General features: G+C 35.0%; 44 protein-coding genes, 1 CRISPR repeat array and 1 riboswitch (2 of these 46 only partly in view). Of the genes, 31 read left to right on the top strand and 13 right to left on the bottom strand.

All coding sequences use genetic code 11. The annotated features are described in order from the left end of the window. The 10 genes from G7082_RS10480 to lpdA form a co-directional block, all read left to right on the top strand. Window positions 1-416, top strand: partial view of an ABC transporter substrate-binding protein gene (locus G7082_RS10480; protein ID WP_166035033.1) — the final stretch only. Its footprint begins 838 nt before the window's first position; only the last 416 of its 1254 coding nucleotides appear in the window; the start codon falls outside the window, past its left edge; the stop codon is at window positions 414-416. A gap of 51 nt (window positions 417-467) precedes the next feature. Continuing rightward, on the top strand, window positions 468-1301 hold the full coding sequence (locus G7082_RS10485; RefSeq protein ID WP_166036071.1) for a carbohydrate ABC transporter permease: 834 nt from the start codon (window positions 468-470) through the stop codon (window positions 1299-1301). A 71-nt stretch (window positions 1302-1372) separates the two neighbouring features. Next, window positions 1373-2155, top strand: coding sequence for a carbohydrate ABC transporter permease (locus tag G7082_RS10490; protein ID WP_420825034.1), 783 nt, complete (start codon window positions 1373-1375; stop codon window positions 2153-2155). Window positions 2156-2177: 22 nt separating this feature from the next. Then, window positions 2178-3806: a glycoside hydrolase family 13 protein gene (locus G7082_RS10495; protein ID WP_166035034.1), complete on the top strand. Its 1629-nt coding sequence runs from the start codon at window positions 2178-2180 to the stop codon at window positions 3804-3806. 324 nt (window positions 3807-4130) lie between these two features. Further along, window positions 4131-5309, top strand: a complete 1179-nt coding sequence (locus tag G7082_RS10500; RefSeq protein WP_166035035.1) for an acetyl-CoA C-acetyltransferase — start codon at window positions 4131-4133, stop codon at window positions 5307-5309. A gap of 70 nt (window positions 5310-5379) precedes the next feature. Further along, window positions 5380-5545: riboswitch (M-box (ykoK) riboswitch) on the top strand. Window positions 5546-5636: 91 nt separating this feature from the next. Then, on the top strand, window positions 5637-8246 hold the full coding sequence (gene mgtA, locus G7082_RS10505; RefSeq protein ID WP_202983101.1) for a magnesium-translocating P-type ATPase: 2610 nt from the start codon (window positions 5637-5639) through the stop codon (window positions 8244-8246). A gap of 474 nt (window positions 8247-8720) precedes the next feature. Next, window positions 8721-9833, top strand: coding sequence for a pyruvate dehydrogenase (acetyl-transferring) E1 component subunit alpha (pdhA, locus tag G7082_RS10510; protein WP_166035036.1), 1113 nt, complete (start codon window positions 8721-8723; stop codon window positions 9831-9833). 3 nt (window positions 9834-9836) lie between these two features. Then, window positions 9837-10814: an alpha-ketoacid dehydrogenase subunit beta gene (locus G7082_RS10515; RefSeq protein ID WP_166035037.1), complete on the top strand. Its 978-nt coding sequence runs from the start codon at window positions 9837-9839 to the stop codon at window positions 10812-10814. Between the two features lie 39 nt (window positions 10815-10853). After that, window positions 10854-12449: a dihydrolipoyllysine-residue acetyltransferase gene (locus G7082_RS10520; RefSeq protein ID WP_166035038.1), complete on the top strand. Its 1596-nt coding sequence runs from the start codon at window positions 10854-10856 to the stop codon at window positions 12447-12449. 12 nt (window positions 12450-12461) lie between these two features. Beyond that, window positions 12462-13868 carry a dihydrolipoyl dehydrogenase gene (gene lpdA, locus G7082_RS10525; RefSeq protein WP_166035039.1) on the top strand — a complete coding sequence of 469 codons (1407 nt, stop codon included), beginning with the start codon at window positions 12462-12464 and terminating at the stop codon, window positions 13866-13868. Window positions 13869-13942: 74 nt separating this feature from the next. On the opposite strand, the gene G7082_RS10530 is transcribed toward lpdA, so the two are convergent. Continuing rightward, window positions 13943-14509 (bottom strand): GNAT family N-acetyltransferase, encoded by a 567-nt coding sequence (locus G7082_RS10530; RefSeq protein ID WP_166035040.1) that lies wholly within the window; start codon window positions 14507-14509, stop codon window positions 13943-13945. Between the two features lie 110 nt (window positions 14510-14619). On the opposite strand from G7082_RS10530, the gene G7082_RS10535 reads away from it, so the two are divergent. From G7082_RS10535 to G7082_RS10565, 7 genes are all read left to right on the top strand, one after another. Then, window positions 14620-16389: an MFS transporter gene (locus G7082_RS10535; RefSeq protein ID WP_166035041.1), complete on the top strand. Its 1770-nt coding sequence runs from the start codon at window positions 14620-14622 to the stop codon at window positions 16387-16389. A 138-nt stretch (window positions 16390-16527) separates the two neighbouring features. Then, complete coding sequence (locus tag G7082_RS10540) at window positions 16528-17637, top strand: Abi family protein (protein ID WP_166035042.1); 1110 nt, start codon at window positions 16528-16530, stop codon at window positions 17635-17637. 187 nt (window positions 17638-17824) lie between these two features. Continuing rightward, window positions 17825-19420 (top strand): CTP synthase, encoded by a 1596-nt coding sequence (locus G7082_RS10545; RefSeq protein WP_166035043.1) that lies wholly within the window; start codon window positions 17825-17827, stop codon window positions 19418-19420. A 301-nt stretch (window positions 19421-19721) separates the two neighbouring features. Continuing rightward, entirely contained in the window at window positions 19722-20027 is a 306-nt protein-coding gene (locus tag G7082_RS10550) for a hypothetical protein (protein ID WP_166035044.1), read from the top strand. Between the two features lie 16 nt (window positions 20028-20043). Continuing rightward, the gene (locus G7082_RS10555) at window positions 20044-20538 is read left to right on the top strand and encodes a hypothetical protein (protein WP_166035045.1); all 495 of its coding nucleotides are present in this window, start codon (window positions 20044-20046) and stop codon (window positions 20536-20538) included. A gap of 171 nt (window positions 20539-20709) precedes the next feature. Then, the gene (locus G7082_RS10560; protein WP_202983157.1) at window positions 20710-21897 is read left to right on the top strand and encodes a glycine C-acetyltransferase; all 1188 of its coding nucleotides are present in this window, start codon (window positions 20710-20712) and stop codon (window positions 21895-21897) included. Between the two features lie 15 nt (window positions 21898-21912). Further along, window positions 21913-22872: an L-threonine 3-dehydrogenase gene (locus tag G7082_RS10565; RefSeq protein WP_166035047.1), complete on the top strand. Its 960-nt coding sequence runs from the start codon at window positions 21913-21915 to the stop codon at window positions 22870-22872. Window positions 22873-23084: 212 nt separating this feature from the next. Here G7082_RS10565 and G7082_RS10570 read toward each other — a convergent pair whose 3' ends face one another. Beyond that, window positions 23085-24872, bottom strand: a complete 1788-nt coding sequence (locus G7082_RS10570; RefSeq protein ID WP_166035048.1) for an aminopeptidase P family protein — start codon at window positions 24870-24872, stop codon at window positions 23085-23087. 265 nt (window positions 24873-25137) lie between these two features. On the opposite strand from G7082_RS10570, the gene G7082_RS10575 reads away from it, so the two are divergent. From G7082_RS10575 to G7082_RS10590, 4 genes are all read left to right on the top strand, one after another. Then, window positions 25138-26658, top strand: a complete 1521-nt coding sequence (locus G7082_RS10575; protein WP_166035049.1) for a DUF1846 domain-containing protein — start codon at window positions 25138-25140, stop codon at window positions 26656-26658. Between the two features lie 125 nt (window positions 26659-26783). Continuing rightward, complete coding sequence (locus G7082_RS10580; protein ID WP_166035050.1) at window positions 26784-27035, top strand: prevent-host-death protein; 252 nt, start codon at window positions 26784-26786, stop codon at window positions 27033-27035. Then, complete coding sequence (locus G7082_RS10585) at window positions 27032-27343, top strand: type II toxin-antitoxin system RelE/ParE family toxin (RefSeq protein ID WP_166035051.1); 312 nt, start codon at window positions 27032-27034, stop codon at window positions 27341-27343. The genes G7082_RS10580 and G7082_RS10585 overlap by 4 nt, the downstream gene beginning before the upstream one ends. A 31-nt stretch (window positions 27344-27374) precedes the next feature. Further along, complete coding sequence (locus G7082_RS10590; RefSeq protein ID WP_166035052.1) at window positions 27375-27761, top strand: ASCH domain-containing protein; 387 nt, start codon at window positions 27375-27377, stop codon at window positions 27759-27761. 93 nt (window positions 27762-27854) lie between these two features. On the opposite strand, the gene G7082_RS10595 is transcribed toward G7082_RS10590, so the two are convergent. The 9 genes from G7082_RS10595 to lexA all read right to left on the bottom strand — a co-directional run bounded on the left by G7082_RS10595 (window position 27855) and on the right by lexA (window position 38312). Further along, a complete protein-coding gene (locus tag G7082_RS10595) occupies window positions 27855-29075 on the bottom strand; it encodes an ABC transporter permease (protein WP_166035053.1) in 1221 nt (406 codons plus the stop codon). Continuing rightward, the gene (locus G7082_RS10600; RefSeq protein WP_166035054.1) at window positions 29068-29799 is read right to left on the bottom strand and encodes an ABC transporter ATP-binding protein; all 732 of its coding nucleotides are present in this window, start codon (window positions 29797-29799) and stop codon (window positions 29068-29070) included. Before G7082_RS10600 ends, G7082_RS10595 begins: the two co-directional genes overlap by 8 nt. Continuing rightward, window positions 29800-30966 (bottom strand): efflux RND transporter periplasmic adaptor subunit, encoded by a 1167-nt coding sequence (locus G7082_RS10605; protein ID WP_166035055.1) that lies wholly within the window; start codon window positions 30964-30966, stop codon window positions 29800-29802. A 130-nt stretch (window positions 30967-31096) separates the two neighbouring features. Continuing rightward, window positions 31097-32362, bottom strand: a complete 1266-nt coding sequence (locus tag G7082_RS10610; protein WP_166035056.1) for a hydroxymethylglutaryl-CoA reductase, degradative — start codon at window positions 32360-32362, stop codon at window positions 31097-31099. Between the two features lie 12 nt (window positions 32363-32374). Beyond that, window positions 32375-33547 carry a hydroxymethylglutaryl-CoA synthase gene (locus G7082_RS10615; RefSeq protein ID WP_166035057.1) on the bottom strand — a complete coding sequence of 391 codons (1173 nt, stop codon included), beginning with the start codon at window positions 33545-33547 and terminating at the stop codon, window positions 32375-32377. A 278-nt stretch (window positions 33548-33825) separates the two neighbouring features. Further along, window positions 33826-34443: a 50S ribosomal protein L25/general stress protein Ctc gene (locus G7082_RS10620; protein WP_166035058.1), complete on the bottom strand. Its 618-nt coding sequence runs from the start codon at window positions 34441-34443 to the stop codon at window positions 33826-33828. Window positions 34444-34796: 353 nt separating this feature from the next. After that, window positions 34797-35831, bottom strand: coding sequence for a M42 family metallopeptidase (locus G7082_RS10625; RefSeq protein ID WP_166035059.1), 1035 nt, complete (start codon window positions 35829-35831; stop codon window positions 34797-34799). A 140-nt stretch (window positions 35832-35971) separates the two neighbouring features. Further along, window positions 35972-37162: a cation:proton antiporter gene (locus G7082_RS10630; protein ID WP_166035060.1), complete on the bottom strand. Its 1191-nt coding sequence runs from the start codon at window positions 37160-37162 to the stop codon at window positions 35972-35974. A gap of 529 nt (window positions 37163-37691) precedes the next feature. Beyond that, complete coding sequence (gene lexA, locus G7082_RS10640; RefSeq protein WP_166035061.1) at window positions 37692-38312, bottom strand: transcriptional repressor LexA; 621 nt, start codon at window positions 38310-38312, stop codon at window positions 37692-37694. A 146-nt stretch (window positions 38313-38458) separates the two neighbouring features. On the opposite strand from lexA, the gene G7082_RS10645 reads away from it, so the two are divergent. From G7082_RS10645 to G7082_RS10680, 8 genes are all read left to right on the top strand, one after another. Beyond that, window positions 38459-38701 (top strand): DUF896 family protein, encoded by a 243-nt coding sequence (locus G7082_RS10645; RefSeq protein ID WP_166035062.1) that lies wholly within the window; start codon window positions 38459-38461, stop codon window positions 38699-38701. Window positions 38702-38816: 115 nt separating this feature from the next. Then, the gene (tkt, locus tag G7082_RS10650) at window positions 38817-40814 is read left to right on the top strand and encodes a transketolase (RefSeq protein ID WP_420825011.1); all 1998 of its coding nucleotides are present in this window, start codon (window positions 38817-38819) and stop codon (window positions 40812-40814) included. A gap of 262 nt (window positions 40815-41076) precedes the next feature. Further along, window positions 41077-42279 (top strand): plasmid pRiA4b ORF-3 family protein, encoded by a 1203-nt coding sequence (locus G7082_RS10655; protein WP_166035064.1) that lies wholly within the window; start codon window positions 41077-41079, stop codon window positions 42277-42279. A gap of 283 nt (window positions 42280-42562) precedes the next feature. After that, complete coding sequence (gene cas9 / locus G7082_RS10660) at window positions 42563-45967, top strand: type II CRISPR RNA-guided endonuclease Cas9 (protein ID WP_166035065.1); 3405 nt, start codon at window positions 42563-42565, stop codon at window positions 45965-45967. Window positions 45968-46166: 199 nt separating this feature from the next. Beyond that, entirely contained in the window at window positions 46167-47081 is a 915-nt protein-coding gene (cas1, locus tag G7082_RS10665; RefSeq protein WP_166035066.1) for a type II CRISPR-associated endonuclease Cas1, read from the top strand. A 26-nt stretch (window positions 47082-47107) separates the two neighbouring features. Then, window positions 47108-47401, top strand: a complete 294-nt coding sequence (gene cas2 / locus G7082_RS10670; protein WP_202983158.1) for a CRISPR-associated endonuclease Cas2 — start codon at window positions 47108-47110, stop codon at window positions 47399-47401. Continuing rightward, a complete protein-coding gene (csn2-St, locus tag G7082_RS10675; RefSeq protein ID WP_166035067.1) occupies window positions 47401-48447 on the top strand; it encodes a CRISPR-associated protein Csn2-St in 1047 nt (348 codons plus the stop codon). Before cas2 ends, csn2-St begins: the two co-directional genes overlap by 1 nt. Before the next feature lie 21 nt (window positions 48448-48468). Beyond that, a CRISPR array of direct repeats spans window positions 48469-50949; the repeat unit is 36 nt; unit sequence GTTTTTGTACTCTCAATAATTTCTTATCAGTAAAAC. 139 nt (window positions 50950-51088) lie between these two features. Further along, the gene (locus tag G7082_RS10680; protein ID WP_166035068.1) at window positions 51089-51385 is read left to right on the top strand and encodes a hypothetical protein; all 297 of its coding nucleotides are present in this window, start codon (window positions 51089-51091) and stop codon (window positions 51383-51385) included. 47 nt (window positions 51386-51432) lie between these two features. Here the strand turns inward: G7082_RS10680 and G7082_RS10685 are convergent, their stop codons facing one another. Next, window positions 51433-54135 carry an alpha-mannosidase gene (locus G7082_RS10685; RefSeq protein ID WP_166035069.1) on the bottom strand — a complete coding sequence of 901 codons (2703 nt, stop codon included), beginning with the start codon at window positions 54133-54135 and terminating at the stop codon, window positions 51433-51435. 14 nt (window positions 54136-54149) lie between these two features. Continuing rightward, window positions 54150-55448 (bottom strand): glycoside hydrolase family 125 protein, encoded by a 1299-nt coding sequence (locus G7082_RS10690; protein ID WP_166035070.1) that lies wholly within the window; start codon window positions 55446-55448, stop codon window positions 54150-54152. Window positions 55449-55604: 156 nt separating this feature from the next. On the opposite strand from G7082_RS10690, the gene G7082_RS10695 reads away from it, so the two are divergent. Both G7082_RS10695 and G7082_RS10700 read left to right on the top strand, forming a co-directional pair. Next, the gene (locus G7082_RS10695; protein WP_166035071.1) at window positions 55605-56675 is read left to right on the top strand and encodes a GntR family transcriptional regulator; all 1071 of its coding nucleotides are present in this window, start codon (window positions 55605-55607) and stop codon (window positions 56673-56675) included. 13 nt (window positions 56676-56688) lie between these two features. Next, window positions 56689-57671, top strand: the 5' portion of a protein-coding gene (locus G7082_RS10700) for a beta-N-acetylglucosaminidase domain-containing protein (protein WP_166035072.1). Its footprint extends 631 nt past the window's final position; the window shows 983 of its 1614 coding nt (coding positions 1-983); the start codon lies at window positions 56689-56691; its stop codon lies beyond the right edge, outside the window.

The raw sequence follows: 57671 nt of genomic DNA on the forward strand, positions 1-57671 counted from the left end.
TGAGTCTCTTTGCTTTACCAGCCAGCAATGATGTAGCTAAAAATAAAGTCACAAGTGGGGTTGATGTGATGTTTATGATTGGTAAAGACACAAAAAATCAAAAGGAATCAAAAGATTTTATTAATTTCCTTTTAGAAAAAGAACAAGCACAGCGCTATGTGGATGATCAATTTGCCTTTTCAGCCCAACAAGGGATTAAACAGACAGATCCAGCGTTGACACAAGTTAGTCCGATGATTGAAGCTGGAAAAGTAAATGACTTTATCGATCATTTCTTACCAAACGGTTATGACATGGCAGCTTTATTATCTGAATTCGCTTTAGAACAAAATAAGGCACCAGAGAATACAACTAAGAATATAAATAATACGCTGAAAAAAATGGATAAAGCGTACGATGCAGCAAATATTGAATAGGGGGAGTTTAATGTGAGAAGTGGTCGAAAAATTCATCCGGCGTTTTATCTCATGGTAGTACCAGTTGCGATTTTATTTTTTATTTTTCATACGATTCCTTTTTTACAAGGGATTTTCTATAGTTTCACCAACTGGCGTGGATACGGAGATTGGGAGTTTGTTGGTTTAAAAAATTATTTACACATGTTTCAAGATGCCGATATTTTAAATAGTTACTTATTTACGTTCAAATTTGCTATTATTTCAACGATTTTAGTCAATGTCATTGGCTTGTTTTTAGCGATTGGCTTAAATGCTAAAATTAAATTTCAACGCTTCCTTAAAGCTGTTTACTTTTTGCCTTACATGTTAGGAACGTTGATTATTGGTTTTATTTTTAACTTTATTTTTGCTCATTTAGTGCCTGAGTTTGGCATTGGTGCCGGAATTGAAGCATTAAGTGTCAACATTCTTGGAACTGAGTATGCTTGGTTAGGAATTGTCATAGTGACTGTTTGGCAATCATTGGCATTTACAACTTTAATTTATTTATCAGGATTACAAACAGTAGATCAAGATATTTATGAGGCCGCTGATTTAGATGGGGCAAGTGGGTTTACGTTATTTAGAAAAATTACCTTCCCCTTGTTAGCACCATTCTTTACAATTAATATGGTTCTTTCAGCAAAAGGTTTCTTAATGGCTTTCGATCAAATCGTTGCCATGACCAATGGTGGACCTGGTACATCAACGACATCCATTTCACTTCTCATTTACAAAAAAGGTTTTACAGGTGGACAATTTGCGTATCAATCAGCCAACTCAGTGGTGCTTTTCCTAGTAGTTGTGATTATTTCGATTGTTCAACTTAGAATTTTAGAGAAAAGAGAGGCGAACATGGGATGATGAAAGAGAAAAAGAAAAATATTTTCAAGCGTAGTAATGGCTCAATTAATTGGCCTTTAACGATACTTTTAATGGCTTTAGCAATGTTTACGATCATTGGTCCACTTTACATGACGTTGATGATTGCCGTTAAAGATCCGTCTCAAATGGATTCGATTCTAAGTTGGCCAACTAGTTTTCATTGGAGTAACTTTAGTGACGCTTGGAAATTAACGAACTATCCTGAAAAATTTAAAAATACCTTTATCATTACGGGAATTAACTTAATTTTCACGATTTTTACGAATAGTTTAGCAGCGTATGCGATTACTAGAAAGAGATCTCATTCTAAGTTTTTCAATGCCTTGTACTATTATTTTATTAGTGCCATGTTTATTCCTTTTAACGTCATCATGCTCCCTTTAGTCAAGCAAGCATCAATGTTTAATTTGGATAACTTAGCTGGAATTACCTTTTTATACATTATTTTTGGTTTACCGATGAATACTTTCTTGTATACTGGATTTATTAAGAAGATTCCAGTTGCAATGGATGAAGCAGCTGAAATGGACGGAGCGTCACCTTTACAAGTTTTCTGGTACGTGATTTTCCCAATGCTTAAACCAGTCCATGCGACTGTGGCGATATTAAGTTTTATGTGGACATGGAATGACTTTTTAATGCCACTGATTTTCTTAAGTAAACCAGAGCAACAAACCTTGCAATTATCTCAATACATATTCCAAGGTCAATTTTCAACCCAATATAACTTAGCCTTTGCGTCTTATTTACTAGTTATCTTACCTGTTTTACTCATCTACATTTTCTTCCAAAAATGGATTATTGCAGGGGTAACCGACGGCGCAGTTAAATAAAAACACACTGGAGGATTTTTAAATGACAACAAAACAAAATAAATGGTGGCAATCAGCTGTTCTTTATCAAATTTACCCAAGAAGTTTCCAAGACACAACAGGAACTGGCGTGGGGGATTTACGCGGAATCATTAATCGCTTAGATTATTTAGAAAAATTAGGCATTAACGCGATTTGGTTAAGCCCAGTATACAAATCACCAAATGATGATAATGGCTATGATATTAGTGATTACGAAGACATTATGGATGAATTTGGCACAATGGCGGACATGGACGAGTTAATCGAAGAAGCTAAAAAGCGCGACATTCGTATTATTATGGATTTAGTGGTGAATCATACCTCTGATGAGCATGCTTGGTTTGTGGAAGCTAAAAAAGGGAAAGATAATCCTTTCCGTGATTTTTATGTGTGGCGTGATCCAGTGAACGGAGAAGCTCCAAATGAGATGGAATCAACCTTTAGTGGTAGTGCTTGGGAGTTGGACGAAGCTAGTGGTCAATATTATTTACATTTATTCAGTAAAAAACAACCTGATTTAAACTGGGAAAATGAAACAGTTCGTCAAAAAGTAAATGATATGATGAACTTCTGGTTAGATAAAGGCGTGGGTGGATTCCGTATGGACGTGATTGATTTAATCGGTAAAATTCCAGATGAAAAAATTACTGGTAATGGTCCTAAACTACACGAATACTTAAAAGATATGAATGAAGCGACGTTTGGAAATCATGATGTGATGACAGTTGGAGAAACATGGGGGGCAACACCTGAAATTGCGAAAATGTACTCTAATCCTGAACGTCATGAATTATCGATGGTCTTCCAGTTTGAACATGTTGGTTTAGATCAACAGAGTGGTGAAGGCAAACATAAGTGGGATTTAAAACCTTTAGAGATGAAAGACTTAAAAGAAGTTCTTTCTAAATGGCAAACTTCTTTAGGAGATGAAGGTTGGAACAGTTTATTCTGGAATAATCATGATTTACCACGCGTGATTTCTCGTTGGGGAAATGATAAAGAATACCGTGTTGAAAGTGCCAAATCTTTTGCGATTCTACTTCATATGATGAAAGGAACACCATACATTTATCAAGGTGAAGAAATCGGGATGACCAATTATCCAGTTTCAAGTATTGATGAAGTAGAGGATATTGAAAGTGTCAACATGTATCATGAACGCATTAGTCAAGGTTTCACGAAAGAAGAAATTATTACATCAATCAATGCTAAAGGTCGTGACAATGCAAGAACGCCGATGCAGTGGGATGATTCTGAGAATGCAGGTTTTTCAACGGGAAATCCTTGGTTACATGTGAACCCTAACCATCAAGAAATCAACGTGAAAAATGCACTAGCAGACAAAAATTCAGTCTTCTATACATATCAAAAATTAATTCAATTAAGAAAAGATCATCCATTGGTTGTTTGGGGTGACTATGAATTACAAGAGACAGCTGATAAAGTATTTTCTTACATTAGAAGTTATGAAGGAAAACGTTGGTTAATTGTGGCAAATTTATCAGATGATACACAAGAGTTTTCAAGTGAAGAAAAAATAAAAGAAGTGTTAATCGAAAACATGGCAACACCTGAAAATCTAAATCAAGTAACATTAAAACCTTGGCAAGCATTTTCAGTGGAGATTTAGAGAGTATAAGTATGAAGAGGATGACTGAAAAGTTGTTCTCTTTTTTGATTCTTTCAATTTCTTGGAGCTAAACGCCTTTTTCATCACGCTTTTGTAGTTCGGGTTCAAAAGGCACCTCCTGCGACAACTTTGCAAATACTAATCAATTCGAAAGGCGTGAATTGTTTAGTATTCACTCCAGTTGCTTGGAGCTAAACGCCTTTTTCACCACGCTTTTTAAATTATCTCTAAATTTTTCAAAAGGGAGTCGCTTTTTTGGTTAAGAATGATTAAAATAGATGAGTATATAAAAAGCGCTTTTATAAATCTAGGAGGTTTTTGTAAGTGAGAGAAGTCGTTATTGTATCTGCCAAAAGAACGCCAATTGGGAGTTTTGGAGGTAGTTTTAAAGATATATCAGCTGTGGAATTAGGGACGCAGTTAGTAAAAAAAAGTTTAGCGGAAATCAACTTAGAGGCTAGTTTGATTGATGAAGTTATTATGGGAAATGTATTATCAGCTGGTTTAGGTCAAAATGTAGCGAGACAAGTCGCTGTAAATGCAGGCATTCCGATAGAAGCATCAGCTTTTACAGTTAATAAAGTCTGTGGTTCTGGACTTAAAGCGGTTATTTTAGGAGCTCAATCAATTCAATTAGGCGATAACGAGATTGTGATTGCTGGGGGAACTGAAAGCATGAGTCAATCTCCTTACATCGTGCCAAGTCATCGTTTTGGTCAAAAAATTGGGAATAGCACCATGATTGATACCATGATGAGAGATGGATTAAGCGATGCGTTTGATGAACTTCCTATGGGAAATACAGCAGAAAATATTGTTGAAAAATATCAATTAACGCGAGAAGAACAAGATGAATTTTCAGCTAATAGCCAACAGAAAGCTGAAAATGCCATTAAATCAGGTCGTTTTGTCGATGAAATTATTCCAATCGAAGTGCCAGTTAGACGGGGAGAACCTATTGTTGTTGATACAGATGAATTTCCAAGATTTGGAACAACTACAGAAAAATTGGCTAAGCTAAGACCATCCTTTAAAAAAGAGGGTAGTGTGACAGCAGGTAATGCTTCAGGTATTAACGACGGGGCAGCCCTAGTTATTATGATGTCAGCTGAAAAAGCAGCGGAATTAGGCCTTGAAGTTTTAGGGAAAGTGACCTCTTATGCGACAAGTGGTGTCGACCCAACAATTATGGGGACAGGTCCAATTACAGCGACGCAAAAAGCCTTGAAGAAAGCAGGCAAAGAAGTGACTGATTTAGATTTAGTCGAAGGCAACGAAGCTTTTGCCGCCCAATCTTTAAGTGTCATGAGAGAGTTAAAGTTAAATCCTGAGATCACAAATGTTAATGGTGGTGCAATTGCATTAGGTCACCCAATTGGTGCGAGTGGCACGCGAATTTTAGTGACGTTACTCCATGAAATGAAGAAAAGAGAAGCAAAAACTGGGTTAGCCACTTTATGTATTGGTGGGGGACAAGGGATTTCAATGGTTGTTTCTCGTTAATTAATAAGAAAAAAAGGTATTCATTTGACTTATGTTATTTAACAGCGTACAGTCGAGGTAACAAAAGAATATTGTCTTACGTTAGGTGAGGCTCCTATATAGAAATACGCTACTGCCCTGCAAATATCCAGAGATGTCTGAGAGGGTCAACAGGAACTGTCGATGAAGGCTTTTCTTAATGTAGCTGATGAATGTCTACGCTATATAGTGCTAAAACTCCACGAAGAGAAGCCGGATATAAATAGAAGTTTTTTTAGGCACTCTCCACGGATGGAGGGTGCTTTTTATCTTGCCTAAAAAAGACTAGATTCAAGAAGGGGTGGGGTTATGAAAAAAGATATGACAAACACAAACAAGGATTTGGAATTAAAAAAATTAGCAACCTTGTCAGACCGTGAACTCATGATGGAATTTAGAACGTCTCCAAGTGGTTTAAGTCATGAGGATGGATTGAATCGGTTAGAGGAATATGGGGAAAATAAAATAGATATTCAAAAACCGGATAGTTGGTACTTACTTTTAGTAAAATCTTTTATGGATCCTTTTATCTATGTTTTATTCGGGTTACTCATCGTCTCCTTATTAACTAAAGATTATGAAGCTGTTGTGGTGATGTCTTTAATGATTTTAGTTAGTGCTCTCATTCGATTTACTCAAGATTTTAAAGCTCAAAAAGAATCTCTTGCCTTACAAGATTTGGTCAAACACACATGTGCGGTTAAGCGGGAAGGTGAAATTACAGAGCGCCCCATGGAAGAAGTGGTACCAGGGGATATTGTTTATTTATCAGCAGGTGACATGATCCCAGCAGATAGCTTATTGATTTGGACAAAAGATTTATTTGTGAATCAATCTTCATTAACTGGGGAATCCATGCCCGTTGAAAAATACGAATCTGCTAAAAATGAAAACCAAGTTCCGGATGATGTGTCAGCCATTGACTTGTCTAACTTAATTTTTATGGGGACAGATGTTTTAAGTGGCCAAGGTGAGGCAATTATTTTAAAGACAGGTCAACAAACCTTCTTTGGTGATATTGCCAAACATGCCAGTACTAAGCGAGAATTAACTAATTTTGACCGTGATTTAAATCATATTAGTAAGCTATTACTTCGTATGGTTCTTGTCTTGTTTCCCGTTGTTTTGCTGATTAATGGCTTACTTAAGGGAGACTGGACTCAGGCTTTCTTCTTTGCTATTGCGGTGGCAGTTGGGTTAACACCAGAGATGCTGCCAATGATTGTGACAAGTAACTTAGCTAAAGGGTCTCAAAGTTTAGCTAAGAAAAAAGTGATTGTTAAAGAATTAAATGCCATTCAAAACTTAGGGTCGATGAATATTTTATGTACAGATAAAACAGGGACTATAACAGAAGACCGCGTTGTATTAGTAGAACACGTTAGTCCATTAGGGATAGATGACGACCCTAAAGTGTTAGATATGGCCTTCTTAAATTCCAATTACCAAACAGGCTGGAAGAACTTAATGGATCACGCCATTATTAACTATTATGAAACCCATCCAGATAAAAAAAGCCAAGAGACAATTGAAAAAATTGATGAAATTCCTTTTGATTTTTCAAGACGACGCTTAACTGTTGCCATTAAACAAGGTGAGCACCAACTGATGATAACAAAAGGTGCTGTTGAGGAGATGGCAGAAGTTTGTTCTCACGTAGAAATTGAAGGAGAAATTGTTCCTTTAACAGATGAGCTACTTAAAGAAATGAATCAAGTGAACGTTAAGATGAATGAACAAGGCATGCGTGTTATAACAGTTGCTTATAAGCGAGATGTTCATAATGAAGCGATTTATAGTTTAGCCGATGAAAGTGATATGATTTTAGTTGGTTTCGTAGGCTTCTTAGATCCAGCCAAACAATCAGCTATTACAGCAATTTCTTCACTTCAACAACATGGTGTCACTGTTAAAGTCTTAACTGGAGATAATGAAGTCGTTTCAAGAAAAGTTTGCATGGATGTAGGCATTGAAATTGAACATGCTTATATAGGAAGCGACATCGATAAAATGTCAGAGGATGAATTCAGTCAAGCAGTCAAAGAAACGCATTTGTTTGCCAAATTAAATCCGATGCAAAAGGCGAGAATCATTAAGGAATTACAAACCCAAGGAAACACTGTTGGATTTATGGGAGACGGGATTAACGATGCTCCAGCCTTAAGAACGGCCGATGTAGGAATATCAGTTGATACTGCTGCAGATATCACCAAAGAAGCCAGTTCCATTATTTTATTAGAAAAAAGTTTAACAGTATTAGAAGACGGGGTTGAAGAAGGACGGAAAGTCTTTAAGAACATGATGAAATATATCATGATCACGATTAGTTCAAACTTTGGGAATGTTTTTTCAGTTCTCGTTGCTAGTGCTTTTCTACCTTTCTTACCGATGTTATCACTCCAACTTCTCGTTCAAAACTTGATTTATGACATTTCCCAATTAGCAATGCCTTGGGATAATGTGGATGACAGTCAAATTATGGAACCTGTGACTTTTGATGTTAAGAATTTATTCAAGTTCACCATGTTTATTGGACCAATTAGTAGCATCTTTGATATCGCAACATTTGGTGTGATGTGGTTCATTATTGGTGCAAACACAGTCGCTGATCAAAGCGTTTTCCAAACAGGGTGGTTTTTAGTTGGTTTAATCAGTCAAACATTAGTTGTTCACATGGTCAGAACTGAAAAAATTCCCTTCCTTCAAAGTCGAGCAAGCACGGCTATGTTGTTTACCAGCGCTTTAGCTGTTTTGACAGGTATCATTGTTGTGTTAGCCGAGCCATTAAGAGATGCCTTTGATTTTGCTAAATTACCTTCTGTGTATTGGGGTTGGTTAATTTTAATTGTGATACTCTACATGGGATTGATTCAGTTTGTAAAAACAAAATACATAAAAAAATACAAAGAATGGATTTAAAAACAAAGTTATTTTTTTCACTATCTGTTAAAATATACTCAGTTTTGTTCGTTTTTTGATAGGAAACAGAGGGTTCTTTTCTAAACGAATCCTCTGTTTTTGTTTTATCTCACCTTTTTTGTAACAGGTTTGTTTAATAAAAAAACAATGAGAAACGTGTTCTACTACAGTCTTATACTGCTTTCAGAAAATTGATATATAACAGTTTGTACTTTTAATTAAAACAGAATGATACAGAAAGAAGTAGTGATTTTGTAAAAAAACATACAAAGTTATGCAAGAAAGTGAAAACGATCACTATCTCGTGATCCGTTGATATAAAAGGTTTTAAAACATTTAGTTTCAGAGTTTATTACTTGCATTCGGTATTTTGTCGTGGTAACTTATAGATGTCGAAACGAAAGATATTGATACAGATTTTCTTTCTGTTTGTGAACAAAATGAAATTGTAATAAGAGAGGATTGTGCAACAGTATGGCTAAGAAAAAAGTAAACCCACTTGATTTTGCAGCATTTCTGGAAGGTATGAATGAAAACTTCCCAACTGTACAAGTATTAGATGTAAACGGGAAGGTAGTAAATGAAGATTTAGTACCTGATTTATCAGATGATGAGTTAGTAGAATTAATGAGTAGAATGGTATGGTCTCGTGTACTTGATCAACGTTCAACTGCATTAAATCGTCAAGGACGTTTAGGATTCTTCGCTCCAACAGCTGGACAAGAAGCAAGTCAATTAGCAAGTCACTTCGCTATGACTAAAGAAGATGTTTTATTACCAGGTTACCGTGATGTTCCTCAATTAATTCAACATGGTTTACCATTAAAAGAAGCTTTCCTTTGGTCAAAAGGACACGCTGCAGGTAACGAATACCCAGCAGATTTAAAAGCTCTTCCACCACAAATTATTATTGGTGCTCAATATGTTCAAGCAGCTGGTGTTGCTTTAGGACTTAAAAAACGTAACAAACCAAACGTAGCATTTACATATACAGGAGACGGCGGTTCTTCACAAGGTGACTTCTATGAAGGAATCAATTTTGCAGGAGCTATGAAAGCTAATGCCGTATTCTTTATCCAAAACAACGGCTATGCAATCTCTACACCACGTGAATTACAAACAGCAGCGACTACATTAGCTCAAAAAGGTATCGCAGCTGGTATTCCAAGTATTCAAGTTGATGGAATGGATGCATTAGCAGTTTATAAAGTAACAAAAGCAGCTCGTGATTGGGCAATTGCTGGAAATGGTCCAGTTTTAATCGAAACATTAACTTACCGTTATGGTCCACATACATTATCAGGTGACGATCCAACAAGATACCGTTCACAAGAAGTAGAAGATGAGTGGGCAGGTAAAGATCCATTAAACCGTTTCCGTATCTACTTAACTGAAAAAGGTTTATGGTCAGAAGAAAAAGAAGAAGCAGTTATTGAAGCAACTAAAGAAGAAGTTAAAGAAGCTATCAAAGCAACAGATTCTACACCAAAACAAAAAGTATCAGATTTCTTGAAAAACATGTTTGAAGTTTCACCACAAAGTATTCAAGAACAAATTGATATCTACGAAGCAAAGGAGTCGAAATAAATCATGGCACAAAAAACAATGATCCAAGCAATTACAGATGCTCTAGCTTTAGAACTTGAAGCAAACAAAGATGTATTAGTATTCGGTGAAGACGTAGGTAACAACGGTGGGGTTTTCCGTGCCACTGAAGGCTTACAAGCAAAATTTGGTGAAGATCGTGTATTCGATGCACCTTTAGCAGAATCAGCTATCGGCGGTTTAGCTTTTGGTTTAGCATTAGAAGATTTCCGCCCAGTTGCAGAAATCCAATTCTTTGGTTTCGTATTTGAAGTAATGGATGAAATCGTTGCTCAAATGGCACGTACTCGTTACCGCATGAGTGGTACTAGAACAATGCCAGTTACAATCCGCGCGCCATTTGGTGGTGGTGTACATACACCTGAATTACATGCTGATAACTTAGAAGGTTTAATCGCTCAATCTCCTGGTATCCGTGTTGTTATTCCAAGTAACCCATATGATGCTAAAGGATTATTAATTTCAGCTATTCGTGACAACGACCCTGTTGTTTTCTTAGAGCACATGAAATTATACCGTTCATTCCGTGAGGAAGTGCCAGATGAAGCTTACACTGTTCCTTTAGATAAAGCAGCAGTTGCTAAAGAAGGTTCTGATATCTCTATCATTACTTACGGCGCTATGGTTCGTGAATCTCTTAAAGTAGCTGAAAAATTAGAAGCTGAAGGCATCTCTGTAGAAGTTATTGATTTACGTACAGTTGCTCCTTTAGACACTGCAACAATTATTGCATCTGTTGAAAAAACAGGACGCGTTGTCGTTGTACAAGAAGCTCAAAAACAAGCGGGTGTTGGTGCACAAGTTGTTTCAGAAATCTCAGAAAGAGCTGTTCTTTCATTAGAAGCTCCAGTTGGTCGCGTTTCAGCTCCAGATACAATTTTCCCATTCGGTATGGCAGAAAATGCTTGGTTACCAAATGCATCTGATATCGAAGCGAAAGTTAAGGAAATCCACGCATTTTAATTAAGTGCTTGAAACAAGATAGAAGGAGAGAAAACTAAAATGGCTTTTAAATTTAAATTACCAGATATTGGTGAAGGTATTGCAGAAGGCGAAATCGTAAAATGGTTCGTTAAAGAAGGCGATACTATCAACGAAGACGATACAATGTTAGAAGTACAAAACGATAAATCAGTAGAAGAAATTCCTTCTCCTGTAACAGGTAAAGTTCTTAAAGTAGTAGTAGCTGAAGGAACAGTAGCAAACGTAGGTGACGTATTAGTAGAAATCGACGCTCCAGGGCATGAAGATGATACTGAAGAAGCGGCTCCAGCCGTTGAAGCAGCACCAGTAGCTACTCCAGCACAAGCTCCAGCTGGCGGTGTTTTCCAATTCAAATTACCAGATATTGGTGAAGGTATTGCAGAAGGCGAAATCGTAAAATGGTTCGTTAAAGCAGGAGACACAATCAACGAAGACGATACAATGTTAGAAGTACAAAACGACAAATCAGTAGAAGAAATTCCTTCTCCTGTAACAGGTACTGTTGTAAGTATCGTAGTTGCAGAAGGAACAGTAGCAAACGTAGGTGACGTATTAGTAGAAATCGATGCACCTGGACACAACGATGCAGCTCCAGTAGCAGCAGCTACAACAGCAGCACCAGTTGCAACTCCAGCAGCAGCACCAGCATCAACGACTCCAACTGGCGCACCAAGCAAACGCGTTTTAGCTATGCCTTCAGTACGTCAACATGCTCGTGAAAAAGGTGTAGATATTACTTTAGTAACTCCAACTGGTAAAGGTGGACGTGTTATTAAATCTGATATCGATAACTTTGGTGGCGCACCAGTCGCAGCAGCTGTTGAAACAACAACAGAAGCAGCAACTACAGCTACAACGGCAGCACCAGTTGCTAAAGCAGCAGCACCAGTAGCATTCGTTGGAACGCCAGAAGCTGAAGTTCGCGAAAAAATGACACCAACTCGTAAAGCTATTGCTAAAGCGATGGTTAACAGCAAACACACTGCACCTCACGTAACATTACATGATGATGTAGAAGTTTCTGCACTTTGGGATCACCGTAAGAAATTTAAAGATGTTGCGGCATCAAGAAATACTAAATTAACATTCTTACCATACGTTGTTAAAGCTTTAACAGCCACTATGAAAGAATTCCCAATCATGAACGCATCAATTGATGATACAACTGATGAGTTAGTTTACAAAAACTACTACAACATCGGTATCGCAACAGATACAGATCATGGTTTATATGTACCAAACGTTAAAGATGCAAACACTAAGAGCATGTTTGATATCGCTGATGAAATCAACGCAAAAGCATCGCTTGCAATCGAAGGTAAATTAACTGCAGCTGACATGCGTGGTGGTACTGTAACAATCAGTAACATCGGATCTGTTGGTGGTGGTTGGTTCACACCAGTAATTAACTACCCTGAAGTAGCTATCTTAGGTGTTGGTACTATTACACAACAACCAGTTGTTAATTCAGATGGTGAATTAGCTGTTGGCCGTATGATGAAATTATCATTAAGTTTTGATCACCGTATTGTCGATGGAGCAACTGCTCAAAAAGCTATGAATAACATTAAACGTTTATTAGCTAATCCAGAATTATTATTAATGGAAGGATAAGGTGAATCGAACATGGTAGTAGGAGATTTCGCAGTAGAATTAGATACAGTCGTTATTGGAGCTGGACCTGGAGGATACGTTGCAGCCATTCGTGCCGCACAAATGGGTCAAAAGGTTGCTATCATTGAACGTGAATACATAGGCGGTGTTTGTTTAAACGTCGGCTGTATTCCTTCAAAAGCCCTAATTAACGCTGGACATAGATTCCACGAAGCTAAACATGGTGATATTTTCGGGATTACTTCTGAAAACGTGACTTTAGATTTTTCTAAAACACAAGAATGGAAAGACAACGGTGTTGTTAACAAGTTAACTTCTGGTATCAGAATGTTACTTAAAAAGAACAAAGTTGAAATCATCGAAGGAGAAGCATTCTTCGTAGATGAAAATACATTACGTGTAATGACTGAAGAAAGTGCTCAAACTTATTCATTCAACAATGCTATTGTAGCAACTGGTTCTCGTCCAATTGAAATCAAAGGTTTCAAATTTGGTAAAAGAATTATCGATTCAACTGGTGGTTTAAACTTAACTGAAGTACCTAAAAAACTTGTCATCGTTGGTGGTGGAGTGATTGGTGCTGAATTAGGTGGAGCATACGCTAACTTAGGTTCTGAAGTAACTATTTTAGAAGGTTCTCCTCAAATTTTACCAACTTTTGAAAAAGATATGGTTAAATTAGTCGAAAAAGACTTTAAAGAAAAAGGCATCACAACTGTTACTAAAGCAATGGCTAAAGAAGCAATTGACAATGGTGACAGCGTGACTGTTAAATACGAAGCTAACGGTAAAGAAGAAGCTATCGAAGCTGATTACGTTATGGTAACTGTTGGTCGTCGTCCAAACACTGATGACTTAGGGTTAGAAATCTTAGGAATTGACATGACTGATCGTGGATTAGTTAAAGTTGATAACCAAGGACGTACTAACGTGAAAAGCGTATGGGCAATTGGAGACATCGTTCCTGGTGCTGCATTAGCTCATAAAGCAAGTTACGAAGCTAAAATAGCTGCTGAAGCAATCTCTGGTAAAGCAGTTGCTGTTGATTACATTGGTATGCCAGCAGTAGCCTTCACTGATCCAGAACTTGCAACAGTTGGTTATACTGAAAAAGAAGCTAAAGAAGCTGGTTTAGATGTTAAATCATCTAAATTCTCATTAGCAGGTAATGGCCGTGCTATCTCATTAAACAAAATGGATGGATTCGTTCGTTTGGTTACAACTAAAGAAGACAATGTTTTAGTTGGAGCACAAGTTGCTGGTGTGAGTGCAAGTGATATTATCGCTGAATTAGGTTTAGCTGTTGAATCAGGCATGAATGCTGAAGATATCGCATTAACAATCCATTCTCATCCTTCATTATCTGAAGTAACAATGGATGCTGCTGAATTAGCATTGGGCTTACCAATCCACATGTAAGAATTGATTAGAAACAAAATGTCCGGACGTAACTTATTTATATAAGTTTTAAAATAGAGGCTAGAATAGAACTTTTAGGAGTTCCATTCTAGCCTCATTTTTTTACTTTCCCTTTTTGCTAGCCATTCTTTTTTTAGAATGCCAAAAATTAAACTATCAGTCCATTCATTTTTATTCCAGTAGTCTTCAATATGATGGGCTTCTTTTCTCATGGATAAATTCTCACAAAGGCGAGCAGATTTGAAATTTCTAGCATCAACATCTGCGTAAATTCGGTGGGTATTTTGTTGTGAAAAGAGATAATCAAATGTGGCTGTTAAAGCTTCCAAGGCAAACCCTTGATGTGCGTAGTCAGAATTAAAAATATAACCAATTTCAATCGTGTCTTTCATATCGCAAGAAATAATCGATATTTCTCCGATAGCTTTTCGGTTGTAAATCACAGAAAGCAGTGTGGAGGTTCGTTTGAGAAAACTTTTATTTTCTAGTTTAGGTTTAAAGTTATCTTGCATGTTAGATTCAGTCCAAGGTTCATTAAGTAGATAGAGACAATTCTCTACTTCGGAATAGAATTCAAAATAATCAACCATATCTTTTTCGAGGATAGGGCGCAAAAGTAGTCGTTCAGTTATAAGATTCATTATTAGTACTCCTTCTATAGTAAATTTGTTGATTAAAGTGTAACATAAGTGGAGAGTATATTTCAGGTATCATTATAGTTAAATGAAGAAGAAATTTTAGGAGGATGTTTATGTTAGTAGGTCTATTAATTGCCACATTAAAATTCGGTATCGGCTTTTTATTGGCAATCATTATTGGGATTGTCTCAGGTAAAAATAAAAAGAAAGTCATTCGAAATTCAGTGAGATTAAGCGTTGTTTATCTTATATTGAGTTTTGTTTATGTTTATTTCGCACTACCAGCGCAATCATTAAGTAGTTTGATTTTTAATAATATTATCTCTTTCTTAATTGGGATGATTTTTGTTCTCTTTATGACTGGGACAACAGCAAACGTCTCTAGTTCTAAAGGCAAAAGAGGGACACAAGTTTCTTTTAACTCACCCAAGATAGTAAGAAATAGTATGCTCGCAGCTAATTTATTGGCACTGGCTTACTTTGTTTTCGTTCCAGTTGCTCGCATTCTAAGTACGGATGAAATTTACGAGACTATTTCAGTAAAAAAAGTAACTGAAACAGAGGAATTAAAATCAACCAAAGAAACACCAATTGCTATGTCCACAAAAAGTGCTCGCAATAAGATGCAAAAAATGATGAGTAGTGTCCCTAACTACAGTGCTTACGAATTAGGGACAACGACTGCACAAATGATCGACGGGGAATACGTTTATGTCTCGGCATTAGAATATCGTAGTGTTTGGAAATGGAACAGGTTCAAGAGTGTACCAGGTTACTTTAAAATTAGTGCCACAAACATTAATGCACAACCAGAGTTTGTTGAAAAAGAAATGAAGTATGTGCCAAGTGGTTATTTATGGCAAGATGCTGAGCGTAAAATCTACTCAAAATCATCTAACTTAGCTAGAACAGGTGTGGTGAATTTAGAGATAGGTGAAGACGGAACTCCTTACTATGTTCAAACGTTGTATAAAGAGTATGGTATCAGTGGGAAAAAACGTTATGACAAGTTCCAAACAGCTGTCCTTAATACAATCACAGGAGAAACAAACATTTATGATTTAAAAGATGTTCCAAAAGAAATTGACGCACCGATTACAAGTTCAGTGGCAAGTAGTATGAATAGTTACTATGGTAAATATGGTAAAGGTTGGTGGAATAGTTTATTTGCTAAAGATGATGTGAAGCAGCCAACGTCTAATGGTATTTACTCGTCAGGTGCAGTCACTCCTTTAATGTCAAAAAATGGTGAATTACTTTATTTTACCGATTTTACCAGTGATGATGAAAAACAAGATAGCGCTCTAGGTTACAGTTTAATTAACGCTAGAACAGGTACAATGGAGTTTTACCGTGATAAAAAAGGGATGATGGACAGCGATGGAGCGATTCAAATTGCTGAAAAAATTTACCCTGAAAAGAAATGGGAAGCGAAGATGCCAATCCTTTATAATATTGAAGGCATGCCAACTTGGATTGTTTCCTTACTTGATACAAATGGTATTTTTAAAGGTTACGTCTATATATCAGCCACAGATAGCGATATTTTAGTGGATGGGGATGACGCTGAGAAAACCCTTCAAGCCTTTAAAGTAAAACTAAGCTTAAAGGGTAGCAACAATAAAAATACTAGTAAATCAGATGCTAAATCTGTTTCTGGAAAAGTCAAACGAGTGAATAAAATCGTGATTGATGGAACAGAAACTGTGTCATTTATGTTGGAGAATGACCCACAAGTTTATACTATTAGCACATCAAATAATGTTTATAGTATGTTCTTAAAAGAAGGAGATCAAGTTTCTTTTGAAGCAAGTATTAGTAGTGATAACCCAATGACGACGATTGATGATATTAAAATTGAAGAAGTGACACCGGTTAAATAGTAAAAAAACTTTTTTAATTAAAAAAAATATTGAATAAAAAATTTAATAATGGTATATTATTAGTAAGCGAGTCAGCCACGCCTCTTAACAATGCGAAACAGGGCTGGCCTATTTTTTTATCTTAAAAAGGAGTTTACTATGAGCAAAAAAACTATGTTAATAAGTGATGTATCTAAACCATACCAAGATATAGAAGTATATCCAGACAAAAATTTATTCATAGATGGCTATAAGTTTCCTATTCCAATCAAGCAAAAATCTAAAAAAATAGAAATTAAAGAAGCTAAAGAAATAAAAATACCAAAAAAAATACCAGAAATGATTGTTCAGTTTAAAGATCATGGAATTACTTTTACTTCATCAGAGGAAGTTCTGGCTGGAGAAATTTTAAGAACAATCAATTATTATCGACTATCAGTGTTTATGTTGTATTTAAAAGAGGATAAGAGTTTTTCAAATTTGTTAAAATTATATGAATTTGATAGTTTTTTGAGAATGTCTATAAACAGATTAATTCCTTCAATAGAAGTCCTTTTAAAAACCAATTTAGCTTATTTTTTATCGACTAATCGAGAGATACTAACAAATGATAGAATATTACCAAGTGGCTTAATTTATTTAGATAAAACTATTTATAAAGAGAGACATTTGAACAATAAAGATGTTGATAGATGGTATTCAAAAGTTGCAGAGGAGCTTTTTAAAAAGCAAGAGAAGGATGTTATGATAAAACATCATGTTGAATATTATAGTGGACATATTCCGATATGGGTTATGGTGGAACATTTGACGATTGGTGAGTTAAGTTCTTTTATCACCTACTTAGATCGACCGATTAGAAAAAAATGGATGGATCAATTGAGTGAAGAGATACCTCAGAGATTAATAATTGAGTGGGTTAAGACTATTCAAATTCTCAGAAATACTGGAGCTCATTGTTCAAGATTTTACTCTAAGTATTTCAATTTTAATCCAACGATGTTAAAAATGGATGAAGAGTTGATATTTAAAAATATTGAATATGACAAAGAACAATTATCTTTGATAAAATCAAAATTTTCGCATTCAGTTTTTGCAGGTTTACTTGTAATGAAAAATTTTTATATGTTACTAGGTATTACTGAAAGAGAAAATTGGAATGTATTTGTTGAAAAACTAGAAAATAAGATAACTGATACACCAGAAGTAAATATATCAAATATGAGTTTTCCAAAGCATTGGAAAGAAATATTGATATTTGAGATATAAATAAAAAACAATCGTTTTGTATAGTTTATAATTGACATCTAAAACCAAACATTGTAAAGTATTTGTTGGGCACCCTTTTAATAGGGTAAGAAGTTAACGAAAATATCCGCTCCCTTATTCTGATTGAATAGGGGAGCTTTTTCTTATTTCTAAGGCTTTACCAAAAGAGAAGAAAGAAGGAAGACAAATGACAAAATATATTTTCGTAACAGGTGGCGTTGTGTCATCAATCGGTAAGGGAATCGTCGCAGCATCACTAGGGAGACTACTAAAAAATCGTGGACTTAAGGTAACGATTCAAAAGTTTGATCCATACATCAACATTGATCCAGGAACTATGAGTCCGTATCAACATGGGGAAGTGTTTGTAACAGATGATGGGGCAGAGACAGACTTAGACTTAGGTCATTACGAACGATTTATTGATATCAATTTAAATCAATATTCTAACGTAACGACAGGTAAAATTTATTCAGAAGTTCTTCAAAAAGAACGTAAAGGGGAATACTTAGGAGCAACAGTTCAAGTTATTCCACATATTACCAATGAAATTAAAGATAAAATTATGCGTGCCGCAAGCACCACTGATTCTGACATTATCATTACAGAAGTTGGGGGAACTGTTGGGGATATTGAATCATTACCATTTTTAGAAGCACTGCGCCAAATTAAAACAGATGTGGGTTCTGAAAATGTGATGTACATCCATACAACGCTGATTCCTTATTTAAAAGCAGCAGGGGAAATGAAAACAAAACCAACTCAACATAGTGTCAAAGAATTAAGAAGTTTAGGCATCCAACCAAACATCTTGGTGATTAGAACAGAAGAAGAAGTTTCAGAAGGCACGAAAGAAAAATTAGCCCAGTTCTGTGATGTTCCAAAAGAAGCGGTGATTGAGTCACGAGACGTGGATACGTTGTACTCAATTCCTTTAAATCTACAAGCACAAAACATGGATCAAATTGTCTGTGACCATTTAAAAATTGAGGCACCAGCTGCTGATATGACAGAGTGGAAACAATTAGAACAACGTGTCTTGAATTTAGAAAAAACAGTAAAAATCGCTTTAGTTGGTAAATACGTTGAATTACCAGATGCTTACCTTTCTGTTGTTGAAGCTTTAAAACATGCTGGATTTGAATCAAATTCAGATATTGATATTAACTGGGTTCAAGCAGAAGATATCACAGAAGAAAACGTGTCAGAATACTTATCTGATGCAGATGGTATTTTAGTTCCAGGTGGTTTTGGTGATCGCGGCTTAGAAGGAAAAATCGAGGTTATTCGTTTTGCCCGTGAAAACGATGTGCCGTTCTTAGGTATTTGTCTAGGTATGCAAATGGCTTGCGTAGAGTTTGCTAGAAACGTTGTCGGACTTAAAGGAGCAGCTTCAGGAGAAACAACACCTAATGCAGAGCATAAAATTATTGACTTAATGAAAGACCAAGAAAACATTGAAAACTTAGGTGGTACTTTACGTTTAGGTTTATATCCATGTGAGATTAAAGCAGGAACAAAAACGGCAGAAGCTTATAACAATCAAGCAGAAGTAGCAGAAAGACACCGTCACCGTTATGAGTTTAACAATGATTACCGTGAAATGTTTGAAGAAAAAGGCTTAACATTCTCAGGTGTTTCTCCAGATAATCGTTTAGTTGAAATCGTCGAATTATCAGATAAAAAATTCTTCGTAGCAGCTCAGTTCCATCCAGAGTTAATCTCTCGTCCGACGAAACCACAAGCGCTGTTTAATGGGTTTGTTAAGGCTAGTTTGAAGTAAAAAAAAAAGAGAAGAGGCTGACCCAAATGTCAGCCTCTTTCTTATTTATACGAATAATCTATAATAGTCAGGGGATAAAAAGTCTGCTCCCACGGCAACTTCACGAAAAGCGATCAATCAAAAAGAGCGATTGTTCGCTTTTCCCTCCAGTTGCTCGGAGCAAAACGACTTTTGACCCACCCTGTTCTTTTTTATCATATAAATAGGTCTTTAAAACAATCAATACCATCTTAAAGATGTGTTTTATGAACTAATAATGTATAATTGTAAATGATTGAGAGTGGAGAGTAGGTTGGTTTTGATGGAAGTGGTAGAAAATTTATACAAAGAGCTAAAAAAAGAAAAAAGTGATTATGTCTTGATTGGGGAAGAGGCTGAAATTATCAAAGGATTGACTAAATATTGTCAAACTGATAAAGATCGTCTGTTTTGGTTTTTAGGAGGACCTCTTTTGTGGATTTTTGAAGGTAGAGCCAATAAAAGACGATATGAAGAAAATAACGTATCAAAAACGGAACGCAAAATAGTTTATATATTATCACGCTATGAAGTCACATTTAAGAATGATTATTGTGTATTAGTGAGAAAAAATATTAATATTAATTAGGAGAAGAGGTGTCATAATGGATGCAGAGTTTATGTTTTTTGGTATACCTACTATCATTTTCTTCACTATATTGATTATTGGTATATTAATTTCAGTTCCTAAAACAAATAAAAAAATGAATCATGAATATATCATTACAGATTCATATCTTTTAGAACAAGGGACAGCTATTTACTTTAAAAGCTTTCGACATCTGAAAGTTTATATTGGTAAGTATAAAAATTACAAAGCAATTAATTTGTATTTAATGCCTGATGGAAGAACTTTGGAAACAGTTGCTAATGGATTAATAGATAAAGAATTAACCTCATTAGATAAAGATGTTTTTGTTTTAAAAATAGAAGACTTTGAAGAAAATACAAAGTTAATTAGTTATGATATTAATAAACTTTCTAATTCCTACCAAAACTATTTAAAGTCACTTCAAGTTGGAGATAAGGTTAGCTTAAAAGAAATAACAGATAACTTAACAGATTCGTACTCAGGTTATTCAACTATTTTAATAAAATAGCTGAATAGCTTTTTTTAATTCTCCTAATAATGAGAAAACATTGAGTAATCACTAATAAAATCGCTTACATTTATGAAAATTTGGCAAGAATTTTTTATTAGGTAGAAAGCGTTTCAAAAAATAGTTATAATGGTAGTATAAAATACTTGGAGGTTTTTGTTTATGAGCTATATGAGTCCAACGTTAGAAAATTTTTTAGATGAAGGGTTAGGAAATTTAAAATCTAAAGGTCTTTATTCAACTATTGACGTCTTAGATGGGGCTAATGGACCAATGATTACAATCGACGGTCAAGAGAAAATTAATTTAGCATCTAACAACTATTTAGGATTTGCCACACATCCTGAAATGATTAAAGCGGCGAATGAAGCAACAGAAACTTACGGTGTGGGAGCTGGAGCTGTTAGAACAATTAATGGTACTCTAGCGATTCACCGTGAACTTGAAGAACGCATTGCTAAATTCAAGGGAACAGAAGCAGCGATTGCTTTCCAATCAGGATTTAACTGTAACATGGGAGCTATCTCGGCTGTTATGAACAAAGATGATGCTATTCTTTCTGACAGTTTAAATCATGCGTCAATCATTGATGGGTGTCGTTTGTCTCGCGCGAAAATTATTCGTGTCAATCACTCAGACATGAAAGATTTAGAAGAAAAAGCCAAAGAAGCAGTGGAAAGTGGTCTATATAAAAAAGTGATGTATATTACAGATGGTGTCTTTTCAATGGATGGCGACGTGGCTAAAATGCCTGAAATCATGGCAATTGCTGAAAAATACAACTTAATCGTGTATGTGGATGACGCTCACGGTTCAGGCGTTCTTGGAAAAGGTGCTGGAACAGTGAAAGAATTTGGTTTGTCTGATAAAGTAGATTTCCAAATGGGAACATTATCTAAAGCAATTGGTGTTGTGGGTGGTTATGTGGCAGGTTCTGAGAAATTAATCAGTTGGTTAAAATCTCAAGCAAGACCTTTCCTTTTCTCAACTTCATTAACACCAGGAGCTTCGGCTGCAGTAATTAAAGCCATTGATTTAATGGAAAGTGATTCAAGCTATGTTGATAATTTATGGGAAAATGCGAATTACTTCAAAGAAAAATTGAAAGGCATTGGCTATGACATTGGTCATTCAGAAACACCAATCACACCAGTTATCTTAGGTGATGAAAAATTAGCTCAAGAATTTGCGAAGAATTTAATTGCAAATGGTGTTTATGTGAAACCAATCGTCTTCCCAACTGTACCACTTGGAACAGGACGTGTTAGAAATATGCCAACGGCGGCCCATACAAAAGAGATGCTGGACAAGGCTGTAGCAGTTTATGAAAAAGTCGGAAAAGAAATGAAAATCATTTAGTGAGGGTGACTATTTATGAAACGTATTATGATTACAGGATGTTTAGGACAAATTGGCTCTGAGTTAGTAGATCGTTTAAGAAGAGAAAAAGGCGTGGACAACGTTTTAGCAACCGATATTAGAAAACCAGAAGATCATCGCATTGTTAAAGGCGGAAAATTTGAAGTCTTAGATGTGTTAGATGAAGAACGTATGTATGAATTAGCGAAAGAGTTTGAAGCTGACACCATGATTCATTTGGCCTCACTTTTATCATCTGTGGCAGAAGATAAACCTCAAATTGCTTGGCACATCAACATGTCAGGTTTAATGAATGCTTTAGAAGTAGCTAGAAAATTAGATTTACAATTCTTTACACCAAGTTCAATTGGTGCCTTTGGTCCAGAAACACCAAAAGTTAGTACGCCTCAAGATACATTACAACGTCCTAAAACGATGTATGGTATCACAAAAGTTGCGGGTGAATTGTTATGTGATTACTACCATGATAAATTTGGTGTGGATACTCGTGGGGTTCGTTTCCCTGGTCTGATTTCTTACGATACTTTACCAGGTGGAGGAACAACGGATTACGCAGTAGAAATTTATTATGAAGCTCTAAAAGCAGGTAAATATGTGTGTCCATTAGGTGAAGATACAGCGATGGATATGATGTATATGCCTGATGCGATTAATGCGATTATTAAATTAATGGAAATTCCAGAAGACCGCTTAGTTCACCGTAATGCCTTTAATATCTCTGCTATGTCATTTACACCAAAAGATATTTTAGCAAGCATTCAACAAGAGATGCCAGAATTCACCATGACTTATGAGGTGAATCCAAAACTTCAAGGAATTGCAGATTCATGGCCAGATTCACTAGATTGCGATGCAGCAGCTAAAGAATGGGACTTTAAACCAGAATATGGTTTAGAAGAGATGACAAAAGATATGTTAGTAAAATTAAAAGCTAAATTGTTTGTAGAAGCATAGAGTGGTGAAAAGGGCGTTTAGCTCCAAGTAACTGGAGAAAACCAGAAACAATCCACGCCTTTCGGATTGCTTCTGGTTTTTGAAGTTACCGTGGGAGCTGCCCTTTGAACCCGGACTAAATCAGAGTGGTGAAAAGAGCACTTAGCTCCGAGTAACTGGAGAAAATAAAAAAATAACTGAGGGAAAATTTAATTTCCCTCAGCTTTTTTTATTTAAATATCCTTAGTAATCTCTTCTAACCAAGCATTTTCTTCTTTCGTTAAATGTGGTCCTACTAAGCTACGAACTAGAGCGTGGTAGTCATTCAACCAAGTTTTTTCTTCTTCTAACAACATATCGATGTTCATTGCTTCCACATCAAATGGTACGTAAGACATTGTTTCAAACTTCATGAATTGTCCGTACTCATTTTTCTCAGCTTCCACTACAAGTAATTCATTTTCAAGACGAACACCGTGTGAGCCTTGAATATAAACACCAGGTTCGTTCGTCACAACCATCCCAGCTTCAAATTGGTGTGATTCACCTGGACGATATTGCCAACGTAAGCCGATTGGTCCTTCATGAATATTTAATAGATAACCAACACCGTGACCAGTTCCGTGGTTGTAGTTCAAGCCTTCACGCCAGAATGGTTGACGGGCTAGAACGTCTAAGTTTGTTCCGTTAATGCCGTGTAAGAATTTAGCCATATCCATTTGAATGTTACTTCTTAAGGTAATCGTATAGTGTTTTTTAAGTTCATCAGAAACTTCACCAAGAGCAAAAGTTCTCGTGATATCTGTTGAGCCTTCATAGAAGCCAGCACCAGTGTCGCTTAAAAGGAAGGTTCCTTTAGTTAATTCCACGTCAGTCGCTTCAGTTGCTTCATAATGGACAATTGCACCATGCTCACCAAAGGCTGTAATTGGGGCAAAACTTTGGCGAATATAACCTTCTTGTTCTTTTCTTAAATCTTCTAATTTTTTAGTGGCGCTTAATTCGGTGATTTTCATGTTGCCAACATTATGTTTCAACCAGTACATGTATTTAGTGTGAGCCACACCATCTTTGATTTGAGCTTGTTTCATGTTTTTGATTTCAGTTTCGTTTTTAACAGCTTTAAATAAAACGGTTGGGTTAGTTGCTTCGGTAATACTCACGCTATCAGCTACATTTTTAATTAAGGCATAGTTCATGCGAACAGGGTCAGCTAACAATGAAATCGACGCGTCAAAGCCTTTAACAAATTCATAAACATCATTATAAGGATGGACAGTAACATTGTTTTTAGCAAATTCAACTTTAATGGTATCATCTAATTTTGTTTCATCGATAAATAATTCAACTTTGTCCATTGTTACAACAGCATAACTTAAAACCATTGGGAAGAAATCAATATCATCCCCGCGGATATTTAGTAACCAACAAATGTCATCTAAAGAAGTTAAAACGTGAGTGTTTGAGTTATTAATGCTCATTTTTTCACGTAAACGACTTAATTTAGCAGCTGTTTCTTCACCAGAGTATTTTGTTTCTAAAAAGAAAGCTGGTTTTGTTGAAAGAGAAGGGCGATCAGTCCATAATTCATCAATTAAATCTTGATCGTATTTAATGAATCCTTCATGAGATTTGGCGATTTCCTCATAAGAAAGACCGTCTCCCATAGAAACAGTTCGACCATCAAAACCAATCGTTTGCCCTGTTTTTAAAACTTGGTTTAAAAATTTTGGAATGGTTGGCACATCTGGCTCACCCATTTTAAATAAATCAACACCAGAACCTTTTAATTGTTCAGCAGCAGCGATAAAGTAGCGACCGTCTGTCCATAGACCAGCTTCTTTAAGTCCGATGATAGCTGTTCCTGCTGAACCGCCAAAACCAGTAATCCATTTTCTCACTTTGAAATGTTCACCAACGTATTCACTTTGATGATAGTCAGCCGTAGGAACCACATAATAATCAATGTTTTGTGCTTCCATTAGTTGTCTAAGCTTTGCAATTCTTTCAGATACTTCCATGCTTGTAACACTCCTTTACTTTTTTTAATGCTACCTCTATTCTATCACTAATTAATAATAATGGATTTATTTTTAGTCATTTTCTCATTTTAAACAGTAATTTTTAAGAGATGTTTAAATTGCTTTAAGTCCTTTAAATAATTGATAAAAAAAGACCTCATTCTATTTTTATTTGTGTTAAGCTAATTTAGAAAGATATTTCAGTTGGCACAGGCGCTATTTTATTTTATAATGGTGTGTCAGACTATTTAGTGGAGGGATCATCATGAAAAAAATTGGCTTTGATTCTCAGAAGTATATTGAAGAACAATCGAAGTATATCTTAGAAAGAGTAAACAACTACGATAAACTGTATCTAGAATTTGGTGGAAAGCTTATTGGAGATAAACATGCCAAACGTGTGTTACCAGGTTTTGATGAAGATTCTAAAATTAAAATATTACAAAAATTAAAAGATAAGGCAGAAGTTATTATTTGTGCCTTTGCTGGAGATATCGAGCGCAACAAGATCCGTGGGGATTATGGTATTACTTATGATATGGATATTTTGAAATCAATTGATGAGTTTACAGAGTATGGCTTAAAAGTGAACAGTGTTTTAATTACACGCTACAGTGGTCAACCTGCAACAAAAGTTTTCATCAATAAATTAGAAAAACGCAATATCAAAGTGTATACTCATGAAGCTATCGAAGGCTATCCGTATAACATTGATCAAATCGTGAGTGACGAAGGGTTTGGGAAAAATCCTTATATTCCAACAACAAAACCAATCGTTGTTGTGACAGCTCCTGGTGCTGGTAGTGGTAAATTAGCGACAAGTTTAAGCCAAATTTATCATGAAAGTAAATTAGGACGTGTGGCAGGTTATTCTAAATTCGAAACATTCCCAGTTTGGAATGTGCCGTTAAAACATCCATTAAACATTGCTTATGAAGCGGCAACCGTTGATTTAAAAGACGTGAACATGATTGATTCATATCATTATGAGGCTTACGGGGAAGTAGCAGTGAATTACAACCGTGACATTGAAACATTCCCAGTGATTAAACGTATTATTGAGCGAATTACTAATCAGGAATCAGTTTTTAAATCACCAACAGATATGGGAGTTAACCGTGTCGGCTTTGGAATTATCGATGATGAAGTTGTAAAAGAAGCTTCAAAAGAAGAAGTGATTCGTCGTTGTTTCGATACTGAATGTTTCTACAAACGCGGTATGGCAGATGATGACGCAGTGAGCCGTATTCAAATGATTATGGAAGAGATGGAACTTAAGAAAGAAGACCGTCGTCCAGTAATTCCAGCCAGAGAATATGCAGCCTTACTTAAAAAGAAAGATACAACGGAAGAAATGACGATTGCACCTGTTTCAGTGATGGCTTTTGAGCTTCCAGATGGTAAAATCATCACAGGTCGTTCAACAGATTTAATGGATTCATCAGCGGCAGCTATTTTAAATTCAATCAAGTATTTAGCGAATATTTCGGATGAAATTTTATTACTTTCACCAGTGATTTTAGAAACAATTCGCAAAATGAAAGATGTGGATTTACGTAGCAAAATGATTTCACTGAATGCAAATGAAGTGTTAATCGCTCTATCAATCAGTGCCGTAACTAATCCAACAGCACAAATTGCTTATGAAAAATTATCATGTTTAGAAGGCACTCAAGCTCACTCAACAGTGATGTTAAATAAGGATGATGAGCAAATATTGAAACGCTTGGGAATGGATATTACTAGTGATCCAATCTTCTCATCTGAGAATTTGTTTTATATTTAAATGAATTAAAGTCGTAGAAAAGTTAGAAGGCTGAATTTTTTATTCAGTCTTTTTTGATATGTTACGTAAAATATTACTTAAAATTATAAAAAACTGCTATAATAAATAAAAAGAGGTGATTTATCATGGAAAGAATAGTTCCTGTTTCAGATTTAAGATCTTATAACCAAACCTTATCTGATGTAAAACCAGGTAGTGAAGTGGTTTTAACAAAAAACGGACATGCTAAATATGTGGTGAGTGATTTTGATGAATATCAAAGAATGAAAGCAACTTTAAGTTTGTTTACTGAAATCCAAAAAGGGGTTCAATCTATTGAAAATGAACCCACATTAAGTCTTTCAGAATTAAGAAATCGTAAGAAGATTAAAAAATGAGATATCAAATTAAGGTTTCTCAACAATTTGTCCGAGATTTAGATGAAATTGAATTATATATGATTGGACTTGGAATGTATGAAAAGAATGTAGTAGCTTTTTTTGAAGATAGTTATGAAAAAATAGAAGAATTACAAGAATTTCCATATATTGGTAGGCCACTATCAGATAAAACAGAAATTCCTAATCAATTGAGATATCTTATTGCTGACGAATATTTGATTTTTTATGAAGTTATTAATGATATTATCAATGTCTATCGGATTATTTCTCAGCGAACGGATTATATTAGAATCTTAGGTTTGTAACTAGCGTGTTTAAGTAGAAAGGGATATTATAGTGGAAATCATTCAATTTGGTGGAACAAAAGAAGAGCAAACTGAACTAGCAGAATTAGTATTGAACAGTGAAAAAAAAGCAACCTCTTCCTTAAAAATTCTTCAAGACTTAGGATTAACTAAGGAAAGTAGAGTAGGGGATATGTGGTCCATTTGCGATGGTGAAGGAATTGAACTATGTCGAACTGTGGTCGAAAAAGTGGAAATTCGTTTGTTTGGTCAAGTTGATGAAGCTTTTGCCATTCTTGAAGGAGATGGTAGTTTTATTAACTGGTATGAGATTCATTTTAATTACTATAAAATGTTGTTAGAGAGACACGGTTTAGAGTTAACTAATGAAACAGAGTTAGAGTGTGTTTGTTTTAGGAGAATAAATTCAAAAAAATGAGAGTGTCAGCTACGTTTTGTAGAGACACTCTCATTTTTGGATGACAAGGTATTTCCTCCAGTTGCTTGGAGTTAGACGCCTTTTTCATCACGTTTATTGATAAATTGCCTTAATTGGGTCCATTTTAGCGGCGTTAATCGCTGGGATGACGCCGAAGATTAATCCGATCCCGGCTGAGATTCCGGCTGACATGAAGGCCATTTTTGGACTAACGATGGCTTCAATATCAGGAACCACACTAGAAATTAAATTCGCAATTCCTGCCCCAAGAAGAACGCCTAGAATACCACCAATTAGTGTGATAAAAGCTGCTTCAAGTAAGAACTGGATTAAGATATTAGAAGGTTTGGCACCAATCGCACGTCTAATTCCAATTTCACGTTTACGCTCAGAAACAGAAACGTACATGATATTCATTACCCCAATACCACCAACAAGAAGAGAAATGGCAGTAATGAATAATAATCCCATAACCACGCCTTGCAACACTTGTTCCATCTCTTGTCTAAATTTCTCATTACTACGATCTTCTTCAAAGTTACCAACTAATTCTGGATGATAATCTTTTAAAAGTTTGTTGGCTTCTTCAACGACCGCCATGCGATCAGCATCTGCTTTGACTTTTAATTTAATCGCGTTGATCGGTTTTGTTCTAGCAATTTCATTGTAAGCTTTTTTAGGTACTGTGTTTGAAAAGATTGATGAATCGGTAATCATTTCGCCTTCTTCAATTTTTTTCTTCACACCAATAACTTGGAATTTTTGACCTTCCACATCAACAGCTTTACCAATGATATCTTTTGGTTTCTTGATATTTAATTGTCCTTGCATTGTATCGTAAGCAAGGATAATTTTATTTTTATCTAAATCGCTTTTAGTAAAATCAGAACCAAATGCAACACTTGGATCAGGTTTTGAATAAGATTGGATATAACCGCCGCTTTGAGTTTCAAAGTAACCGATAGAAGCATTAATTCCCTCTGGTCCAAATCCCATGCTGTAATCAGCGCTAATATTATCGACACCGTCTAATTTTCTAAGCATTTTCAAATCAGACATGTTAAATGCAAATTCATCATAGGCTTGACCGGCTGCAGCTGAATCATCTTCTTGATCCACTTTGTAAACCAAACGAACACTGTTAGCATCAGCTGATTCCATCATTTTCATACTTTTTTGTTTCATGCCTTCACCAATAGCAGAAACGGTCACAACAGCTGTAATCCCGATAATAATTCCTACCATGGTTAAGAAAACACGTAATTTATGGGCTTTTAGGCTGAGGAAGGTACTTAATAATAAATTTTTAAGCATTGGTAAATTCCTCCTCATCTAAGAAAATTCCATCTTTCATGTAAACAACACGTGACGCATATTTTTTCATGTCATTATCATGGGTAACCATTACGATGGTTTTACCTTCTTTATTGAGTTCGGTTAGAATATTCATGATATCTTTACTCGTTTCACTATCAAGGGCACCGGTAGGCTCATCTGCCATAATAAGCAAAGGTTCATTTACTAAGGCACGAGCAATCGCCACACGTTGTTGTTGCCCACCAGATAGTTCAGTGGTTTTAGAATTCTCTTTGCCTTCAAGACCTACTAAATGAAGGTAGTGATCTGCAATTTTTTTTCTTTCAGCTTCTTTTTTCTTACCCTCATAGACCATTGGTAGTTGGACATTTTGAGAAACATTTAAAGATTGAATCAAGAAAAATTGTTGGAAAATAAAGCCAATATATTTGTTTCGTAAATCTGATTTTTGATTTTCAGTTAGTTTCGATACGTCTTGCTCATCAAAGATATAACTACCATCTGATGACTGATCTAAAAACCCGATAATATTCATTAAAGTCGTTTTTCCACTACCAGATTTTCCCATGATCATCAAGAACTCACCACGTTCAATGGTTAAATTTAATTCTTTTAACACGTGAAGTTGTTCTTTCCCAACAGGATAGTATTTATTAAGTTCAGTCATTTCAATGAGAGAAGAAGAAGAAACAGCCTGTTCACTGTTTAATTGTTCAGTCATTTATTTCATCTCCCCTGAGTTTTCCATGCCTGGTTCTCCGATTAATTCACCGCTTTTAAGTTCTTTTTCAGATTTAACAATCACTTTGTCTAATCCTTCTAAACCACTATTTACAATGACTTTGCCTTTGTCAGCGCCTTTATCAGCTACTTCGATATCTTTTCTTAAAACAGTCCCAAAGTCATCAACAAAAACATATTTTTTCTTGTCTTTTTCATCTGTATGAATAGCTTCTTCAGGAATTTGGATTTTCTTGTCATCTAATTTAATCGAAGCTTGCACGTGGAATCCTTTACGTACTTTTTTAGCATCTTTTAATGAAAGTTTAACTGTGTAAGTTGATAAAGCACCACTTCCGCCTGAATTACCACCCATGCCACCAGTCGCGCCAGCTTGTGCTTGGGCAGTTGTTGGTGAATTTGAAATATGGATAATTTCGCCTTTATAAACATTGTTGTCAGCAATCGTCCTAACTTCTGCTGGTTGTTTTTCTTTGATTTTCTCTAAATCACGCTCGTTAACTTCACCTTCAACATAAAAATCATTAGAAGTTAAAGTCATAATCGCACTGTCACGATTTTGATCTTGCGGAATCGTAATTTGCCCATTAAATGGTGCTGTTACTTGATTCACTTGTTTCGCATTTAATGTATCAAGTTGACTTTGTTGTTGATTCATTTTGATATCAAAACTATTTAGGTCAAATTCTAAACGAATACTCTCTTCAGAGGTAGTAGGAGCGCCGGCTTCTTTTGCAGCTTTGTTCGCATTAGCTAATTCATTGATTTTAAGTTGCATTTGTCTAGCAGCTTTATCTTTTTCAGCTTGTGTTGATTCCATTTGATATTTCAATTCAGTGATTTGGTTGTCAGTTGTTTCATCCACATATTGGTATAAAACAGTTCCTTTTTCTACCATATCACCATTTTTTACGTTTAAATCACCTAATTTTCCAAGAGTAGCATCTTTTGTAAATTCTTTTGATTCTGTAGGAGTCACAACGCCATTAATGAAAACTTGAGGGACATCCTCTACAGTAAAATAATCAATTTTAGGTGCATCAGTAGCTACCTCTTTTTGAGAGCCTCCAAGTAAGAATTTTGCTCCAATTAAAACGATAATAATGCCAACCGTAACACCGATAATAATCTTTTTCTTTTTCGACATTTCTAAAATCTCCTTTATTATTTTATATGCTAATTATTTTACAGGAGTAAAGTCTTAATTTATATAGGACGTAAGACCGATAAAAAAACAACTAATCGCTATTAATCGATTAGTTGTTTAATAAAGTGTGCTATTTTCTAATTTTCTCCAATAATTCTTTTGCAACAATAGAGTTCATCTTAGCTTCTTTTCTAAGTAATGCTGTTAAGGCTTCAATTTCCTCACCTTTAGCACCGACTTGAATCGCTAGGGAAGAGGCGTGTAAATTCATGTGTCCTTTTTGGATTCCCACTGTAACCAACGCTTTAAGAGCCGCAAAGTTTTGAGCTAACCCAACACACATCACAATCCGAGCTAAGTCTTCTGAAGTTGAAACATTCAACATGCCTAAACTTGCTTTAGCCATGGGTAAGACAGAGATAGCACCACCGACAGAACCAACAGCCATTGGTAGAGTTAATTCACCAATTAAAGAATTCTCATCCATTGTCCAGTTCGTCATGGCTTCATATTGACCGTGACGACTAGCATAGGCATGAGCCCCAGCTTCAACCGCGCGAGGATCGTTGCCTGTTGCAATAACCACTGAATCAATCCCGTTCATAATGCCTTTATTATGTGTAGCTGCACGGTACGGGTCAAGTTTGGCGTAAGTGTTGGCTTCAACAATTTTTTGAGCAATTTCTTTTCCCTTAAAGTTAGGTGTGGTTAATTCATCAAATGACACGCTACAAGTCGCTGTGACTAGGCACTCTGTGTTGTAGTTACTTAAAATGGACATTAGAGAAGCGCTTTTTGTTAATTCCAGAATAAAAGGTGTGACACCTTCTAAAATAGTATTAATAATGTTCGCTCCCATGGCGTCTTTAACATCAACCATTAAATGAAGGGTTAAGAATGATAGAGATGCTTCCGGTTGTTCAATTAAGCGAACAGCGATATCTTTTAAGCCACCACCACGAGCAACGATTGAGGGATGACTTTCCTGGGCTAATTTAAAAATTGTGTCACGTTCATTTAAAATCGCTTCTTTAGCTAATTCTAAATCAGCAACATTTTTTAAAATAATTTGACCAATCATCGCGCGACTTTCAATATGAGTGCTAAAACCTTTTGTGCTCATGATTTTAGCAGCGTTACTACAAGCAGCAATCACAGAAGGCTCTTCAACCACCATTGGAATTGTCATTTCTTGTCCGTCTATTATAAAATTACGAGCCACACCAAGAGGTAATGGGAATTGAGCGATTTGATTTTCAATCAATGAATTAGCCACAGAATCATCTAATAAAGGACTATCTAAAAATAATTGTGCTTGTTCATCATTTAAATAACCTTCTTGAGTTAAGGTTTGAATACGCTCAAGTCGAGTTTGTTTGTAAAATTTAGGTTTCAAAGTAACGACTCCTTATTGACGTTTTGAATACTGTCTTTTGTGATCAGTAATACTTGATAAATAGAAGAGACTGTTATCAAATTTGGCTTCACTTAGTGGGTGAGTGCCGTCTTCTTTCGGTAAAACTTTGTTGAAAATGGCTTCGTATTCGTCCATTGATAAATCGTAACGATTGTTAAGAAGAGTTTCGTGTTCCTCTTTTAATAAATGATTTTCAAAGCCTTCAACTAAACGACCATAGAAGAACTCACCAACAGCACCGGAACCGTAACTAAATAGTCCGATTAAATCACCTGATTGTAATGAATGAGCATCACTATCAAGAAGTGACATTAAACTAAGGTATAAAGAACCAGTATAAATATTACCAATATCTCTGGTATAAGTTGTTGATAAATTATAATGGTGCATGATTAATTCTTGGATTTCTTCTGATTCATTTTCAAGAAGAGGGAGTAAGGCTTTTTTACCCATTTTCGTATAAGGTAAATGGAAACAAATCGCTTTAAAATCTTCAAAAGTTAGGTTAGTTCTTTTTGAGAATTCTTCCCAAATTGTTTTAAAGAAATTAATATAAGCTTCATTTGAGAATTTACCATCAACAATCGCTGTATCTGAATAATTGGGACGCCAGAAATCAAAAATACTTTCGGTCATCGCCACACTTGTGTCTTCAAGAGCTAAAATACGTGGATTTTCTGAGACTAACATAGCAATTGCCCCAGCACCTTGTGTGACCTCACCAGATGTATTCAAACCGTATCTTGAGATATCTGAACCAATGACTAACGCCTTTCTTCCAGGGTGTGCTTTAATGAAGTCTTGCGCCATCATTAAACCAGCTGTCGCTCCGTAACAGGCTTGTTTGATTTCTACAGCTTTGGCGAATGGATGAATATTGAGTAGTTGGTGAATAAAACTTGCGGCTGATTTTGATTCATCAATGCCAGTTTCAGTTCCTACAACGATTAAATCGATTGTGGTTAAATCTTCTTTATCTAAAATAGGGAAGGCAGCATTTGCTCCCATTGAGACAGTGTCTTGTGTAATGGTTGGTACAGCCATTTTTGTTTGACCAATTCCAATCGTAAATTTATCGGGATCAATACCACGATGTTTAGCTAAAGTCACCAAATCAATGTATGTACTTGGTGTAAAGAAATTTATTTTATCTATTCCGATCAAATTTGAACACTCCTAATTGTCATAATTAAAACCTCCATCATTTTATCACAAATTAAGAAAAGACTATAGTAGGTAAAATAACTTTAAAGTTTGCTTAAGTAATTTTCAGAAAAAATCATGTTTATTCTTTTAGATAGAGGTGAGAAGTATTTTGATTTGAGAGTATTTAAGGAAATAAAAACAGGACAACACTAAGGTCATCCTGTTTAGTCTGGGTTCAAATAGCAGTTGCTTGGAGCTAAATGCTATTTGAACCACCCTATTTTAAAATAATTATCTTATTCTGCTGATTTGTCGTTAATAACTTCTGGTTCACTAGCCACACCAGCAACTTCTTCTTCTGTTTGAACAGTTACCTCAGTCACAGCACAAACTTGCTCTTCAGCATCTGTCACAATCGTGAAGTCTGCTTGTTTTGGAATGTCACCAATTACAAGTGCGTCACCAATTGCCATATTAGTAATGTCAACTTCCACACGTTCTGGTAATTTATCAGGTGTTGCTGATACCATCACAGTGTAAAGGTTTTGCTCTAAGGCACCACCAGCTTTAACTCCAACTGGTGTTCCAACTAAAACTACCTCAGCTTCAACTTCAGTTTCTTCGTTCATATCAACTGCTAAAAATGCTGCGTGAATCCATTCTTTAGTGAATGTATCCAATTGATAATCTTGAAGTAAGGTACTGATTTTTTTTCCGTTTAGATCAAGAGTATAAACAGCGTTCAAGCCGTTTTCACGAATTGCTTTGTCTAATACTTTGGCATCTACTGAAAATGAGATGTTGTCAATTTTGTGACCATGCACAGCACTTGGAACTCTACCTTCTTCTCTTAACTTTCTACGGATAGAACGAGGTCTAACCGCTCTTGCTTCTGCTTTTAATACTACTGACATAAATAATCTTCCTCCTTTAGAATAAAATCTTCATTCGGTTCGTTATTTAGTTCTGCAGTTTTAATCGAGAATTGAGCACATCGATTAGCTTGCACTTAAAAAATGAATGTCAGCACTTTTTAAGGACGAACCATAAACTTAACAAAATAGTGATTTAGGCGATTTTAATCGAATAGAAAGAAGCTACTCAAAATTAAAGTGACGAAATAAAGACTTAAGCCTTCCGCCAATTGCCTGCTCATCGTGGTTCAAAAAACCACACTATAATATAAGCTTATGTCTTAACCATACGTCTTATTGCATAAAAGGTCAAGGAAAATGATTATTTATATTTTTATGTGTCTATTTTTATTTTATGATAATTCACTAAATAAATATTTTGAAACAAGTTGTTCAGTAGCGTCAATGGAATCTTGATGAGTGCGCTCAAAGGCATGACTGGCTTCGATTCCAGCGCCGACTAAACCGTGTTTTACATCTGCACCAGCGCGCATTGCAGCAGAGGCATCACTACCATAAAATGGATAAATATCTAATTTATAAGCAATTTTATTTGTTTCGCAAAGATGAACAAAATGATTTCTTAAGCCTAAATGATAAGGACCGCTAGCATCTTTCACACAAATAGAAACAGTGTACTCATCCGTTTGTTGGTCATCTCCCATAGCGCCCATATCAACAGCTAGGTATTCCACGACTTTTTCATCAATATTAGAATTTCCACCGTAACCAATTTCTTCATTATTAGAAAAGAAGAAGTGGGTTGTGTAAGGTAGCGATTCATTATTTTTCTTAAGATCAATTAAAAAGTTAATCAAAATAGCGGCACTTACTTTATCATCTAAATGACGAGACTTAATAAAACCACTAGGTGTGATTTCAGTACGAGGATCAAAACTAATGAAATCGCCGACTTGAATGCCTAATTTTTTAGTATCTTCTTCTGAGAAAGTTTTTTCGTCAATACGGACTTCCATGTTGTCTTGATTTCTTTCAGCAGAACCAGCATCTTTATAAACGTGGACACTGGTTTGATGCATTAAAATTGTTCCAGTGTAATCTTTACCTGATTGCGTATGAATCGTACAATATTCACCTTCAATGGAGTTATATTTGAAACCGCCAATTAAATCTAGTTTCAAACGTCCGTCAGGTTTGATACCGCGAACCATAGCGCCTAATGTATCAATATGTGCCGTAATAAAGCGGTGATTCTCATCGTCTTTACCAGGAACAGTCACGATTAAACTACCTTTGCGGTTAATAATACCTTGAAATCCGTGTTTTTGTAATTCTTGATCAAGGAAATGAATAATCTTTGTTGTATCCCCAGTTGGTGAGGGGATATTTGTTAGTGTTTGAACCAATTCAATTGTAGATTGTGTCATAAAATAACCTTCTTTCTTTTATTTGTTTCTATATGATTAGAGTAATCCAAACGGGTGTGGGACGCAAGAGAAAAAACATCTTTACCAAAGTTCCTCTAGGTACTAGTAGAGAGGGGAATTTTAGTAGAGATGTTTTTGTTTTACGCTCTGATATTTTCTGTGTTATCTTCCTTTTGATCCAGTCCAATACTAAATTTTAAAAGTAGGGGAGAGATTAAGGTAGTGATAATGATAGAAGCAATTACTGCTGTAAAGAATTCACTGGAAATGTAGCCAGCTTCTTGTCCGATTTTAGCAACAATTAAAGCCATCTCACCTCGAGAAACCATACCAGAACCAACGACTAGAGCCACGTTTCGGTTAATTTTCATTAATCGTGAAGCAAAATAACCACCAGCAAGTTTTGTGATAACTGCGGCAACTGATAAGAGTAAAATTAAACCAAATTGAGAGAAGAGTGCTTCAATACTGATCCCCAGTCCAATAGAAACAAAAAATACTGGAATGAAAAGACTGTTTCCAATGGTATCTACATCTTTTTCAATCTCGTGAGCTGATTCATGACTAGACAACATCATCCCGATAAAGAAGGCACCGATAATATCACTTAAGCCCATTTCTTCAGCAAAAATGGTGAAGGTAAAACAAAGAACAAGTGCCATAGCCGTTTTTGCTTTAACCGCAATTAATTTTGAAGATAAACGCATGGCTGGTGTGATTAAGTATTTAGCAACAAGGTACATCATACCGAAGAATAGTAATTTTTGCCCAATTAAATCCCATGCCATCGGAACAGTAAATCCTGTGCTAGCGTCAAAAGTAATGGCAGCTGTAAATATACTAATCAGTAAAACAACGAGAGTGTCATCTAAAATGGCGGCACCTAATGTAATGGAGCCTGCTTCATTGTCCATGTAATTGTATTCTTTTAATACTTGAACGGTAATGCTGAGTGAGGTGGCACTGAAGATAATGCCTAGAAAGAATGATTCTGTGGTTCCCATCCCGATAAGTTGTCCGAGAAGAGAGATGAAGATAAAGGGAACAAAAACACCGAACAAAGCAACGGTAATCGCTGGCTTTAGGTATTTCTTTAAAAGACTAAGATCGCTTTCCAGTCCAACGAGAAACATGAGAAGAATAATCCCAATTTCTGAAAACATAGCAATTCCGTCTGTTTCTGCGACCAAATTAAGAATTGCTGGACCGAGTAAAAGTCCCAATAGTAATTCGCCAAACACGACAGGTAAGTTGAACCTGTTACATAAGTGTCCTGCAATTTTTGTGCCTAATAAGATAAAAATGACCATTTTTAATAACTCTAAAGTCAAATGCATCCACTCCTTTTATAATTTATTTTTAGGTGCATATTTATACTAAATAATTTATAAAAAGGATGCAACTTATTTGTTCTTTTATTATTGATTAAATATCTATTTTAAACGTTTTTTTCATTTTAAATAACTATTAATAATATTATTTAATGATTTATAAATCAAAAAAGTGAATAATTATAACAAAAAAAGAATAAAAAAAACCGATAAATAATTATCGGCTGTTACGGTACATATATTGCTGTTTTTCTTCTGTGTAGCGTTTATATTGTTTTGTTTTATAGCTTTTTTCATCCCATAACATTAACCAAATCATAACTAGGGAGTCAAAACGACCAAGGCAGCCTGCCAACCTAATGTTCCTAACACGACACCTAATACTAAAACAATTAATAAAACTGCATACCTTCTGATTGCTTCCATTTTGATCACTCCTAAATGTATTTAGAACGTTTGTTCGTATTTTTATTATACAAACATTTGTTCGTTTTGTAAAGAAAAAAATAAAGCATTTAAGCTTTATTTTTTAAATATGATTTCTGTATAAGCCGACAACTTTTCCTAAGATAGAAACATTGTCTAAAATGATGGGTTCTAAAGTATCGTTTTCAGGTTGTAGACGGATGTAGTTAGTTTCTTTAAAGAATCGTTTACACGTTGCTTCGTTCTCGTCAGTCATAGCGATTACGACGTCACCGTTGCTAGCAGCTGCTTGTTTTCTAACGATGACATGATCACCGTCAAAAATCCCGGCATTAATCATACTTTCACCTCGAATGGTTAACATGAACAAACTGTTTTCTTCATATTTCAAATCAGGTGGTAATGGAAAGAAGTCAGAAGCATCTTCAACCGCTAAAATAGGTTCTCCTGCTGTAACTACTCCTAGCATTGGAATCGTTGTTGGCTTTACGCCGATTAAATCTAAGCCTTCCGAAGTAAGTTCGATTGCTCTAGGTTTAGTAGGATCTCGGTGAATAAGCCCTTTTTTCTCTAATCTGGATAAATGTCCGTGGACGGTAGAAGTAGAAGATAAATTAACCGCTTCTCCGATTTCTCTGACTGTTGGTGGATAGCCACGTGATTCAACTTGTTCGTATATATATCGTAAGACATCTACTTGTCTTGAAGACTGCTTTCTTGTCATAAGTCGGCCTCTTTTCTTTTTTTTTGAGTGTAACATATATTAGTAAGTAAATCAAACGGGTGTTCGCTTTTTTTTGTAGTTTAAATGATTGAATTTTTAATGAAATTAAGCTAAAATTATAGAAGTTTGTACGAGGAGGTTCACATATGTTATCAAAAGAAAAATTAGCACGAATTAATGAATTAGCAAAAAAAGCCAAAACAGAAACTGGTTTAACGGCTGCTGAAAAACAAGAACAAGCAGAATTAAGAGAAGAATACCTACACCGTTTTAGAGGTGGGATGCGTAATCATATCGAAGGCATGAAAGTTGTCGATACTGAGGGTAATGATGTAACACCTGATAAATTAAAAGACATTCAAAAAGATAAGGGATTACACGGCAGATAGTCGTCCCTTATCTTTTTTGCGCTTTCCTAATGTAAAGCCTTGCAAAATGTTGTAGAAAGCGTTAAAATGATACGTAGATAAAGGTAAAAAAAACCTAAATAGGAGGATGTATTATATGAAGTTCGATCAAATCGATCAATTAGGTGTCAATACAATTCGTACATTAAGTTTGGACATGATTCAAAAAGCTAACTCAGGTCACCCTGGTTTACCAATGGGGGCTGCACCAATGGCTTACACATTATGGACAAAACATTTAAAAGTTAACCCATCTACATCAAGAAATTGGGCAGATCGTGACCGTTTTATTTTATCAGCTGGTCATGGTTCAGCGATGTTATATAGCTTACTTCATTTATCTGGATACAACTTACCAATGTCAGAAATCAAAAATTTCCGCCAGTGGGATAGCTTAACACCAGGACATCCAGAAGTTCACCATACTGATGGTATCGAAGCAACAACAGGACCATTAGGACAAGGGATTGCGATGAGTGTTGGTTTTGCCATGGCAGAAGCTCACTTAGCAGGAACTTACAACAAAGAAAACTTCAATATTGTTGATCACTATACTTACGCATTATGTGGCGATGGCGACTTAATGGAAGGTGTTTCACAAGAAGCAATCAGTTTAGCTGGTCACTTAAAATTAGATAAATTAGTTGTTCTTTACGATTCAAACGATATTTCATTAGATGGTCCATTAGACAAATCATTTAGTGAAAGTGTTAAAGGACGTTTTGAAGCAACTGGTTGGCAACATATCTTAGTGAAAGATGGCAATGATTTAGAAGCTATTTCTAACGCTATTGAAGAAGCTAAGAAAGAAACAAGCAAACCAACGATTATCGAAGTGAAAACAATCATCGGTTTTGGTGCTGAATTACAAGGAACGAACAAAGTTCACGGTGCCCCATTAGGAGCTGACGGTATTGCATTAGCTAAGAAAAATTACGGATGGGACTACCCAGAATTTACTGTTCCTGAAGAAGTGACTGCTCGTTTTAAAGCAGACATGATTGAAAAAGGTCAAAAAGAAGAAGCTGCATGGAACGAATTATTCGCTTCATATAAAGCTGAATACCCAGAATTAGCGGCTCAATTTGAAGCAGCATTCAAAGGTGAAGTAACGGTTGATTTAGAAAAAGCTTTACCAGTTTACGAAGTAGGTGATTCATCTGCAAGTCGTATTACAAGTAAAGAAGCGATTCAAGAATTAGCGAAAGCAATGCCTGAATTATGGGGTGGATCTGCCGATCTTTCTTCATCAAACAACACAATGATCGCCGGCGAAAAAGATTTCGAACCAGGAACTTACGAAGGCCGTAACATTTGGTTTGGTGTCCGTGAATTCGGTATGGCAGCGGCAATGAATGGTATCGCATTACACGGTGGAACTCGCGTTTACGGCGCAACATTCTTCGTGTTTGTGGATTACTTACGTCCAGCCGTTAGATTATCAGCTATCCAAAAAGCGCCAGTGACTTATGTGTTAACACATGATTCAATCGCTGTTGGTGAAGATGGTCCAACTCATGAGCCAATCGAACAATTATCAAGCTTACGCAGCATTCCTAACGTTAACCTAATGCGTCCAGCTGACGGTAACGAAGTAGCTGCAGCATGGAAAGTAGCCGCAACATCAATGGAAACACCAACAGTTTTAGCTTTATCTCGTCAAAACTTACCAGTTCTTGAAGGAACAAAAGAAAAAGCTTATGAAGGTGTGGCTCGTGGTGGTTACGTATTATCAGCACAAGAAGGAACTACGCCAGAGGGAATCATCATGGCAACAGGTTCAGAAGTGAACTTAGCAATGGAAGCTCAAAAAGAATTACGTAAAGAAGGCGTTGATGTATCAGTTGTTTCTATGCCATCAACTAACCTATTTGACGCACAAGATGCTGAGTACAAAGAATCAGTTTTACCAAGTTCAGTTAGAAAACGCGTATCAATCGAAATGGGCGCAAGCTTAGGTTGGGAACGTTACGTAGGATTCGACGGTAAAGTAATGGGAATCGACCGCTTCGGCGCCAGTGCCCCAGGAAACACAGTCATCGAAAAATACGGCTTCACAGTAGAAAATGTTGTGAAAACATATAAGAGTTTGTAATATCAGAGTGGTGAAACAAGCGGTTAACTCCGAGCAACTGGAGGAACCAATAATTAATCCGTTCTTTTGGGATTAATTATTGGTTGTGAAATTGCCGTGGGGGCTGCCTTTAGAAACCAGACTAATCAGAGTGTATAAACATATGAAAAGAGTTGCCTTTATGGTAGCTCTTTTTTCTATTAAAATAACTTTTTGCTTGTTCTTAAAAACCAACTAATATGATACACTTTAATCAAGAAAACAAACTAAAGGAGAGTCTGATATGTACCATAAATGGATCAAGGAATATGGGAAAAGTGGCTTATTTTTAACTGCTTATAATGGTGTGACAGGAGTTCCTTTTAAAGAAATAGAAAGTGAAGATAAGTTATCACATGAAGATTATTTACAAATACTAGAAGAGTTTAGAAGGGTCATCTTAAATCAGATGGAGGTCGATATTGAGAAGTGGAACATGGGCGTGATGATGATTGGGATGACAGATCTAATTCCTAGGTACATAGAAATTGATAATGCAGTTATTTTAGAATTTCAAATTATTTTGAATAATTTTCTAGTGTTTCTACAGGATAAAGAATATTTGGAAAATATCTTTGATTTACAAAAAACAGTGTTTCAATTTATGCCTCTTTGTTTAAATAATAATTTAGATATAAACTATTGGTCTCAGATTAAACGAAAAAATATTGAAGCATATATGAAATATATGGATGAACAGATGGAAACAATCAACGATCTTTTAGATGATTTAGAAGGAAATATGATGAAGGAAGAATTTTTTCCGCCTGTTAAAAATCAAAAGCATTCAAATAATGTGATTCCTATGATTCCTAAAAATAAAATCCCGCTGAGAGTAAGCAATGAAGAATTTGATAATAAAATTTATCAACTAAGAATTGATATTGTGGGAGCTAAACCACCTATTTGGCGTCGTATTTTAGTACCAGCCAAAATGACGTTTGGAGATTTACATGAGATTATTCAAACAGCTTTTGATTGGGATACAGCACATCTGTATCAATTTAATGTAGATAATGTTGTTTTGAGTGATTTTGAAGCAGAGGATTTAATTGGAGATAAGCCTCATGTTTACTACACATCTCAAATAAAAAAAGATATGGCTAAAGTAAAACTGAATCAATTAGTTTCTGAAGGGGATAAATTTGAATATATCTATGATTTTGGTGATTCTTGGGAGCATAAAATTGTTGTGGAAGAAGTTTTAGAACATGACCCAGCGATTCCTTTTTATCCTTATTGTACGAAAGGAAAGAGAACAGCTCCTTTTGAAGATTTCGGAGGTATTGAAAGGTTTGATGATTTTGTAGCGGATTTCAAGAAAAATGCTAATCGCAAATCAGTTCAAGATGTTTTAGAATGGGCAATGGGTGTGGAAAGTGAAAGATTTTATCCTGATTATGTAGATATTGAGGAGATTAATGAACTTTTAGGATTGATGTGGTAGTGAAAATTTGATAGGAAAGAGACGATTATCTAGAAATGGATAGTCGTTTTTTCTTGTTAAAGTATACAACTAGAAAATAAATTTTTAACTGAATTATTGATTTTATTTTGTTACCGTGAAAAGATTGTTGATCTGATCATATTAAACAGCTGGATGTATATAGTTTTGCTATTCCAAAATGGCATATCAAAAAAATATAAAGTTTATCAATTTAATGAAATCGTTAACAAGTAATTGATGTTATGATAAACTAAATTATAAGTAAAATAACAAGGAGGAGACTATGTATAGTATTGGATTAGATATTGGAATAGCAAGTTGTGGTTGGAGTGTTATTAATGACAAAAATGGGCACATTGTAGATTTAGGAGTGTCTTTATTTAGTTCAAAGAATAGTGCAAATAATTTAGATCGTCGAACAAGCAGAGGATCAAGACGACTTTTGAGACGCCGTGTTACTCGTTTAAGTGATGCAAAAAAAATACTTGAGATAATTAGTTGTATTGAAGAGGATCAATTAAAAAATACTGATCCGTATCAATTGAGAGTAAAGGGTCTTACTGAACAGTTGACTAAAAGTGAAATTTACCGAGTGGTTATGCATATTGTTAAAAAAAGAGGAATTAGCTATTTAGATGAAGACAGTGAAGAAGGTGCTAAGGAAAGTCAAGATTATAAAAATCAAGTTTTACATAATAGTGACTTATTGAAAACGTTGACACCTGGACAAATTCAATTACAGAGATTAAACGAAATGGGACGTGTTAAAACAGGAATTAATCAGTCTGGAAACTACCAATTGAATGTTTTTACTGTGTCATCTTATGCGAATGAATTAGAGCGAATTTTAGAATGTCAGCAAAAATTTTATCCAGAAATTACATCAGACTTTATAGATAAATTTATTAATAAAGAAACTGGAGAGTCAGCAGGATTAGTCTATCGGAAACGTCCTTATTACCATGGACCGGGAAATATGGCAAATCATAGTCAGTATGGCCGTTGGATTGATTACAATAAGAACGGTCAACCAGCAGAAAATATTTTTGATAAATTGATAGGAACAGATATTCAAGGTGAGTTACGAGCAAGTGCGAGTAGTTTGTCCGCCCAAAAATTTAATCTTTTTAATGATTTAAACAATTTAAGATTACCTCGTGAAGAAGATCGAGTAACCGAAGATGAAAAGAGAAAGATTCTGTCTTATTTAATGGGAGAAGAAATAACCCGTTTTGGAGCAAATGATTTAGCTAAGCTGTTAGGTTATAAGAGTAATGAAATCAAAGGTTGGCGTGTGAATAAAAATGATAAACCAGAAATTCATAGTATGAAAGTTTATCGTGATTGGCGAGATATTTTTAGTAATTATGATGTGGAGTTAAATGAAATTCCTTGTGACACAATAGATGGTATCGCTAAAGTTATTACATTGAACACAGAGTTAGATGGTATTATTAATACGCTAGATATAGAACTACCTGAGCTAGATGGAAAAATAAAAAAAGTAATTTGTGATTCTTTTAAAGAATTAAGAAAAAAAACGAGTAGTAGTTCATGGCATAGTTTTTCACTAAAAACATTGTCTCAAATGATACCTTTTATGTTGGCTAATCCAATGGAACAAAATACAGTATTAGAAGAATTAAAACTAAAAACGGATTTGAGAAATACTTATGCTGACTATACTAAAATACCCATTAAAGAAATTACGAAAGATATCTACAATCCAACGGTCAATAAATCAGTTAGTCGTGCTTTCCATGTGATGAATGCTTTAGTAGAAAAATATGGAAAAGAACAGATAAGTTACGTCACGATTGAAATGCCTAGAGATAAGAATGAAGATGATCAGAAAAAAACAATAAAAAATATTCAAAAAACAAATGAAAATAGAAAGAAACAAAGTGAAAATTTTTTCTTAGAACAGTCGGGATGGAGTCAGAATAGATTTGAATCAGAAATGAGAAAAAGAGGATTTGCTGCTAAGTTAGGTTATTTTTTTGAACAAAATGGACGTTGTGCTTACTCAGGAGAATCGATCAAGGCAGAATCTTTAACATCAAATGCCACAGAGATTGATCATGTTATTCCTTTGTCAATCAGTTTGGACGATTCAATGAATAATAAAGTGTTGGTAAAAGCACAAGCTAACCAAGAAAAAGGTCAACGAACACCTTATCAAGCCTATCAAGATGGGGCGAAATTAGGGCAAACTTGGGATGAATATAAAACTTGGGTAATTAACACTTATAAAAAGAAACATAAAAGAAGGATTTTACTAGAAACACGAGATATTTTTGATCCAGAAGTACGAAATCAATTTATTGCTCGTAATTTGAATGATACGCGTTATGCGAGTCGTGTTGTTTTAAATTCGGTTCAGAGTTTCTTTAATAAAAGTGAAACGAAAGTTCAAGTAGTAACAGGTAATTTTACTCATACATTACGTAAAAAGTGGGGAGAGTCTTTAGAAAAAACAAGAGAAACACATCATCATCATGCGGTGGATGCTGCATTATGTGCTATTGTGCCATTTGTAAAAGTATCTCGCTTTGTTTACTACTATGATCCAGAAGGTAGTAAGTATATGGTTGATCAAGAGACTGGGGAAAAGATACCTTATCATGAGTATAAAAAAATGAAACCAGATGAAAGACGATCTTATGTTCCAAAATGGGATGATTTTATCGGTCAATTAGTACCAACATTGTTGTACCCTAAAATAAAATTTTCTCATCAAGTTGATTATAAATCTAATCGAAAAGTGAGTGACGCTACAATCTATTCAACTCGTCAAGTCGAGAAAATCTCAATAAAACGTGGGAAAGAAATTAAGACTGAGGAGACCTTTATATTAGATAAAATTAAAGATATTTATACTGTAGAAGGGTGGAAAGAATTTAAAAAATATCAGGATAAAATTTTAGCAAAGGAAAATGATCCTGAAACTTTTAAAATTTTATGTGAGATAGCGGAAGAATATCCAAAATCTGAGGAAATACAAGAACCTAATGGCAATGTAAAAGCAGTTGATCGTTCACCTTTTGAAAGATATTGTTCAGCCAATGATGTGCCTGGTATTCAAAAGTATTCCAAAAAAGGAAACGGCCCATATATTAAAAGTTTGAAGTACTACAATAAAAAAATAGGAAGTCATGTTAACATAACTAGAGATGAATTTGGTAATATGTGTGATGAAACTAAGAATGGAAAAAAGGTGGTTTTACTTTCGTTAAATCCTTGGCGAACAGATGTTTATTATAATAAAGAATTAGATCAATTTGAGTTATTAGGAATTAAATATAATCATTTAAAATTTGTAAATGGTGAATATGGAGTACCAATAGAGGTTTACGATGAATTAAAAGTGATTGAGAAAATTTCCCGAGACAGTGAGTTTTGTTTTAGCTTGTATCGAAAAAGTAGGGTTTTAATTGAGGAGGGCGAGGAACAGATTCAAGGATTGTTTAGTTCTAGAACTAAGAGTAATACAAATTATTTTGAATTGAAACCGATAGATAAGGACAGATGGGATAAAACTGAGGATGTGCCATTATTTGGTAAAGTTTCCAATGGTCAATTTATAAAAAGATTACGTTCAGATATGAAAATTACTAAAATAAACACAGATCATTTAGGAAAATGTTATTATGTAAAAAAAGAAACTCTCAAAAATATTATTAGTTAAATAAAACGTTTGCACATATAATTAAATATGTTATAATTAGTGTGTAGTCGACGGACTATCGTGTTCGACGGAACATGCAGATTTTTAAAAATTTTACTGATAAGAAATTATTGAGAATCTACAAAAATAAGGCTATATGCCGAATTTACACCACCAGATTCGGTGGTGTTTTTTGTTTATTTATTTTGGAGGTGATTTATTGGGATTTAGAACAGTTTTTGTAAAAAATGGAGAGACTTTAAGAGTTAAGTTAGACAATTTGGAGATTTCTAAAAACAGAGAATATTTTGTTATTCCTTTAAGTGATATTGAAAGCGTTATTTTAGAAGGAGAACAAACATCGATTAGTAGTCGGATATTGGCAAAATTTGCTCAATATCATATTGAATTAATCGTTTGTGATAGTAAGTATTTACCAGCAGGAGTATTTTTAGGATTAGGTCAATATCATCGAAGTGCGAAGAGAGCAATATGGCAAAGTAACTGGACAGAAGAACAAAAGCAAGCACTTTGGACAGTGATTATTCTTAGAAAAATAAATAATCAGATTGCTTTTTCAGAAATCGCAAATGTCGATGAAGAACGTTTAGAAACGATGAAAGAACTAAGAAAGAATTTGAAATTTGGAGATGAAAGTAATCGTGAGGGACATGTGGCAAAGGTTTATTTTAATTCGCATTTTGGATTAGGTTTTACTCGTGAGGATGATAGTTTACCTAATGCTTGTATGGATTATGGTTATGCAATTGTGCGTGCACAAATGGCTAGGTGTGTAGTTGCGCAAGGGTTGTTGCCAATGTTAGGTGTTTTTCATCGAAATGAATACAATTCTTTCAATTTAGTGGACGATTTAATGGAACCATTTAGACCATTAATGGATTATTATATTCATAGAGAAATCTTAACTAAAGAAGATAAATATTTAACCTATGATAGTCGGATTCAATTAATTGATTTTTTAAATCAAAAGATAAAGATCAAAAATAAAAAAATTTATATCAATCAATGTATGATTGATTATGTCATTTCTTTTATAAAAGCAATGGAAAAAAATGATCCCGCATATTTACTTGATATTGATTTAATTAATTTTGTGGAGTGTGAAGGGAAGTGAGTTTTGAACGCGTGAGATTAGTATGTATGTTTGACCTACCTTCAGAAACAAAAAGAGAAATGAGAGATTATCGGATTTTTCGTAAAAGTTTATTAGAAAATGGGTTTGTGATGTTGCAGTACTCTATTTACTATCGTAGTTTACCTAATCGCAGTTCTTTGAAGAAATATGAATCAATACTTAAGAGGTTAGTTCCGCCAGGTGGAAATGTGAGATTATTATATGTCTCAGAAACTCAATTTCAAGATATGATTCTACTCGCTGGTAGTCGAAGTCGTCAAGAAGAAATTGTAGGCGCTAATAGATTGGTGGTGATATAGTGACAGAATTAAAAATAGAATATGAAAGCGGACGATTTATAGAGGCTGATTTAGAAGATTATTTATTATTTGTGGGTGGACAAAATGATTGGAAAAGGAAAATAGTTCGTTCGCTAAAAAGGTTTGGTATTTCTAAAAGCTTGAATGAACTTGAAGAAGGCATTTATGGAGAAAATGGAATTGAGTTTTATTATGGAGAAAAGCAGTTGAAAAGTCGAGATACTAATTTGATGTTTTTAGAAGATAATAAAAGTATTTACGATCAACTTTCTTTTTCTAAAGGTAATTTGATCTACCAAGAACTGCAAGAAGTACAACATGAAATTGATATTACAAGACAAATGGAAGTTTTAAATAATGAACTAATTAATTTAGAGGTTATTTTAAATCGACATGTATCTAAATTTTCGGATTCTATTACTAGTAGTCTGGGATCAATATTGTTTACAGATATTTTAAAAAGTAATTTGACTTTATCTTATTTTACGGAAAGACGAAATTATCCTTTAGAGATGATAAATTCTAGTGAACTTTTAGATGAGTATGTGAACTTATTAAAGTCGATGATTGAAAGAAACGAAGAAATGATTTGGTTAGCTATTATCAATCCTGAGAGTTTTTTGGAGCTAAATGATTTTGGGTATTTATTTGGAGAATTAAAACGAATCGCAAAAGAAACAAAGCAACTTAAATTTTTTGTTTTTTCTAATCGAAGTTTAGAAGTATCCTATACGTCTGAGGATATTGGGAAAACTATTTTACTTTATGATTATTATGAACAGATGCCAGAATATGGGTTTTTTGAGGAAAGTATTAAACGGCATTATCCAAGTGAATTTGAAATGAGTGAATCAGATTTGGTATCGAGTTTTTATCGAATCGCTGACTTGATAGGAAAAGATCTTAAAGGTGACTGTTATATTAGTGATAAAGATATGGTATTATTAAGAGTAATCAACGACATGTTGGAGGTAAATGTCTCTACTGAGACGTCAGTTCAGACAATTAACCGACTAGAGGAAGCATTTTTAAAAGAGATAAATTAGTTTTTGAAAAAACATTTTGAGGTTTTTGTACTCTCAATAATTTCTTATCAGTAAAACCTTTATAGGTTTTGCCCCAACCACTTGTATGTTTTTGTACTCTCAATAATTTCTTATCAGTAAAACCGGTAGAATTATTAGTGAACAAGGCGCACCGTTTTTGTACTCTCAATAATTTCTTATCAGTAAAACTGATTTAGAAAGCAAATACAATCAATCAAAGTTTTTGTACTCTCAATAATTTCTTATCAGTAAAACGATAGATGAGAAGAGGTTCTTTAAAGATGGGTTTTTGTACTCTCAATAATTTCTTATCAGTAAAACTTTGTATCGCGATGAAAGCCGAGGACTACCTGTTTTTGTACTCTCAATAATTTCTTATCAGTAAAACTTATGCTGTTTTGTATGATGATCCCTTGTTGTTTTTGTACTCTCAATAATTTCTTATCAGTAAAACACGTTCTAAAATATCAGATTTCTACCCATTGTTTTTGTACTCTCAATAATTTCTTATCAGTAAAACCATTCTTATCTGAATGGTGATGCTCATAGGGTTTTTGTACTCTCAATAATTTCTTATCAGTAAAACTTTCTGGCGGTCCTAAAGGAGTATCAATCAGTTTTTGTACTCTCAATAATTTCTTATCAGTAAAACTAATTCTCTGGACATTTATTCACCTCCTTTGTTTTTGTACTCTCAATAATTTCTTATCAGTAAAACATGAACGTGCTACTACCCACGCATCTGCTGGGTTTTTGTACTCTCAATAATTTCTTATCAGTAAAACAGCAGCAAGACGAATTAAGAAGCGAAATAGGTTTTTGTACTCTCAATAATTTCTTATCAGTAAAACGTCAATTACACAGGGCCAGATGTTAACTCGTTTTTGTACTCTCAATAATTTCTTATCAGTAAAACACGACTTCCGTCAATTTCTAACGTTCCCATGTTTTTGTACTCTCAATAATTTCTTATCAGTAAAACAGAAAACATCGTCAGACAGCCAATCGTTACGTTTTTGTACTCTCAATAATTTCTTATCAGTAAAACTTGGTATGATTATATAGAAAGAGGTTGTTAGTTTTTGTACTCTCAATAATTTCTTATCAGTAAAACATCTGACACAGATATTTAATGATAGATTTAGTTTTTGTACTCTCAATAATTTCTTATCAGTAAAACTAAATACAACTAATTATGCCATTGTTGAGAGTTTTTGTACTCTCAATAATTTCTTATCAGTAAAACCACTGACACCTAACTCCGTGCCCTCTTCTGGTTTTTGTACTCTCAATAATTTCTTATCAGTAAAACCGATATCTGGAAAATTTGGCATAGCTCTATGTTTTTGTACTCTCAATAATTTCTTATCAGTAAAACAGCCAAGCGCCACACTAAAAGCGGTACGTTGTTTTTGTACTCTCAATAATTTCTTATCAGTAAAACTCAAAAAAAGGTTCGTCGCTTACTTTTATATGTTTTTGTACTCTCAATAATTTCTTATCAGTAAAACCTTCGACTCATGTAGCAGCTATCATACCTAGTTTTTGTACTCTCAATAATTTCTTATCAGTAAAACAATACTATATTATGAGATCATTGCCTTCAAGTTTTTGTACTCTCAATAATTTCTTATCAGTAAAACAAATTATCCCTTCAGCAAAAGGCATAAGTGGTTTTTGTACTCTCAATAATTTCTTATCAGTAAAACAAATTATCCCTTCAGCAAAAGGCATAAGTGGTTTTTGTACTCTCAATAATTTCTTATCAGTAAAACCGAATTGCATCAAGAGGTATTGAAATACTTGTTTTTGTACTCTCAATAATTTCTTATCAGTAAAACCGCTAGCCTACATCTGTCAAGTTCAGCACTGTTTTTGTACTCTCAATAATTTCTTATCAGTAAAACAGATGTATCACTAGAATTAACTTTGTGAGCGTTTTTGTACTCTCAATAATTTCTTATCAGTAAAACTGTAGCATACATTGCAGCTTGCTTGCGTGAGTTTTTGTACTCTCAATAATTTCTTATCAGTAAAACAGAAATTGCGGATGCTATCGCAGAGCTACCGTTTTTGTACTCTCAATAATTTCTTATCAGTAAAACTGTTTGTCTTCATTATAGGGCATGTAAAATGTTTTTGTACTCTCAATAATTTCTTATCAGTAAAACCGTCATCTTGGCTGATGATTCAAAAGGTTTGTTTTTGTACTCTCAATAATTTCTTATCAGTAAAACAAAATGAAGTTAGAGCAGATATTTACAATGGTTTTTGTACTCTCAATAATTTCTTATCAGTAAAACTATGTTTGCAATTTTATTAGCTCAGAATATGTTTTTGTACTCTCAATAATTTCTTATCAGTAAAACCACTGACTCCTAGCTCAGTTCCTTCTTCTGGTTTTTGTACTCTCAATAATTTCTTATCAGTAAAACGCAAAGAAAAAGATTTCTCAGCGACTGCTAAGTTTTTGTACTCTCAATAATTTCTTATCAGTAAAACTGTTTGGGCATATAACAATGTAGAGTGGTTGTTTTTGTATTTTCAATATTATGAAAATACAAACTAAACACCTTTCAACGTATCTTCTAACAAAAACTACTCTAACCACCAACAAAGCTCTATAAAAAGGAAGATACCAATGAAAAAGAAAACAGCCATATCACTAATAATCATATTAATCACTACCCTCAGCATTATCTACATCAATCACACGAAAACTAAAAATAAAATCAAGGGGAAAATAATTGAAATTTCAAAAGATTCATTAATCATTGAAGATGATAAAAATGGACATTACATTATAAATAAAGAGGACTATCCATTCTCTGAAACTGAGGTTAAACAAAACGATCAAGTTGTTATAACTTATAAAGGTGAAATCCTTGAAACCTCACCAGCACAATTCAAGAAAATCATAACAATCAAAAAAGACTGATGAGAAAAATCAGTCTTTTTGTATATAATTTAAACTTAAACTTCTTTTTAACCCTCTTTAACCCATCTCAACGTCTGAATCTTAGCAGGCTTAATCACCGTCTCCAACTCAGTATCTTCTTTAATTTCCTCAATCATGTTTGCTTCGTGAGCAGTGTATTGATCAATGGTAGAAGTCACGTCACAGTTTTCAGTGTTTGATAGGTTAAAGCCACGAGTGATGATGTCTTCGCCGTGTTCTTTACGTTTAATTGCTGTTAGGGCGTATTGTTTGCTATCAATGTTTAAGAATTGGTGAGTAGCTGCTAAACTTCCTGTGTGAATATCAGCTTTAGCAACGATCATTGGCACTTGGAATTGTTTGGATTCGATGAATGTTTGATACATATCATCTGTTCCGTGGAAGCTAATCGCAAATTCCACCGATTGTTCACCTAAACATTGTGCTTCTGGTGTTGGGAAGTAGCCCCAGTCACCAAGCTCCCCAACTGCTCTTAAGATTGTTAAGGCAATGGTACTGTTTTCTGATACTAATTCATATTCATTTAACCCAAAGTTAGCCACCGTCATGCCCACTTTTTCATCATGAACATTGACGAATGCTTGTTGATGTTGTGGGTTTGTTGGGTTTTCCCAAGTTGCTTCATTGACTTTATTTGGTCTTTCGACTACTTCAAAGATACTTTCAGCAAAGTGAGTGGTTGTTTCTAGTCCAGAAGGGAAGAGCACGCGTAAGCGGTGATCTTTCATTTGGTTGTTAAAGGCAGTCTTGAATGTCACTTGACGGCTGTCTTTTTCTAGTCGAACGATTGTTTTGATTTCAAATGGTACTAATTTGTCGTTACGGTTGGCTTTTCTTTGGCGCATTTCGTAAACGGCACGCATCTCTAAATCAAGTAATTCTTCGGCTGCTTCTGGAATCATCATCCTTTGAGTGATTAAGATTTCAGCAACAAAAGGACTGTTTGTGATAACTTCTCTGGTTGTTGGGTAGTCATGTGCATAAAGTGCTTGATCTTCCCAAGGTTGTTTGAAGATATATTCATTCCCAACGTCACCAACGTTTTCATAAATCAAGCCACTAGGGTACGTGTGGTTTCTTAATTTATCTGTAAAGTTGATTAAGCCGTTTTCTAAAACTTCCGCTTTAACAAACTCGTTTTCTAAAGTCATTGAGTTTTCATCAACTAAATTTGTGTTTTCTAAAGTTTGTTTACCTTCAGCAAGGGCAAACGTTGTCCAAGACATACCAGGCATTGCTGTTAAGTTTAAACGAACCGTTACGTAAATCGCCATATATGGAATGCGGAAGCGATCCGTTGGTAAATCATAATCAAAAGCCACATCTGTTTTGATGATTTCAGCAGGAACCACTTGTCCATTTTCATCTACCACGTGGAAGTCTATTAGTTCTTTCGCTTCTTTTTCTAGCTTGTGGAACAATTCAAGTGGCGCACCTTCAGCAAATGTATGACGTTTCCATTCGATGGTTGTTTCAATCACTTGATTTTTAGTGTGACCTGATGTGTTGAAGATGACAAAAGGTTTTGTTGCTTCAGAGAAGTTAGAAGTATCAATGGCACCTGTTAGGGCAGCTAAAGCTTCATCTGCTAAGAATTTACCAACTTCTTCTGATTTTTGATAACGAGTCATCATCTCTTGATGGACTTCATCCACACTACAGCCACAAATACTGTCATGAGGGTGGTTTTGCATTAAGGTTTTCCATGCATAACGCAATTCGTCATGAGGGTATGTTCCTGTTACTTCATAAGCCATTGTCGCTAAAGGCTCAGTGATATTTTCTAATTGACGTTCAACCGTTGTATTTTTTTGTTTTAAGTAAATACGAGCAGAAGAGGTATTTGCTAATGTATACCAGCCGTCAGTTTCTTGAGACGTTAATTCTCCTTCAACCGTGCTTAAGTTTTCTGGTAAATCGTTCATCACCGCTTCTAAATAATCATCAAAGTTACTATGGATGAATTCATAATCAGGATATAATTCGTTAGCTAGTTTAATTGCCGTTGTGACATCACTTTGAACAGGTTGGTGATCCACACCGTTCATCATTAATAAGTGGTTGGTTGAAGCATATTGTTCAGCATCTGGTAATTTTTGATTCCAGAAAGCAATCGCTTCGTCTTTTTCTGTTGGGATTTCATTTCCGTTACTGTACCAGTTAGCGAAAAGTAGGGCGAAGACGTTTGATTTGTCTGGGCCTTCCCACCACATTTCAGAGAATTGTGACGCATATTTTTCATCGTTAATCACGGCATTGTTAAAGCCAGTTGGTTTTACCCCACGACCAAAGGCAGCTGCTTTAATCCCAGCTTCTTCCATCATTTGTGGTGTTTGTCCCATGTTCCCAAACGTATCAGGGAAGTAACCTAACATCGTAGGATTTCCCCATTTCCGTGATTCTTCTAAACCAATTAAGGTATTACGAGCGTTGGCTTCACTACTGATTAAGAAATCATCTTGTAAAATGTAGAAAGGACCGATTTTTAATTTGCCATTATCAATCGCAGCTTGAACTTCCTCACGTTTTTCAGGACGAACTTGTAAATAGTCATCTAAAATAATCGTTTGTCCATCAAGGTGGAAGCTGTTAAAATCTGGATCGGTTTTGAATAATTCTAATAATTCATCCATTAAACGGATTAATCTCATGTGATGTTGCTCATAAGGCATGTACCATTCACGGTCCCAATGACTATGAGAGATAATATAAACTTTTTTCTTTGACATATTAGTTACGCTCCTTAGTTGTAGTGTGCATCAATGCGAATATCGTAGAAATCCATAACAAGTTCACAGAACATCATGTTAGCCCATGAGAACCAATCGCGCGTAAATTGATTTGGATCATTCACGTCAAAACCTTCGTGCATTAAGTTTGTTCCACCGTCACAATCAACAAGCAGGTTTAGAATACGTTCTTTTTCAGACTTGTCGTTTGTTGTTAAGCCTTCAATTGAAAGGGCGATTGGCCAAACATAGTTTTCAGGTGTGTGTGAGCTACCGATTCCTTTAGCGAATTTTCCTTCATAGAAGTATGGATTTTCTTTACTTAATAATGTTTTTCTTGTGGCTAAATAAGTTGGGTCTTCTTTGTCACAGTAACCTAAGTAAGGTGCTGCCATTAAACTTGGTACGTTTGAGTCGTCCATGATTGAGTAACCACCAAGTCCGTCCACTTCGTAAGCAAAAATATCTTCACCTGCTTTATTAGGAACAACAGCGAATTTTTTAATACCAGTTTCGATTTGTGTTTTTAGTGTCTTAGCTTGTGCCACAATCTCAGCATCATCAAAGAGTGTTGAATATAACTCAGCAATGTAGCCTAAAACAACTGTCGCAAACATGTTAGAAGGCACTAAGTAACCATAGATACACGCATCATCACTTGGTCTAAAACCTGACCATGTCATACCAGTTTCAGCAACAGGCGTTCCTTTTCCACCATGAGTTAATGTGTCTTCTTTACGCCAAGTATCACGCTCGAAGTTGTAAGGTGAGTTGTCATGATTTTGTTCAACTTTCCAAAGGTGTAAAATTTTCTTCACGCCATCGTGGAAGTCTTCGTTAAATTGACTTGTGTCACCTGTTTGTTTATATAGAAGGTAAGACAGTTGAACGGGGTAGCAAAGTGAGTCAATCTCATATTTTCTTTCCCATGTCCAAGGTGTCATTTCGGTGTCATCTGTTTGGTGTCCTTTTCCGTTAGCTTCTTCATTGAAAGCGTTGGCATAAGGGTCCATGTTAATATATCTAAATTGACGTTGAACTAAACCGCTAATCATTGAGCGGATATCTTCATCTTCTTTAGCAATCACTAAGTAAGGGCGGAATTGCGCCGTTGAATCTCTTAACCACATAGCTGGAATGTCACCAGTTAATAAGAAAGTTGTACCGTCATCGTAGCGACGAACCGTTGTTAATAATGTATTAGCGAATCCTGCTTTAAAGTTTTCAGCCCATCTTGGGTGATTTTTCTCGCAAAGAGCGCTCATTTTATCCATAAATTCTTGAACTGATGCTGGAACTTCTGTATATGCCATAATTAATTTCCTCCAATTAAATGATATATCAAATATTTACAATTCGAATTATATGATATATCATTATAGAAGTCTAGTAATAAATTAATGTTTTTTATGAAAAAATTATATGATATGATATATCATAAGAAAAGAAGAGAACTGGATGGATGAAAAATGAAAAATCAACCTTTATATAAAAAGATATACCAAGACTTAAAAAAACAAATTTTTACAGGTGAATTAGTAGAAGATGCCCAACTACCCACAGAATTAGAATTATCTGAGATGTATGAGGTCAGTCGAATTACGTCAAAACGAGCTTTAGTGGAGTTAGAGACAGAAGGCTTAATTTACCGAGTGCGTGGAAAAGGCAGTTTTGTTAAAAAACGTGAATTTATCCCAACGACTAACCAAAATGATACAGTCCTATTTATTATGCCGTTTGCTCAAAATGAAGGTTTTGGGAATTATGCAGAAGGTATTTTAGAAAGTTTTAAAGACACAGATTTTAGACTTCAAATGCAACCTCACGAGTGGTTACACTCAGGAAATGACTATACGTTGAAACAGGATTATGCAGGGATTATTTATTACCCGATTAATACGCAAGTCAGTTTGGATTTTCTTTATAAATGCCAAGTTCAAGATATTCCTGTGGTAATTTTAGATAAATCCATTGAGAAGATTGAATATGATTCAGTGGTAGCAGATAACCATTCCGGTGGTAAGATTTCTGCAGAGTACTTCATTGAACAAGGCATCGAAGATATTTTCTTTATTAGTGCCAATCGATTAGCGGATGTATCTTCTGTTCGTGATCGTTACTTAGGTTATTTATCAACGATGTACGAGCAGCAGCAAGAACCTCTTCATTTGGTTAATGACAGCGGCAAAGAATTAGAATACTTTTTCGAAGATATTTTAGAAAAAGTCAAAGCAAAACAAACGGCTAAAAACAGTGTGGGGTTAGTGGTTGAAAACGATGTGATTGCCATTCGTTTAATGACTTACTTAAAACAGCATAATTTAAAAGTGCCAGAAGATGTGGGAATTATCGGTTTTGATAATATTCAAGCAGCTAGTTTAATGGACCCACCACTCACAACGATTGCTCAAAACTTCTATAAAATGGGAAAAGTTGCCGGAGATTTACTAGTGAAACAAATTAATTTTCCAACGAAAGATTTTTCAGAACACATACTACCAGTTAAATTAATTGAGCGTGAAAGTGGAAAAATAAGATAGGGGATGTTTTTGGATGAGGCATTATGATGAAGTGATGATAGACAGAGAGTATTCTTTTGTAGAAAAGGAAAAAATAGTGATTCGATTTGAAGGCTATTTTTTCCGGTTTGAAACCTATCAAGCAGTGATTGATGAGGAATTATTTTGTGACTATGTGACATGGCAAAATAATGACGTTGACACAACTTTCGATTTTACCTTGAAACATGTTTATGATCGAGAACTTGTCCATGACAGTTTTAGTTTGAAGATTGGTTCAGATAAGGTTATTACGATTGCTACAAAAACAAGACGAGGCTTTGATTACGCTCAAAAAGCTTTAGTTGAGATGCTGGTAAAAAAAGAAAAAGGCATTTTAGTGAAGCATGGTCAAATCAGCCATACTCCTTCATTTGAAATGCGCGGGATTATTGAAGGTTTTTACGGGGTACCTTGGACGTGGGATAATCGTCAAGATTGTATCCAGTTACTAGTTGAAAATCAAATGAATACGTATATGTATGCACCAAAAGATGATGAATATCAACGTAAATTATGGCGTGAATTATACCCAGACAGTTACTTGAATGAATTTAAGAAATTACTTAAAACAGCAGAAGAGAAAAAAATTGATTTTTGGTACATGATTAGCCCGGGAAATGATATTGATTATTTGAAGCAGTCAGAACTGGAAGTCTTATTTACTAAATTGCGTCAGATAATCGACTTAGGAATCAATCATTTTGGCTTGCTGTTAGATGATATCGATTATATTTTAAAAGATAAAGCAAAAATAAAATTTGGCACAAGTGCTAAGGCTCATGCTTATATTGTGAATCAAGTGGATGAATTTTTAAGCGGAGAACTGGCTAACTATCAGTTGGTGACTTGTCCAACAGAATACGACAATCATCATGATGCAGAGTATTTGGAAATACTGAACAACAATTTAAAACCACATATCCCATTATTCTGGACAGGACCAAGTACATTAGCTGCTAAAATTAGTCATGAGAA

The sequence above is a fragment of the Vagococcus hydrophili genome, from assembly GCF_011304195.1.
GTDB lineage: Bacteria > Bacillota > Bacilli > Lactobacillales > Vagococcaceae > Vagococcus > Vagococcus hydrophili.

Bases quoted from the DNA above. Each gene is read 5' to 3' on its own strand.
- G7082_RS10680 (WP_166035068.1), top strand. From the start codon at position 51,089: ATGAAAAAGAAAACAGCCATATCACTAATAATCATATTAATCACTACC.
- G7082_RS10605 (WP_166035055.1), bottom strand. From the start codon at position 30,966: ATGTCGAAAAAGAAAAAGATTATTATCGGTGTTACGGTTGGCATTATT.
- G7082_RS10575 (WP_166035049.1), top strand. From the start codon at position 25,138: ATGAAAAAAATTGGCTTTGATTCTCAGAAGTATATTGAAGAACAATCG.
- G7082_RS10620 (WP_166035058.1), bottom strand. From the start codon at position 34,443: ATGTCAGTAGTATTAAAAGCAGAAGCAAGAGCGGTTAGACCTCGTTCT.
- pdhA (WP_166035036.1), top strand. From the start codon at position 8,721: ATGGCTAAGAAAAAAGTAAACCCACTTGATTTTGCAGCATTTCTGGAA.
- G7082_RS10490 (WP_420825034.1), top strand. From the start codon at position 1,373: ATGGCTTTAGCAATGTTTACGATCATTGGTCCACTTTACATGACGTTG.
- G7082_RS10555 (WP_166035045.1), top strand. From the start codon at position 20,044: ATGGATGCAGAGTTTATGTTTTTTGGTATACCTACTATCATTTTCTTC.
- G7082_RS10545 (WP_166035043.1), top strand. From the start codon at position 17,825: ATGACAAAATATATTTTCGTAACAGGTGGCGTTGTGTCATCAATCGGT.
- G7082_RS10625 (WP_166035059.1), bottom strand. From the start codon at position 35,831: ATGACACAATCTACAATTGAATTGGTTCAAACACTAACAAATATCCCC.
- G7082_RS10565 (WP_166035047.1), top strand. From the start codon at position 21,913: ATGAAACGTATTATGATTACAGGATGTTTAGGACAAATTGGCTCTGAG.
- G7082_RS10655 (WP_166035064.1), top strand. From the start codon at position 41,077: ATGTACCATAAATGGATCAAGGAATATGGGAAAAGTGGCTTATTTTTA.
- G7082_RS10485 (WP_166036071.1), top strand. From the start codon at position 468: ATGGTAGTACCAGTTGCGATTTTATTTTTTATTTTTCATACGATTCCT.
- G7082_RS10520 (WP_166035038.1), top strand. From the start codon at position 10,854: ATGGCTTTTAAATTTAAATTACCAGATATTGGTGAAGGTATTGCAGAA.
- G7082_RS10690 (WP_166035070.1), bottom strand. From the start codon at position 55,448: ATGGCATATACAGAAGTTCCAGCATCAGTTCAAGAATTTATGGATAAA.
- G7082_RS10595 (WP_166035053.1), bottom strand. From the start codon at position 29,075: ATGCTTAAAAATTTATTATTAAGTACCTTCCTCAGCCTAAAAGCCCAT.
- G7082_RS10550 (WP_166035044.1), top strand. From the start codon at position 19,722: ATGGAAGTGGTAGAAAATTTATACAAAGAGCTAAAAAAAGAAAAAAGT.
- G7082_RS10535 (WP_166035041.1), top strand. From the start codon at position 14,620: ATGTTAGTAGGTCTATTAATTGCCACATTAAAATTCGGTATCGGCTTT.
- G7082_RS10600 (WP_166035054.1), bottom strand. From the start codon at position 29,799: ATGACTGAACAATTAAACAGTGAACAGGCTGTTTCTTCTTCTTCTCTC.
- cas2 (WP_202983158.1), top strand. From the start codon at position 47,108: ATGTTTGACCTACCTTCAGAAACAAAAAGAGAAATGAGAGATTATCGG.
- G7082_RS10645 (WP_166035062.1), top strand. From the start codon at position 38,459: ATGTTATCAAAAGAAAAATTAGCACGAATTAATGAATTAGCAAAAAAA.
- lexA (WP_166035061.1), bottom strand. From the start codon at position 38,312: ATGACAAGAAAGCAGTCTTCAAGACAAGTAGATGTCTTACGATATATA.
- G7082_RS10580 (WP_166035050.1), top strand. From the start codon at position 26,784: ATGGAAAGAATAGTTCCTGTTTCAGATTTAAGATCTTATAACCAAACC.
- G7082_RS10695 (WP_166035071.1), top strand. From the start codon at position 55,605: ATGAAAAATCAACCTTTATATAAAAAGATATACCAAGACTTAAAAAAA.
- G7082_RS10515 (WP_166035037.1), top strand. From the start codon at position 9,837: ATGGCACAAAAAACAATGATCCAAGCAATTACAGATGCTCTAGCTTTA.
- G7082_RS10560 (WP_202983157.1), top strand. From the start codon at position 20,710: ATGAGTCCAACGTTAGAAAATTTTTTAGATGAAGGGTTAGGAAATTTA.
- G7082_RS10495 (WP_166035034.1), top strand. From the start codon at position 2,178: ATGACAACAAAACAAAATAAATGGTGGCAATCAGCTGTTCTTTATCAA.
- G7082_RS10540 (WP_166035042.1), top strand. From the start codon at position 16,528: ATGAGCAAAAAAACTATGTTAATAAGTGATGTATCTAAACCATACCAA.
- G7082_RS10530 (WP_166035040.1), bottom strand. From the start codon at position 14,509: ATGAATCTTATAACTGAACGACTACTTTTGCGCCCTATCCTCGAAAAA.
- G7082_RS10685 (WP_166035069.1), bottom strand. From the start codon at position 54,135: ATGTCAAAGAAAAAAGTTTATATTATCTCTCATAGTCATTGGGACCGT.
- G7082_RS10570 (WP_166035048.1), bottom strand. From the start codon at position 24,872: ATGGAAGTATCTGAAAGAATTGCAAAGCTTAGACAACTAATGGAAGCA.
- lpdA (WP_166035039.1), top strand. From the start codon at position 12,462: ATGGTAGTAGGAGATTTCGCAGTAGAATTAGATACAGTCGTTATTGGA.
- cas9 (WP_166035065.1), top strand. From the start codon at position 42,563: ATGTATAGTATTGGATTAGATATTGGAATAGCAAGTTGTGGTTGGAGT.
- tkt (WP_420825011.1), top strand. From the start codon at position 38,817: ATGAAGTTCGATCAAATCGATCAATTAGGTGTCAATACAATTCGTACA.
- mgtA (WP_202983101.1), top strand. From the start codon at position 5,637: ATGAAAAAAGATATGACAAACACAAACAAGGATTTGGAATTAAAAAAA.
- G7082_RS10585 (WP_166035051.1), top strand. From the start codon at position 27,032: ATGAGATATCAAATTAAGGTTTCTCAACAATTTGTCCGAGATTTAGAT.